The 57133-nt window shown below is 69.9% G+C and carries 53 protein-coding genes and 1 pseudogene (2 of these 54 cut by a window edge); 39 read left to right on the top strand and 15 right to left on the bottom strand.

From position 1 onward, the window contains the following. From thiO to C0010_RS11990, 10 genes are all read left to right on the top strand, one after another. Window positions 1-1064 carry the 3' portion of a glycine oxidase ThiO gene (gene thiO, locus C0010_RS12035; RefSeq protein WP_174150274.1) on the top strand. Its footprint begins 43 nt before the window's first position, so only the last 1064 of its 1107 coding nucleotides appear in the window; its start codon lies beyond the left edge, outside the window; it ends in the stop codon at window positions 1062-1064. Continuing rightward, a complete protein-coding gene (thiS, locus tag C0010_RS12030; protein ID WP_105567322.1) occupies window positions 1061-1300 on the top strand; it encodes a sulfur carrier protein ThiS in 240 nt (79 codons plus the stop codon). Before thiO ends, thiS begins: the two co-directional genes overlap by 4 nt. Before the next feature lie 46 nt (window positions 1301-1346). Further along, on the top strand, window positions 1347-2066 hold the full coding sequence (locus tag C0010_RS12025) for a thiazole synthase (RefSeq protein ID WP_105567338.1): 720 nt from the start codon (window positions 1347-1349) through the stop codon (window positions 2064-2066). After that, window positions 2063-3250 (top strand): ThiF family adenylyltransferase, encoded by a 1188-nt coding sequence (locus tag C0010_RS12020; RefSeq protein WP_105567321.1) that lies wholly within the window; start codon window positions 2063-2065, stop codon window positions 3248-3250. The genes C0010_RS12025 and C0010_RS12020 overlap by 4 nt, the downstream gene beginning before the upstream one ends. A 157-nt stretch (window positions 3251-3407) precedes the next feature. After that, window positions 3408-3725: a chorismate mutase gene (locus tag C0010_RS12015; RefSeq protein ID WP_232531938.1), complete on the top strand. Its 318-nt coding sequence runs from the start codon at window positions 3408-3410 to the stop codon at window positions 3723-3725. A gap of 239 nt (window positions 3726-3964) precedes the next feature. Next, a complete protein-coding gene (phnD, locus tag C0010_RS12010; protein ID WP_105567319.1) occupies window positions 3965-4885 on the top strand; it encodes a phosphate/phosphite/phosphonate ABC transporter substrate-binding protein in 921 nt (306 codons plus the stop codon). 9 nt (window positions 4886-4894) lie between these two features. Continuing rightward, a complete protein-coding gene (locus C0010_RS12005) occupies window positions 4895-5719 on the top strand; it encodes a phosphonate ABC transporter ATP-binding protein (RefSeq protein ID WP_232531937.1) in 825 nt (274 codons plus the stop codon). Then, window positions 5719-6576 (top strand): phosphonate ABC transporter, permease protein PhnE, encoded by an 858-nt coding sequence (gene phnE, locus C0010_RS12000; protein WP_105567317.1) that lies wholly within the window; start codon window positions 5719-5721, stop codon window positions 6574-6576. The genes C0010_RS12005 and phnE overlap by 1 nt, the downstream gene beginning before the upstream one ends. Continuing rightward, complete coding sequence (locus C0010_RS11995; RefSeq protein ID WP_105567316.1) at window positions 6573-7334, top strand: tyrosine-protein phosphatase; 762 nt, start codon at window positions 6573-6575, stop codon at window positions 7332-7334. The genes phnE and C0010_RS11995 overlap by 4 nt, the downstream gene beginning before the upstream one ends. Then, window positions 7331-7960 carry a TetR/AcrR family transcriptional regulator gene (locus tag C0010_RS11990; protein ID WP_105567315.1) on the top strand — a complete coding sequence of 210 codons (630 nt, stop codon included), beginning with the start codon at window positions 7331-7333 and terminating at the stop codon, window positions 7958-7960. Before C0010_RS11995 ends, C0010_RS11990 begins: the two co-directional genes overlap by 4 nt. Window positions 7961-8143: 183 nt before the next feature. Here the strand turns inward: C0010_RS11990 and C0010_RS11985 are convergent, their stop codons facing one another. From C0010_RS11985 to C0010_RS11970, 4 genes are all read right to left on the bottom strand, one after another. Beyond that, window positions 8144-8866 carry a hypothetical protein gene (locus C0010_RS11985; RefSeq protein WP_105567314.1) on the bottom strand — a complete coding sequence of 241 codons (723 nt, stop codon included), beginning with the start codon at window positions 8864-8866 and terminating at the stop codon, window positions 8144-8146. Continuing rightward, window positions 8863-9795, bottom strand: a complete 933-nt coding sequence (locus tag C0010_RS11980; RefSeq protein WP_105567313.1) for an ABC transporter ATP-binding protein — start codon at window positions 9793-9795, stop codon at window positions 8863-8865. The genes C0010_RS11985 and C0010_RS11980 overlap by 4 nt, the downstream gene beginning before the upstream one ends. Window positions 9796-9806: 11 nt before the next feature. Continuing rightward, a complete protein-coding gene (locus tag C0010_RS11975) occupies window positions 9807-10178 on the bottom strand; it encodes a GntR family transcriptional regulator (protein WP_105567312.1) in 372 nt (123 codons plus the stop codon). Between the two features lie 189 nt (window positions 10179-10367). Then, the gene (locus tag C0010_RS11970) at window positions 10368-11558 is read right to left on the bottom strand and encodes an ROK family protein (protein ID WP_158685493.1); all 1191 of its coding nucleotides are present in this window, start codon (window positions 11556-11558) and stop codon (window positions 10368-10370) included. Between the two features lie 147 nt (window positions 11559-11705). Here C0010_RS11970 and C0010_RS11965 point away from each other — a divergent pair, with 147 nt between their 5' ends. Genes C0010_RS11965 through C0010_RS11950 form a run of 4 tightly spaced genes read left to right on the top strand, consistent with a single transcriptional unit; the run spans window position 11706 to window position 16540 of the window. After that, window positions 11706-12977 (top strand): ABC transporter substrate-binding protein, encoded by a 1272-nt coding sequence (locus C0010_RS11965; protein WP_408631082.1) that lies wholly within the window; start codon window positions 11706-11708, stop codon window positions 12975-12977. A gap of 28 nt (window positions 12978-13005) precedes the next feature. After that, window positions 13006-13917, top strand: a complete 912-nt coding sequence (locus C0010_RS11960; protein WP_105567310.1) for a carbohydrate ABC transporter permease — start codon at window positions 13006-13008, stop codon at window positions 13915-13917. Beyond that, a complete protein-coding gene (locus C0010_RS11955) occupies window positions 13917-14816 on the top strand; it encodes a carbohydrate ABC transporter permease (RefSeq protein ID WP_105567309.1) in 900 nt (299 codons plus the stop codon). Before C0010_RS11960 ends, C0010_RS11955 begins: the two co-directional genes overlap by 1 nt. Before the next feature lie 38 nt (window positions 14817-14854). Further along, window positions 14855-16540: a glycoside hydrolase family 13 protein gene (locus C0010_RS11950; RefSeq protein ID WP_105567308.1), complete on the top strand. Its 1686-nt coding sequence runs from the start codon at window positions 14855-14857 to the stop codon at window positions 16538-16540. A 317-nt stretch (window positions 16541-16857) separates the two neighbouring features. Here the strand turns inward: C0010_RS11950 and C0010_RS11945 are convergent, their stop codons facing one another. The 6 genes from C0010_RS11945 to C0010_RS11925 all read right to left on the bottom strand — a co-directional run bounded on the left by C0010_RS11945 (window position 16858) and on the right by C0010_RS11925 (window position 24295). Then, the gene (locus C0010_RS11945) at window positions 16858-17571 is read right to left on the bottom strand and encodes a hypothetical protein (protein ID WP_105567307.1); all 714 of its coding nucleotides are present in this window, start codon (window positions 17569-17571) and stop codon (window positions 16858-16860) included. 153 nt (window positions 17572-17724) lie between these two features. After that, window positions 17725-18279 carry a hypothetical protein gene (locus C0010_RS11940; RefSeq protein WP_158685492.1) on the bottom strand — a complete coding sequence of 185 codons (555 nt, stop codon included), beginning with the start codon at window positions 18277-18279 and terminating at the stop codon, window positions 17725-17727. Between the two features lie 142 nt (window positions 18280-18421). Continuing rightward, window positions 18422-18586 (bottom strand): hypothetical protein, encoded by a 165-nt coding sequence (locus C0010_RS15035; protein ID WP_158685491.1) that lies wholly within the window; start codon window positions 18584-18586, stop codon window positions 18422-18424. 11 nt (window positions 18587-18597) lie between these two features. Next, window positions 18598-20907, bottom strand: coding sequence for a phosphoribosylformylglycinamidine synthase subunit PurL (gene purL, locus C0010_RS11935; RefSeq protein ID WP_105567305.1), 2310 nt, complete (start codon window positions 20905-20907; stop codon window positions 18598-18600). Window positions 20908-21227: 320 nt separating this feature from the next. Beyond that, window positions 21228-22994, bottom strand: a complete 1767-nt coding sequence (locus tag C0010_RS11930) for a glycoside hydrolase family 3 protein (protein WP_232531935.1) — start codon at window positions 22992-22994, stop codon at window positions 21228-21230. Next, entirely contained in the window at window positions 22991-24295 is a 1305-nt protein-coding gene (locus tag C0010_RS11925) for an MFS transporter (RefSeq protein ID WP_105567304.1), read from the bottom strand. The genes C0010_RS11930 and C0010_RS11925 overlap by 4 nt, the downstream gene beginning before the upstream one ends. Before the next feature lie 143 nt (window positions 24296-24438). Here C0010_RS11925 and C0010_RS11920 point away from each other — a divergent pair, with 143 nt between their 5' ends. Then, a complete protein-coding gene (locus C0010_RS11920; protein WP_232531934.1) occupies window positions 24439-25698 on the top strand; it encodes a TetR/AcrR family transcriptional regulator in 1260 nt (419 codons plus the stop codon). An 11-nt stretch (window positions 25699-25709) separates the two neighbouring features. Here the strand turns inward: C0010_RS11920 and C0010_RS11915 are convergent, their stop codons facing one another. Beyond that, window positions 25710-26471 (bottom strand): GntR family transcriptional regulator, encoded by a 762-nt coding sequence (locus C0010_RS11915; protein ID WP_105567302.1) that lies wholly within the window; start codon window positions 26469-26471, stop codon window positions 25710-25712. 136 nt (window positions 26472-26607) lie between these two features. Here C0010_RS11915 and iolC point away from each other — a divergent pair, with 136 nt between their 5' ends. The 10 genes from iolC to C0010_RS11865 all read left to right on the top strand — a co-directional run bounded on the left by iolC (window position 26608) and on the right by C0010_RS11865 (window position 37103). Then, window positions 26608-27558: a 5-dehydro-2-deoxygluconokinase gene (gene iolC, locus C0010_RS11910; RefSeq protein WP_105567301.1), complete on the top strand. Its 951-nt coding sequence runs from the start codon at window positions 26608-26610 to the stop codon at window positions 27556-27558. Beyond that, window positions 27555-28460, top strand: coding sequence for a Cgl0159 family (beta/alpha)8-fold protein (locus tag C0010_RS11905; protein ID WP_198410823.1), 906 nt, complete (start codon window positions 27555-27557; stop codon window positions 28458-28460). The genes iolC and C0010_RS11905 overlap by 4 nt, the downstream gene beginning before the upstream one ends. A gap of 22 nt (window positions 28461-28482) precedes the next feature. Next, window positions 28483-29994: a CoA-acylating methylmalonate-semialdehyde dehydrogenase gene (locus tag C0010_RS11900; RefSeq protein WP_105567300.1), complete on the top strand. Its 1512-nt coding sequence runs from the start codon at window positions 28483-28485 to the stop codon at window positions 29992-29994. Between the two features lie 57 nt (window positions 29995-30051). Beyond that, the gene (iolB, locus tag C0010_RS11895; protein WP_105567299.1) at window positions 30052-30939 is read left to right on the top strand and encodes a 5-deoxy-glucuronate isomerase; all 888 of its coding nucleotides are present in this window, start codon (window positions 30052-30054) and stop codon (window positions 30937-30939) included. Between the two features lie 5 nt (window positions 30940-30944). Beyond that, on the top strand, window positions 30945-32858 hold the full coding sequence (gene iolD, locus C0010_RS11890) for a 3D-(3,5/4)-trihydroxycyclohexane-1,2-dione acylhydrolase (decyclizing) (protein ID WP_105567298.1): 1914 nt from the start codon (window positions 30945-30947) through the stop codon (window positions 32856-32858). A 35-nt stretch (window positions 32859-32893) separates the two neighbouring features. Next, window positions 32894-33826, top strand: a complete 933-nt coding sequence (locus C0010_RS11885; protein WP_105567334.1) for a sugar phosphate isomerase/epimerase family protein — start codon at window positions 32894-32896, stop codon at window positions 33824-33826. A gap of 11 nt (window positions 33827-33837) precedes the next feature. Further along, on the top strand, window positions 33838-34854 hold the full coding sequence (locus tag C0010_RS11880; protein WP_105567297.1) for a Gfo/Idh/MocA family protein: 1017 nt from the start codon (window positions 33838-33840) through the stop codon (window positions 34852-34854). A 74-nt stretch (window positions 34855-34928) separates the two neighbouring features. After that, window positions 34929-35795 (top strand): sugar phosphate isomerase/epimerase family protein, encoded by an 867-nt coding sequence (locus C0010_RS11875; RefSeq protein ID WP_105567296.1) that lies wholly within the window; start codon window positions 34929-34931, stop codon window positions 35793-35795. Window positions 35796-35859: 64 nt separating this feature from the next. Then, on the top strand, window positions 35860-36678 hold the full coding sequence (locus tag C0010_RS11870; protein WP_105567295.1) for an SDR family NAD(P)-dependent oxidoreductase: 819 nt from the start codon (window positions 35860-35862) through the stop codon (window positions 36676-36678). Continuing rightward, window positions 36675-37103: an acyl-CoA thioesterase gene (locus C0010_RS11865; RefSeq protein ID WP_105567294.1), complete on the top strand. Its 429-nt coding sequence runs from the start codon at window positions 36675-36677 to the stop codon at window positions 37101-37103. The genes C0010_RS11870 and C0010_RS11865 overlap by 4 nt, the downstream gene beginning before the upstream one ends. A 66-nt stretch (window positions 37104-37169) precedes the next feature. On the opposite strand, the gene C0010_RS11860 is transcribed toward C0010_RS11865, so the two are convergent. Beyond that, window positions 37170-38636, bottom strand: coding sequence for a sugar porter family MFS transporter (locus tag C0010_RS11860; protein WP_105567293.1), 1467 nt, complete (start codon window positions 38634-38636; stop codon window positions 37170-37172). 77 nt (window positions 38637-38713) lie between these two features. Between C0010_RS11860 and C0010_RS11855 the strand changes: the two genes are divergently transcribed. From C0010_RS11855 to C0010_RS11830, 6 genes are all read left to right on the top strand, one after another. After that, window positions 38714-39808, top strand: coding sequence for a LacI family DNA-binding transcriptional regulator (locus C0010_RS11855; RefSeq protein WP_105567292.1), 1095 nt, complete (start codon window positions 38714-38716; stop codon window positions 39806-39808). A 112-nt stretch (window positions 39809-39920) separates the two neighbouring features. Continuing rightward, the gene (locus tag C0010_RS11850; protein ID WP_105567333.1) at window positions 39921-41138 is read left to right on the top strand and encodes a Gfo/Idh/MocA family protein; all 1218 of its coding nucleotides are present in this window, start codon (window positions 39921-39923) and stop codon (window positions 41136-41138) included. Between the two features lie 110 nt (window positions 41139-41248). Next, a complete protein-coding gene (locus tag C0010_RS11845; protein ID WP_232531933.1) occupies window positions 41249-42046 on the top strand; it encodes a sugar phosphate isomerase/epimerase family protein in 798 nt (265 codons plus the stop codon). A gap of 2 nt (window positions 42047-42048) precedes the next feature. Beyond that, window positions 42049-43119 (top strand): Gfo/Idh/MocA family protein, encoded by a 1071-nt coding sequence (locus tag C0010_RS11840; RefSeq protein WP_105567290.1) that lies wholly within the window; start codon window positions 42049-42051, stop codon window positions 43117-43119. Next, the gene (iolG, locus tag C0010_RS11835; RefSeq protein WP_105567289.1) at window positions 43112-44125 is read left to right on the top strand and encodes an inositol 2-dehydrogenase; all 1014 of its coding nucleotides are present in this window, start codon (window positions 43112-43114) and stop codon (window positions 44123-44125) included. The genes C0010_RS11840 and iolG overlap by 8 nt, the downstream gene beginning before the upstream one ends. Beyond that, on the top strand, window positions 44122-44541 hold the full coding sequence (locus C0010_RS11830; protein WP_232531932.1) for a hypothetical protein: 420 nt from the start codon (window positions 44122-44124) through the stop codon (window positions 44539-44541). Before iolG ends, C0010_RS11830 begins: the two co-directional genes overlap by 4 nt. A 241-nt stretch (window positions 44542-44782) precedes the next feature. On the opposite strand, the gene C0010_RS11825 is transcribed toward C0010_RS11830, so the two are convergent. Genes C0010_RS11825 through C0010_RS11815 form a run of 3 tightly spaced genes read right to left on the bottom strand, consistent with a single transcriptional unit; the run spans window position 44783 to window position 47616 of the window. Next, window positions 44783-45745: a 1-phosphofructokinase family hexose kinase gene (locus tag C0010_RS11825; protein ID WP_158685490.1), complete on the bottom strand. Its 963-nt coding sequence runs from the start codon at window positions 45743-45745 to the stop codon at window positions 44783-44785. A 54-nt stretch (window positions 45746-45799) separates the two neighbouring features. Next, window positions 45800-46732: a transketolase family protein gene (locus C0010_RS11820; RefSeq protein ID WP_105567287.1), complete on the bottom strand. Its 933-nt coding sequence runs from the start codon at window positions 46730-46732 to the stop codon at window positions 45800-45802. Continuing rightward, window positions 46729-47616: a transketolase gene (locus tag C0010_RS11815; RefSeq protein ID WP_105567286.1), complete on the bottom strand. Its 888-nt coding sequence runs from the start codon at window positions 47614-47616 to the stop codon at window positions 46729-46731. Before C0010_RS11815 ends, C0010_RS11820 begins: the two co-directional genes overlap by 4 nt. Window positions 47617-47744: 128 nt before the next feature. Between C0010_RS11815 and C0010_RS11810 the strand changes: the two genes are divergently transcribed. The 8 genes and pseudogenes from C0010_RS11810 to C0010_RS11775 all read left to right on the top strand — a co-directional run. Next, entirely contained in the window at window positions 47745-48518 is a 774-nt protein-coding gene (locus tag C0010_RS11810; RefSeq protein WP_105567285.1) for an IclR family transcriptional regulator, read from the top strand. Beyond that, window positions 48518-49258, top strand: coding sequence for an IclR family transcriptional regulator (locus C0010_RS11805; protein WP_105567284.1), 741 nt, complete (start codon window positions 48518-48520; stop codon window positions 49256-49258). Before C0010_RS11810 ends, C0010_RS11805 begins: the two co-directional genes overlap by 1 nt. Window positions 49259-49347: 89 nt before the next feature. Continuing rightward, entirely contained in the window at window positions 49348-50193 is an 846-nt protein-coding gene (gene iolB / locus C0010_RS11800; protein WP_105567283.1) for a 5-deoxy-glucuronate isomerase, read from the top strand. Between the two features lie 70 nt (window positions 50194-50263). Beyond that, window positions 50264-52141 (top strand): 3D-(3,5/4)-trihydroxycyclohexane-1,2-dione acylhydrolase (decyclizing), encoded by a 1878-nt coding sequence (gene iolD, locus C0010_RS11795; protein ID WP_105567282.1) that lies wholly within the window; start codon window positions 50264-50266, stop codon window positions 52139-52141. 171 nt (window positions 52142-52312) lie between these two features. Next, window positions 52313-53791: pseudogene (locus C0010_RS11790) on the top strand (sugar porter family MFS transporter); the annotation flags it as partial. Window positions 53792-53894: 103 nt separating this feature from the next. Then, window positions 53895-55085: a Gfo/Idh/MocA family protein gene (locus C0010_RS11785; RefSeq protein ID WP_105567280.1), complete on the top strand. Its 1191-nt coding sequence runs from the start codon at window positions 53895-53897 to the stop codon at window positions 55083-55085. 226 nt (window positions 55086-55311) lie between these two features. Next, window positions 55312-56838: a sugar ABC transporter ATP-binding protein gene (locus C0010_RS11780; RefSeq protein WP_198410821.1), complete on the top strand. Its 1527-nt coding sequence runs from the start codon at window positions 55312-55314 to the stop codon at window positions 56836-56838. Continuing rightward, on the top strand, window positions 56835-57133 hold the 5' portion of the coding sequence (locus C0010_RS11775; protein WP_105567278.1) for an ABC transporter permease. It continues 667 nt past the right edge of the window; only the first 299 of its 966 coding nucleotides appear in the window; its start codon is at window positions 56835-56837; its stop codon lies off the right edge, out of view. The genes C0010_RS11780 and C0010_RS11775 overlap by 4 nt, the downstream gene beginning before the upstream one ends.

Raw genomic sequence — 57133 nt, 5'->3', positions numbered from 1 at the left:
AGCTCGCGCGCGCCGGTCGCGGGGTGCTCGTCGTCGACCCGGAGCCGGCGTCCGGCGCGACGCATGCCGCCGCGGGCATGATCGCCCCCGTCAGCGAGCACCGGCACACGGAGCCCGCGCTGCACGCACTCGCGGCGGCGTCGGTGGCGCGGTACCCCGGTTTCCTCGCGTCGTTGCCGGGCGGCGATCGATGCGGCTTCGAGGCGGCCGAGACGCTGCTGCTCGCGGTCGACGAGGCTGATCGCCGGATGCTCGACGACGCGGCCGCGCTGCATCCGGATGCCGCCGTGCCGCTGTCGCTGCGCGAGACCCGGCGGGCGGAGCCGATGATCGGGCCCCGCGCCACGGCCGCGCGCCGCGTCGCCGAGCACCGCGTCGACCCCCGCGCCCTCGCCGCGCGGATGCGCGAGGCGCTCGGCGCACGGGTCGTGCGCCGGAGCGTCGTCGGGGTGTCGCGGGGCGAGGCGGACGACGCTCCCGTCACCGGCGTCCTCCTCGCCGACGGCTCGACGATCGCCGCCGCCGAGACGGTGATCGCGTGCGGCTCGGGCGCCGCCGCGCTGGGCGGCCTGCCGTTCGAGGTGCCGCTGCGGCGGGTGCATGGCGACGTCCTGCGCCTGCGGGTGCCCGAGCGCCTCCGGCCGCTGCTGAGCCGCACGGTGCGTGCTCGCGTGCGGTCGTCATCCGTGTACCTCGTGCCCCGCGCCGACGGCACCGTCGTCGTCGGCGCGACCGAGCGCGAGCACGGCGGCGACGGCGTCTCGGCGGGCGGCGTCTGCGCCCTGCTGCGCGACGCAGCCGAGGTCGTGCCCGCCGTCGCGGAACTCGAGCTGATCGAGGTGACCGCGAGGGCCCGGCCCGTCTCGCCCGACAACGGCCCGCTGCTCGGCCGGGCCGGCCCCGGCCTGGTGTTCGCGACCGGGTTCGGCCGCCACGGCGTCATGCTCGCGCCGATCGCGGCCGACGCCGTGCGCACCGCCCTCGAGGGCGGTTCCGATCCTCTCCTCGCCCCCTTCCGCCCCGACCGCTTCACCGGCCGGCCGACCCTCATGGAGGTCTCATGATCACCGTCCTTCTCAACGGCTCCCCGACGCAGCTCGGCCCCGACCGCACCGTCGCCGGCCTCGTCGCCGACCTGACGGGGCGCGACATCCGGCCCGACGGCAGCGCAGCCGATGGCGCGCCCGTCGGCGTCGCCGTCGCGGTGAACGCGGCCGTCGTGCCGCGCAGCACGTGGGGCGCGGCGGCACTGAGCGGCGGCGACGAGGTCGAGGTGCTCACGGCGGTGCAGGGTGGCTGACGACGCGTTCGAGGTCGCGGGGGCTTCCTTCTCGTCGCGGCTGATCATGGGCACGGGCGGCGCGGGCAGCCTCGAGGACCTCTCGGGGGCGCTCGCCGCATCCGGAACCGAGCTGACGACCGTTGCGGTGCGGCGCTTCTCGCCGGGGGAGGGCACGGACCTCTACTCGCTCATCGCGGGCCACGGCATCCGGCTGCTGCCCAACACCGCCGGGTGCTTCACGGCGCGCGAGGCCGTGCTCACGGCCGAGCTCGCGCGCGAGGCGTTCGAGACCGACTGGGTCAAGCTCGAGGTGATCGCGGACGAGGACACACTGCTTCCGGATGCCGTCGAGCTCGTCGACGCGACCGAGCAGCTGGTGCAGCGGGGGTTCCGGGTGTTCGCGTACACGAACGACGACCCCGCGCTCGCGCGGCGGCTCGAGGAGCTCGGGGCGGCCGCCGTGATGCCGCTCGGTGCGCCGATCGGCACGGGCCTCGGCATCCTGAACCCCCACAACATCGAGCTGATCGTCTCGCGCGCGTCGGTTCCCGTCGTGCTCGACGCGGGCGTGGGCACGGCCTCCGACGCGGCGCTCGCGATGGAGCTCGGCTGCGACGCCGTGCTGCTCGCGACGGCGATCACCCGCGCGGTCGACCCCGTCGGCATGGCGGAGGCGTTCCGGCACGCGGTGGCGGGCGGCCGGCTGGCCGCGCGCTCGGGCCGCATCCCCCGCAGGGAGCACGCGCTGGCGTCGTCGCCGATGGCGGGGAGGCCGGACCTGTGAGCGCGTTCCCGCCCCTCGTCGAACCGGTGCCGTCGCTGGGCCGCGAGCAGCGCATCCGGTACGCCCGCCAGATCGCTCTGCCCGCCTTCGGGGAAGAGGGCCAGCGCCGCGTGGCCGCCGCGCGCGTGCTCGTCATCGGTGCTGGCGGGCTCGGCACCCCCGTGCTGGCGGCGCTCGCCGCGGCGGGCGTCGGCACGATCGGCGTCGTCGACGACGACGACGTGGAGGCGAGCAACCTGCATCGCCAGCTGCTGCACGCGACTGCCGATCTCGGCAGGCCGAAGACAACCTCGGCCGCCGAGTCGATGCGCGCCGCGAACCCCGGCATCGAGGTGCGCGAGCACCGGCTCCGGATCGATGCGGACAGCGCCGCCGAGACCCTGCGCGGCTACGACCTGGTCGTCGACGGCTCCGACAACTTCGCCACCCGCTACGTCGTCGCCGATGCCGCCGAGGCGCTCGGCCTGCCCGTCGTGTGGGCGGCCGTGCTCGGCTTCACCGGCCAGGTCTCGGTGTTCTGGCCGCCGCACGGGCCCGCGTACCGCGACCTGCATCCGGATGTCCCCGCCGAGGCCGCCACCTGCGCGAGCGGGGGCGTGCTCGGCATGGTGTGCCACGCGCTCGGCGCCGTGATGGCGGCCGAGGCCGTGAAGCTCATCGCGGGCATGGGCGAGGCCCTGCTCGGGCGGCTGATGCTGTTCGACGCGCTCTCCGCGACGTGGCGGACGATCGAGGTGCGACCCGATCCGGGGCGCGCTGGCGCGGCGTCGATGCCGTCGACATGCGCGGGGCCCACAGGGGCCGAGCGCGGGGACCTGTCGGGGGCGGACGCCGCCGCGATCGCGCCCGGTGTGCTCGAGCCATCGGCGGGGCGCGCGGGCTCCGCGCCACCCGCCGTCACGCCGGGGGCGCTGGCCCGAGAGATCGCGGTGCGCGACGACCTCGTCGTGATCGACGTGCGCGAACCGGGAGAGACCGATGGGGCGCTGCCCGGCGCATGGCGCATCGGGATGCGGGAGCTGCCGACGCACCCCCGCGTCGCCGCGCTCGCCGCAGACACCCCCATCGTCACGGCCTGCGCGACCGGCGCGCGTGCCGCTCGCGCGGCGGCGGCCCTCGCGGCCCGCGGCTTCACGAACGCCCGATCGCTCGCCGGCTTCGTGGGGGCCGCGCGACCGTCCTGAACCGGGGCGCCGCCGTGCCCGCGATCGGCTCGCCCCGCGTCGCGCGGCGGGCGCCGCTCCCCGCGCGCCCCGACCGGTCCGGTGGCGCACATCGGCCTCCCCGCCACGGGCGGCGACCGATGTGCGCCACCGGAATCTCGCGCGGTATCGTCGGAGCGTGGTGGATGAGACGCGCGAGGACCCGTACGAGACGCTGCTGCGCCTGCGCGCGAGCATCGACAACATCGACGCGGCGCTCGTGCACATGCTCGCCGAGCGGTTCCGGGCGACGAAGCAGGTCGGTGTGCTGAAGGCGACCAACGACCTCCCCGCATCCGACCCCGATCGCGAGCGGCAGCAGGTCGCGCGCCTGCGCACGCTCGCGGAGGACGCCCACCTCGACCCCGAGTTCGCTGAGAAGTGGTTCAAGTTCGTCGTCGCCGAGGTCATCCGGCACCATGTCGACGCGGGAGCCGAGGAGAACGAGCGGCCCTGAGCCGCCCCGCCCGCGCGCGCCCGGCCGCTGAGCCGCCCGTCGACCGCCGCGCGAGGATCCGCGTCGATGCCGATGCCTCGGCGCGTGCGTGTGCGCCCATCCGAGACCGCTGGTCCCGTAACCCCGCGTTCATGAAGCCTTCCGTTCTCGTATCGCCGGTCTCGTAATTCCCGGACACCTCGGGGCGGTTGTCTGAGTGTCGTCGCCAGCACCGGCGGCCCGACCCGAAAGGCTCCCCCATGCGCACCCGCATCCTCCCCGTCGCCGGCGCTCTCGCCGCCGGCTCCGCCCTCCTGCTCGCCGGCTGCTCCGGCGGAGCCGACGCCGCGTCGAGCGACGACGACGTCATCCGGTTCGCGACTCTGCCGCTGGCGGAGGACCCGAACGCCGAGACGCCCATCGACGAGATCACGGCGCTCCTCGAGGAGGAGACCGGCATGACCGTCGAGGTCACCGACGTGCCCAACTACTCCGCCGTGATCGAGGCGGTCCGCGCCGGCCACGAGGACATCGGCATCATGAGCGCCTTCCCGTCAGCGCTCGCGGTCAACACCGGCGAGGTCGACTCGCTCGTCGCCTGGCCCGGCCTCGACGAGCCGGTCTCGAGCTGCCTCGTGCTCGACGAGTCGCCGCTGACCTCGCTCGAGGACATCACGGCCGACACGACCATCGCGTTCGCCGACCCGAACTCGTCGAGCGGCTACTACATGCCCACGTACATGCTGAACGAGGTCGGCCTGCAGGCTGACGAGGGCGACTTCCAGGAGCTCATGTCGGGCGGCCACGACCGCAGCTTCCTCGCGCTGCAGGAGGGCCAGGCCGACGTCGCCTGCACGTCGACGATCTTCACCGCGATGGCGGGCCAGGGGAACCCGATGTTCCCGTTCGAAGAGGGCGAGACCCGCTCGATCGGCGACAGCATCGACATGCCGATCTCGATGTCGGTCCTCGGCAGCCAGCACATGAGCGACGCGAAGCGCGACGCGCTCGTCGAAGCGATCCCGAAGGTGTTCAGCGACGAGAACCGCGATGCGCTCGGCATGTACATGGACGGGATGCCCGAGGGCGTCGAGCCGATCGTCGAGCCGACGCAGCAGGACTTCCAGGGCGTCGTCGACATCGCCGAGGTCGCGGGCGTCGACATCTCGGACCTGGGCTGAGGGGCGGCCATGAGCCTTTCGACCATGACGAATCCGATCCGATCGGTCCAGGCGGAAGCGCCCGCGCGCCCCGCACCGCTCGTGCACATCCGGGATCTCCGGGTCCGATACGCGCCCGACGCGCCCGTCGTGCTCGACGGCGTCGACCTCGACCTCTTCCCCGGCGAGACGGTCGCCCTGCTGGGGTCGTCCGGCTCCGGCAAGTCGACCCTGATGAAGTCGCTGACCGGCTTCGCTCCGATCACAGGGGGCACCGTGCGCGTCGGCGACGTCGACGTCGCGGGCCTGCGGCACGGCCGGCTGCGGAGCCTGCGTGCGCAGACGGGGCAGATCTTCCAGCAGTTCAACCTGATCGGGCGCCTCAGCGTGCTGACGAACGTACTCACGGGAGGCCTGCACGGAGCGGGCCCCGTCAACGCGCTCGGCACCTTCCGGTCCGCCGACCGCAAGCGCGCCCTCGCGCTCCTCGACCGCGTCGGCATCGCCCACAAGGCGGGCGAGCCGGCCCGGTCGCTCTCGGGAGGCCAGCAGCAGCGAGTCGCGATCGCACGCGCGCTCATGCAGAACCCGCGTGTGATCCTCGCCGACGAACCCGTCGCCTCGCTCGACCCCCGGATGAGCCGCACTGTGCTGGAACTGCTGCGATCGATCTCCCGCGAGGAGGGCATCCCCGTGCTGGTCAGCCTGCACGTGCTGCCGCTCGCCCTCGAGCACTCCGACCGCATCGTGGGGCTGCGCCACGGGGAGATCGTCGTCTCCGGTCGCACGACCGAGCTCGACGCTTCACTGCTCGCCCCCGTCTACGACATCGAAGAGGAAGAGGAGGAGGACTGATGGCGACGACCGAGGCGAAGCCCGCCGAGGCGCGGAAGAAGGGCCGGGGCGCCGCTGAGCAGCTCGACCCCAGAGCCCGGGAGCGCATGGAGCACGCCTTCCGCGTGCCGCGCACCCGCTTCATCGTCGGCGCGGTCGCCGCCGTCGCGATCTTCGTGTGGTCGGCGAACGGCGCGCAGTTCGACTTCCTGAAGCTCGGTGAGGGCGCCGTGAACATGGGCGAGTTCCTCGTGCGCATGTTCCCGCCCGACTTCTCGCAGTTCCCCCTCATCCTGTCCCTGCTCGTCGAGACCCTGCAGATGGCGATCGTCGGCACCGTGCTCGGGGCCGTGCTCTCCCTCGTCATCGCGTTCGGCGCCGCGAGCAACATCGCGCCGAAGTGGCTCTACTACGGCTGCCGATGGACGATGAACATCATCCGGGCGCTGCCCGACCTCGTCATCGCTCTCATGTTCGTCTCGGCCGTGGGCCTCGGTCCGTTCGCCGGCATCCTCGCGATGACGGTCGGCTCGATCGGCTCCATCGGCAAGGTGTTCGCCGAGGCGATGGAGGCCGTCGACCGCGGCCCCATCACGGCCATGGAGTCGGTGGGGGCGTCGAAGCGACAGGTCATCCAGTACGCGATCGTGCCGCAGGCGCTGCCGCTGCTGGTCAGCTACACGCTCCTCCTCTTCGAGGGGAACGTACGAGGCGCCACGATCCTCGGCCTCGTCGGCGCGGGCGGCATCGGCCTCGAACTGACCACCGCCATGAACCGATACGACTACAACCACCTGTGCGCTATGGTCATCTGCATCATCGTGCTCGTCACGATCATCGACCAGGTCAGCGCCATCATCCGAAGGAAGATCTCATGACCCTCATCGACGACACGGCCATCCCCCTCTCGGCGCCGGCGAACCTGCGCGACCTCGGCGGGATCCCCGTCGCGGGCGGCGCCGTCCGCCGCGGTTTCGCGCTCCGCGCCGACGACCTCTCGACGATTGACGAGGCGTCCGCCGATGAGCTCGTCGCCGCCGGCCTCGGCGCCGTGATCGATCTGCGGTCGAACGACGAGGTCGGGTTCACGGGGCGCGGCGCGCTCGGCGCCCGCGACGTCAGCTACCACCACGTGCCGTTCATGGCGTCCATCTCCGACGCCGGCACGGGCGAGGACCTCCACGATCAGTCGCGGTACGGCCGGATGTACATCCGGATCTTCGAGGGCTCGGCGCACCGCGTCGTCGAGGCGCTGGCGATCCTCGCGCACGCACCGGGCACCGTCGCGTTCCACTGCAGCGCCGGCCAGGACCGGACGGGCGTTCTCGCGGCCGCTCTGCTGCTCGTGCTCGGCGCCGACGCCGACGACATCGTCGCCGACTACGCGCGGACGGGTGAGAACAAGCCGGCCATGATGGTGCGGCTGCGCCCCACGATCGGTCGGCTGATGGCGCGGATGGGCGTCGACCTCGACGCGGCCGCGAAGGCCGCCGGCGACGCGTCGTTCTCGCCGCGGCCGATGCGCGAGCTGATCGCGCACCTGACGCAGGAGCACGGCGACCCGTTGCGGCCGCTGCGCGAAGCCGGCCTCACCGACGGCCTGATCGCGCGGCTGCGCGAGCGGGCGCTGGCGTGAGGGTCGCCGCCGATACCCGCGTCGCCGGGGTCGTCGAGCGCGGCCCCGGTCGCCCGCGGGCGGAGGGGCACGACGAGAAGATCCTCGACGCCGTCGTCGCGCTGATCGATGCAGGAAGGCCCGTGACGGTCGCGGCCGTCGTCGCCGACAGCGGGGTCTCGCGGGCCGCCCTGTACCGCCGCTGGCCCAGCATGACCGAACTGGTCTCGACGGCGCTCGACCGCGGGCGCGCCGCGATCGAGATCGACCTGTCCGAGTACGCCAGCGTCAGGGAGGCCATGTTCCGGGTGCTGTTCGGGAACCCGAAGCGGCTCGGCGGGGAGGGGTACAGCGACCGACGCTTCCGCGCGCGCATCGCGCTCGCCATGCAGGATCGGGATCTGCAGCACGCGTACTGGTCGTCCCACGTGTCCCGGCGTCGCGGTGCGATGCATGCGGCGCTGGCGGAGGGCATCCGGACGGGGGAGCTGCGGAGCGATCTCGACATCGAGTCGAGCATCGACCTCATCACGGGCGTCTACTACTACCAGCTGGTCGCGCGCGGCGTGCAGGTCGATGATCCCGGCGTCATGGATCGGTGCCGCGCGGCCTTCGAGACCGCGTGGCGGGGCATGGCGGCCCGCTGATCGCAATACCCCGCCGCTTGCGCCGCAGGGTGCTGGTCACGGGCTGACACAACGCAGTCATTCCGTCGGGTGGGCCCGGCCGGACCGACGTGGTTCCGCGGTCGCGGGGCCGGAGGGTGCGCGAACTGACTGCGTACGGAACCGGCCGCCTGGCGCACCAGGCGGCCGGTTCTTGCACTGTTCCTAGACCGTCGCGCGGCGCAGGATCGCGTATCCGACCACGGCGAGGACGGCCGTGACGGCAAGGCCGACCAGCGTGATGCCGAGGGCCGTGATGTCGACGAACCACGCGATCACGTCGGGCCACGACCCGCTGCGGGTGACGAAGAAGATGGCCAGCAGCACCGCGAGGCCGATCGCGACGCCGACGGCGACGACCGCGAAGGTGCCGAAGCGCTTCCAGATGGTCGCCATCACGAACCCCAGCACGTACAGGAACAGCGTGAAGGTGAAGTAGCTCAGCCACGCCGACGCCCATCCGGGTTCGAACAGGTAGTCGAGGTGGGCGACCCAGCCGTTGACGCCGTAGCCGTCGGTGAGCACCTCGATGCCCGCCAGGATGAGGAACAGCGTCGCCATCATGGCGGCGCCGATCGCGCCGATGATGAGGGTGCCGACGTAGAACTCCCGGCGCGTGATGCTCATCGCCTGCGAGAACGGGAACGACAGCGTCATGGCCTGCACGCCGAGGGCCATGAAGTACCACAGCGGTGCATTGGCGGCGCCGGCGGTCTTGACGCCGTCGCCGGGGATCATCGCGAAGATGAGGACCGAGAGGACGGCGGCGGCCGCGAGGATGAGCAGGGGCACCCAGACGAACGACTGGGTGTTGATCAGCTGCAGGCGCACGACGTTGAGGGTGCGGCTGCGCAGCCCGCGGGGCGCGGGCGCGGTGGCGGTGGTCATCGCCGGGCTCCTTCTGTCTCGGACGCTCCGTCGGGAGCGTCCTGATCGTTCTTCGACTCGTTCTCGCGCTGCGTCATCCGCACGATGAGCTGCTGCAGCGGAACGGGGGCGACCTCGAGGCCGGCGGCGGCGACGTCGCGGCGCTCCTCGGTCGTCAGGCGGCCGAGGAACGTGACGCTCGCCACGTGCCCGAGCGTCTCGCGGTGCAGGACGTCGCGCCCGGCCGCGAAGGCGCCGACCGCCTCGGCGTCGCCGACGAGGTTCGTCGCCTGGCCGCGCGCCTCCTCGGCCGATTGGTCCATGATGATCCGGCCCCTGTCGATCACGAGCACGCGCTCGATGAGGTTCGCGATCTCGTCGATCAGGTGGCTCGAGAGCAGGATCGTGCGCGGGTGCTCGGCGTAGTCGGAGAGCAGGCGGTCGTAGAAGATCTGCCTCGCGACCGCGTCGAGGCCCAGGTAGGGCTCGTCGAAGAACGTGATCTCTGCGCGCGACGCGAGCCCGATGATCACGCCGACGGCCGAGAGCTGGCCGCGCGAGAGCTTCTTGATCGACGTCTTCATCGGCAGCTGGAAATCGTCGATGAGGCGATCGCAGAGCTCCTGGTCCCAGTTCGGGAAGAACAGGGCGGCCGAGGCGAACGCGATCTTCGCATTCGCCTCATCCGGGTACTTCTGGCTCTCGCGCACGAAGCACATCCGGTTCAGCACCCTGGCGTTCTCGTACGGGTCTTCGCCGAACACGCGGACGGTGCCGGATGTCGCGAAGTTCTGCGCCGTCAGGATCGACATCGCGGTCGTCTTGCCGGCGCCGTTGCGGCCGAGGAAGCCGTAGATGGCGTTGCGCTCGATGCGGAAGCTGACGCCGTCGAGCGCGACGGCGTCCTTGTAGCGCTTGGTCAGGTCGTGCACTTCGATGACCGGGTCCATGGCGGATCCTCTCAATCGGTGGTGGCGGTGGTCGCGCTCTCGGTCAGGAGCGCGCGGACGTCGGATGCCGAGAGCCCGATGCGGCGGGCCTCGGCGAGCAGGGGAGTCACGTAGTCGGCGACGAACGCCTCGCGGCGCTCACCCCGGAGCCGTTCGCGGGCGCCGTCGGCGACGAACATGCCGACGCCTCGGCGCTTGTAGAGCACACCCTTGTCGACGAGCATGTTGATGCCTTTCGCTGCGGTGGCGGGGTTGATGCGGTGGAACGCGGCGAGCTCGTTCGTCGACGGGGCCTTCGCCTCCTCGGCGAGGGAGCCGTCGACGATGGATTCCTCCACGCTCTCGGCGATTTGGAGGAACAGCGGCCGATCGTCCTCGAGCACGACGCCTCCAACTGGTTCGGTGGTTAGTTACTCGACTAATGAACCACGGAACCTACGGGTTGTCAACTCACCTGAAGCTGACGCGTGCGGCGCGCCGACGCCGCCTGTCGCCGCGGCGGCATCCGCACGGTCGCGGCCCGTGGCCGGGGCCGGGGCCGGGGCTGGGGCGGCCGTGTCGTGCGGCCCGCGTCAGCGGGGGCGGGGGAGGAACTGCAGTGGGTCGTCGTGCACCGTGGCCAGGGCGCGCCGGATCGCGCCCGCGACGACCACGTCACCGCCGAGATGGCTCGCGGCCAGTTCGGGCACGGGGGGCTCGAAGGCGGAGCCAAGGGCCGCCCTGGCCGTCTCGAGGACCGGTTCCATCGCCGGAGCCAGGGTGCCGCAGACGACGACGCGCTCCACGTCGAGGAGGCTCCCCAGCGCGAACGCGATGCGGGCGAGGCGGTCCCCGAGCTGCGCGGCGATCCTCCCGGCGAGCGGGTCGCCCGCGGCCGCCGCCGAGAAAACGTCCTCCGCCGTCAGCTCCGCGGGTGGGAGCACGCGGAGCGTGCTCGGCTCGTCGCCCCCGGCCAGTTCGCGCCGCGCCCAGTCGCGGGCGAGCGCTCCGAACCCGTCTGTCGCCTGCTCCTCGGGGAACATCAGCCGCAGGAAGCGCATCTCGCCGGCTCCGCCGTGCGGCCCGCGGATGAGCCTGCCGTCGACGACGAGACCGGAGCCGAGGCGTTCGCCCGTCAGCAGGGTCGCGATGGTCGTGCCGGCGTCGGAGACCTGCGCGCGCTCTGCGAGGGCGGCGAGGTTCGCGTCGTTCTCGACGATCGTCGCTCCGTCGAGGACCTCGGCAAGGTGGGCGTTCATCACCGACCAGAAATCCCTGTCGCCCGCAGGCGAGCGTCCGGATGCGTCGGTGGGTGCGGGGATCCCCACGACCGTCAGCAGCACGTCGGTCGCCGCACGTCCGGCGTCGGCGAGCGCGTCGTGGATCGTGCGGCGCGCCGCGGCCGCGCGTGCGTCAGGGCCCGATTCGCGCCCCTCGACCGCGACGCGCGCCCCGCCGAGCGCTGTGCCGCGGAGGTCGGCCACGCGGGCGAGGAACTGGTGCTCATCGGCGTCCAGCGCCACGACCACGCCTGCTGCGCGCGACAGGTGGTAGCGGAGCGCTGGGCGGCCCTTCATGCCGGCGTTCGGCGCGGGCGCGGCCTCCTCGAGCCATCCGTCGGAGACGAGGTCGGCGCACACACCGAGCACCGTCGCGCGCGTGAGGTCGGTCGCCGAAATCGCGTCGCTCGCCGTGAACTCGTCGGTCTCGAGCGCGAAGCGTGCGACGAGTCGCGCATTCACCCGTCGCATCAGCTGCGGGGACTTCGCCGAGGGTTTGGCCACCCCTCGACGATAACGGTTCCGACGGGGATGTCCGCCGGAGCCTTGACAACCGATGGGTCGTGTGTGAATCTCTTGTCGCGGATTTGATTCGAGCTCTAAATTAAATGAGCGAGGGTCATCGACAGACGATCTGACGGAGGGACGACGGTGTCCAGAGGAAACAGGCGAACGGCGCGCACGCTCGCGGCCGCGACGGGTGTCGCACTTGCCGTGACCATGCTCGTGGGGTGCTCGGCGGGGGCGGAGGAGGAGACGATCCGCTTCACGTTCAGCAAGCGCGAGGCGATCGGCTTCATGTCGGAACTTGTGAGCGAGTACAACGCATCGCAGGATCGCGTGAACGTCGAGATCGACACGTCGGGCGTCGACGTCGTCTCCGCGAGCTTCGTGCGGGGCAACCCGCCCGACGTCATGCTGGCGAACTACAACATGGAGGTGTCGCGGTTCGTCGACAGGTGCACGCTCACCGACCTGTCCGACACGACGGCGGCCTCGACGATCCGGCCCGAGCTGCAGCCGCTGATGGATCAGTACGGCATCTGCGAAGACCGCACGAGCGCCCTGCCGTTCTCGGTGATGTCCGCCGCAGTGATCTACAACAAGGAGATCTTCGCCGAGCACGGGCTCGAGGTGCCCAGCACCTGGAGCGAGCTGATCGAGGTCGCGGAGACGCTGAAGGCGGCAGGGGTCGACCCGTTCTATGGCACGTTCAAGGACGACTGGTCGGTCGGCCAGGGCTGGTTCGACTACTCCCTGGGAGGCTCGCTCGACACGCTCGCCTTCTTCGAGGAGATCGCGGACGAGGGGGCTGACCTCGGCCCGGACTCGCCGACGTCGTTCCAGAAGGACTTCGCCGAGCCGATGGAGAGGATGGTCGAGCTGGCGGAGGAATACGCCAATGCTGACGCCCCGAGTCGCGGGTACGGCGACGGGAACCTCGCGTTCGCGAACGGCGAGGCAGCGATGTACCTGCAGGGCCCGTGGGCTTTCCCCGAGATCGCGAAGACAGCCCCGGATCTCGATCTCGGCACGTTCCCGCTCCCGATGACCGAGAATCCAGATGACCGGAGGATCCGGGTCAACGTCGACCTCGCCGCGATGATCCCAGAGGGGTCGAAGCATCAGGAGGCCGCGCGCGACTTCCTCGAGTACCTGTTCCGGCCCGAGGTGATCGAGGAGTACAACGAGTCCCTCCTCGGGTTCGCCCCGACGATCGACGCCGCACCGGTGTCGGATCCGAGGATCGCCGGCATGCAGGAGTTCTACGACGACGGCCGGGTGTACCAGGGCGCGTCGGTGCTCATCCCCAAGACGATCCCGGTGTTCAGCTACGCACAGGCCATCGTGCTCGGCGCGGACCCCGCGTCGACCCTCGCCACCCTCGACGCCGACTGGGCGCGTCTGGCGTTCCGTCAATAGAGCAGAACGAAGGAGTCCCGCTCTCATCATGTCTACGACAACAACGATCGTGACGCAGGGGGATCGCCGGATCCGGCGATCGTCCCGCCGCGTCGAGCCGATCTATTACCTCTTCCTGCTGCCGGTGCTCGCGCTGTTCACAGTCGCGATCACGGTGCCCGCCATCGTCGGCATCTTCTTCAGCTTCACGAACTCGATCGGCATCGGCGATTGGGAGTTCATCGGGGTGACGAACTACCTCGCGGCGTTCGACGACCCGGCGATCCTGCAGAGCTACCTGTTCACGTTCGGCTTCTCGCTCGTAACCGTCGTGCTCGTCAACGTGGTCGCGCTGCTGCTCGCCGTCGGACTGACGTCGAGGATCCGGTTCACAACGGGCCTGCGGGCCGTCTTCGTGATCCCGATGGTCGTGTCGGGCATCATCATCTCCTACGTCTTCAACTTCCTGTTCTCGAACTCGCTGCCGGAGGTGGGGGCGGCCCTCGGCATCGACGCGCTCAGCACGAGCATCCTCGCGAACCCCGACCTCGCGTGGGTCGCGATCGTGATCGTGACGGCGTGGCAGGCGATCCCGAGCGCCCTGCTGATCTACATCGCGGGTCTCCTGTCGATCCCCGGCGAGGTCTATGAGGCGGCGGACATCGACGGCGCGTCGAAGCGTCAGCAGCTGATGCGGATCACGCTCCCACTGGTCGCGGGCTACGTCGTGATCAACATCATCCTGGGCTTCAAGAACTTCCTGAACGCGTACGACATCATCGTCGGCCTCACGGGAGGTGGGCCGGGCACCGCGACACGCAGCGTCGCGATGACGATCATCACAGGTTTCAACGGCGGCGACTACGCCTACCAGATGGCGAACGCGACGATCTTCTTCGTCGTGGCGATCCTGGTCGCGGCGCTCCAGCTCTCGGTCACGCGCGGAAGGAACTCGCTCTGATGTCCACCAGAATCGCACCCACCGGAAGCACCAGGGCGATCGTCACGGCGAACGCGTCGAAGCGCAGCAGGGCCCGGATGGAACGGGTCAACTGGTCGGGAACGATCATCCTGTTCCTCTGCGCCGTCACGGTGCTGCTGCCTCTGTACGTCACGATCTCGATGGCGTTCAAGACGCCGGCCCAGGCGGTCGACGGCAGGGCGTTCTCGCTGCCGATGCCCTTCAGCATCGAGGGCTTCGTCGAGGCGTGGCAGCTGACGGACTTCCCGGTCGGCATCCTGATGTCGCTCGTCGTGACGGGCGGGACCGTCGTCGCGACCATCATCCTCGCCGCACTCGCGTCGTACGCAATCGTACGGAACTGGGACAGGCGGCTGTTCCGCTGGTCGTTCTTCTACCTGCTCGCGGCGATGTTCATCCCGTTCCCCGTGGTGGCGCTGCCCCAGATCCAGATGACGGGGCGGCTGAACCTCGACAACCCCGGCGGCGTGATCCTGCTGGCCACGATGTTCCAGCTCAGCTTCAGCATCCTGCTGTTCACGGCCTTCCTGCGATCGATCCCGCTCGAACTCGAAGAGAGCGCGCGCATCGACGGCGCCTCGACGTGGCAGACCTTCTGGCGGCTGATCTTCCCGCTGCTCGCGCCGATGAGTGCCACGGTCGGCATCTTCGCGTTCATCTACGCGTGGAACGACTTCATGATGCCGTCGCTGATCATCTCCGACCCGTCTCTGCAGACCCTGCCCGTGCGGCAGAAGCTGTTCCAGGAGCAGTTCAGCAACAACTACCACGTGTCCTTCGCCTCGTACCTCATGGCGATGGCCCCCGCGATCGTGGCCTACCTCTTCACGCAGCGATGGGTGATGGAAGGCGTCACCCAGGGCGCTGTGAAGGGCTGATCCGGCCGCACCACGGCACCGACCACAGAACAGAATCGATGAAAGGACCGAGAGTGACCTCTCCCTCCGTGCTCAGCGCGCCGCCGTCCACGCGTGACCCCGAATGGTGGCGCCAGGCCGCCGTCTACCAGATCTATCCGCGTTCCTTCGCCGACGGGAACGGCGACGGCGTCGGCGACCTCGCCGGAATCGTCTCGCGCATCCCCTACTTGAGGGAACTGCAGGTGGATGCGGTCTGGCTGAGCCCGTTCTATCCATCGGCGCTGGCGGATGGCGGGTACGATGTGGACGATTACCGCAACGTGGACCCCAGGATCGGGACGCTCGCGGAGTTCGACGACATGGTCGCGCACCTGCATGCCGCGGGGATCAGGATCGTCGTGGACATCGTGCCGAACCATTCGTCGGACCGGCATGAATGGTTCCGCGCCGCACTGGCCTCGCCAGCCGGGTCATCGGAGCGCGCGCGCTACATCTTCCGCGACGGGAAGGGCGAGAACGGGGCGCTTCCGCCCACCGATTGGACGTCGATCTTCGGCGGGCCCGCCTGGACCCGCGTGCCCGACGGGCAGTGGTACCTGCACAACTTCGCACCCGAGCAGCCCGACTTCGACTGGAGCAACGAGGAAGTGCGCGCCGACTTTCGGGAGACGCTGCGCTTCTGGTCGGACCGCGGGGTTGATGGATTCCGAATCGACGTGGCGCACGGCCTGGCGAAGGATCTCGGCAGAGAGCTTCCCTCGCAGGCCGAGCTGGACGCGCTGCCCAAGGACGGCTCCCATCCGATGTGGGACCGCGACGATGTGCACGAGATCTATGCCGAGTGGCGCGAAGTCTTCGACGGGTACGATCCGCCGCGCACCGCCGTGGCGGAGGCATGGGTCGAGGCTGATCGCCGGGCACGCTACGCGAGTTCAGAAGGCCTGGGGCAGGCGTTCAATTTCGACCTGCTCGAGGCCGATTTCGATGCCGATCAGTTCCGTGAGATCGTCAGCTTCAACCTAGCTCTGGCGGCAGAGTCGGGGTCGTCGACGACGTGGGTGTTCTCGAACCACGACGTCGTGCGCCACGCGACCCGCTACGGTCTCCCACCGCGCGCCGGGCGCACCGAAGCGAAGCAGGGAAAGCAGTGGCTGCTCTCGGGCGGCACCGAGCCGCAGCTCGACGCCGGGCTGGGCCTGCGTCGAGCGCGCGCGGCTACCCTGTTCGAGCTCGCTCTGCCGGGGAGCGCTTATATCTACCAGGGTGAGGAACTCGGTCTGCACGAGGTCGCGGACGTTCCGGATCAGGCGCGTCAGGATCCGACCTTCTTCCGCAGCCCGGGCGTCGACGTCGGCCGCGATGGATGCCGAGTACCGCTGCCCTGGGCCTCCGGTGGGCCGTCGTTCGGCTTCGGAGCGAATGGGGCGCACCTGCCGCAGCCCGCGTGGTTCGGCGAGTACTCGGCGGAAGCGCAGGAGGGCGACCCCGGTTCGACGCTCACGCTGTATCGGAACGCGCTGGCGCTGCGACGAGAACTGCAGTCGGGCGAGGAACTGGAATGGCTCGATGACGCCTGCAACGGCGAGGTGTTGGCCTTCACCCGCACGAACGGGTGGGTGAACGTGACCAACTTCGGCTCGACTCCGGTGGACCTGCCGGCGGGGGAGGTGCTCCTCACGAGCGCCCCGCTCGACGGCGGGCGCCTGCCCGGCGCCGCGACCGCCTGGCTGCGCGCTGCCTGAGCGCCCCGCCCCGCCCGCCGCCGGTGCCGAGCGCACCGGCGGCGGGCGGGGAACACAGCGCAGCCAACCCGAATGCCGAGTTCGGCGGAGCCGCGTGGTTGCGGGTCGGCGTACCGGAAGCCGGGCTGAATGACTGCGTTGTGTCGGGGCCCCGTGTCGCGTCGGGAGGGGAAGAACCGACGTGGGCGGTGCGCCGTATGCCGTCAATCGCCGCGGCGGGCGGGCCGAGCCCCGCGTGGTTGCGGGGCAGGCGAGCCGACGGCGCGGTGAATCGACCGCGTTGTGTTCGGGCCCGGGGGAGCCGGCGGGCGGCGCGTTCAGCGCTCGATCTCGGGGGCGACCTTCTTCTCGAGGTTCACGACCGCCGCCTCGGAGAGCACGATGAGACCGTCGAGCTCGTCGCGCACGCGGCGGTAGGCGAGCTGTCGCTCGTCGGCGGTCGCCGACTGGTCGACGGCGACCTTCAGCAGCTGCTGTGCACGGGAGAGGCGCTGGCGCTCGGACTCGGTGAAGCCCGTGTCGCGGACCCGGCGTGCCTCCTGCTCCGCGACGTCGAACGCGGCCTCGCAGTCGTGCACGGCATCGCGGTACTCGGCGTAGGCCTCGGCATCGATGCGCGCCTTCGCCGAGGAGGGCCGCGCCGAGTCCGCGGCTTTCTTCGCGCGCAGGAACGCGGCCGTGAGCGGCTCGCGGCCGTCGCTCATGGTCGGGAAGGCGATCAGCTTCGCGGGGTCGAGCTCGTAGTCGAGCCAGCGGCGGGCGACGTCGTCGTGCGTGTCCATCAGCCGCTGCACGCGCGCACTGCGGTCCGCCGCGTCGGCGTGCGCGATCCGCTCGGGGTCGAGGTCCTCGCTCCCGCTGATCGCCTTCGCCCTCGCCTTGGCCTCGATGATCTCGAGCTTGCGCCGGTGCGAGAGCTCCTCCTGCTTCTCCCACCAGCCGCGGGCGCTGCCGACGATGCCGACGATCGGCCCGGCCACGATGAAGCCGAGCCACCAGTAGCTGCCGATGAAGCCGAGGATCGCTTCCATGCCGCCCAGGTTACGCGCACGGCGCCTCGCGGGCCCGGCGCCGTCGCGCGACGGCGTCGCGGCGCGCAGGTCAAGAGGAGACGGGGCGGGGGATCGGACGGATCATCCGAGCCCCCGCCCCGTCTCAGAGGTCCTGAGTCTGCGCGTCGCGGCCTACTCGCCGCAGTTGCTGCAGACGCCCGTGGCGGGCAGCTCGAGGAAGCAGGTCATGCAGACCGGCTTGGGCTTCTCGGGCGCGGCAGTACGGCCCGTGCCCGGGGCCGCCGGCGCCGACGACCCGGGAACGCGCTTGGGGGCCTTCGGCGCCCGGGGCGCCTTCGGGCCGGATGCGCGCGACGCGCGGGCGGGGGCGCCGTCGACGGGGTGGTCGATGCCCCACGCGCCGTGGAAGCGGCGGCTCGGCCACCGGGGCACGTCTTCGCCGACGCGGCGCAGCACGTCCTGCTCGGTGCGGAAGCCGTTCGTGTAGCCGGGGTGCACCTCGAGCGCGGGGTAGCCGCCGCGCCGCTTCAGCTGGAAGTAGTCGCCGAAGCCGACGATCTGCTCGATGTCGCTCTGGTCGTAGATGTTCTGGATGAGAGCCCGGTTCGGCGGGGGCGTCGAGTACTTGTCGAACGCGTCCGTCAGGCTCGCGAGCCGCACCGCCCGCACCCCCGCGTTCTTGCGCTTGCTCCTGCTGCTGTCGGCCGTTTCCCGCGTTTCACTCACTGGATCAATTCTCCTCGCCCCGCTGGGCGGTTGGGAACAGAACGACCCGGAACGGGCGGGGAATCCGCCGGGAATGTTCGGTCGCGCCGCGGTGAACGGCGCGCATTATGCGCCCGGACGGGCGCCGTCGGCGGGGCCGGGCTCAGCCGAAGAGAAGCGCGAGGATCGATGCCCCGCCGCCGACGATGACGAGCGCGATGATCGCGGTCCAGGCGACGATCCGGATGCGCTTGCGGTGCTTCTCGGCGTAGAGCTCGCGCTCGGCACCGTCCTCTGGTTCGAGTTCGGAGTGATTGATCTGCGACATGTCGCTCCTCGTTACGCGGTGGGCTCGGTGATGGTCGCGCCGAAGTGCTTCGGCAGGGTCTCGGTCGACATCGCGCGCAGTTCGTCAGCGCCGTACGAGAAGACGTCCTGCACCTCGAGCGTCGGCTCGGTGTCGGTCACGCCGATGCGCATGACCGGGTAGCCGCGGCCCTCGCACAGGCCGCGGAACTTGACGTCCTCCTCGCGCGGCACCGTGACGATGACGCGGCCGGTCGACTCGGAGAAGAGGGCGGCCGTGAGGTCGATGCCCTCGCGCTCCATGATCTCGGTGAGCCAGACGCGGGCGCCGACGCCGAAGCGCATCACGCCCTCCGCGAGGGCGAGGGCGAGGCCGCCCTCCGAGAGGTCGTGCGCGCTCGAGATGAGCCACTCGTCGCGGGCGCCCCGGAGCAGGCCGGCGAGGCGCTTCTCGCCCGCGAGGTCGACCTTCGGCGGGCGACCGCCGAGGTGGTCGTGGACGACGCCGGCCCAGGCGGAGCCGTCGAGCTCGTCGGCCGTCGTGCCGAGCAGGTAGATGTTCTCGCCGGCGTCCTGCCAGCCGCTCGGGATGCGGCGCGAGACGTCGTCGATGATTCCCATCACGCCGACGACGGGCGTCGGGTGGATCGGGGTGTCGCCCGTCTGGTTGTAGAACGAGACGTTGCCGCCCGTGACCGGAACGCCGAGCTCCATGCAGGCGTCCGAGAGGCCGTCGACGGCCTGCTCGAACTGCCACATCACCTCGGGGTTCTCCGGGCTGCCGAAGTTGAGGCAGTCGGTGACCGCGGTGGGCTCCGCGCCCGTGACGGCGACGTTGCGGTACGCCTCCGCGAGGGCGAGCTTCGCCCCCTGCTTCGGATCGAGCTGGCAGTAGCGGCCGTTCGCGTCGGTCGCGATCGAGAAGCCGAGGCCCGACTCCTCGTCGACGCGGATCATGCCCGCGTCATCCGGGAAAGACAGGGCCGTGTTGCCGAGCACGTAGTAGTCGTACTGGTTCGTGATCCAGCTGGTGTCTGCGAGGTTCGGGCTCTTCACGAGCGCCTCGAACTGCTCGGCGGCCTCGGCGGGCTTCGTCACGCGGGGGAGCCGCGCTGCGCCATCGGCCTGCAGGGCGTCGATCCAGCTCGGGTACGCGACCGGGCGGTCGTAGACGGGGCCGTCGACGGCAACCGTCGAGGGGTCGACGTCGACGATCGTCTCGCCGTCCCACGTGATGACGAGGCGGCCGTCGCCGGTGACCTCGCCGAGCACGCTCGTCTCGACGTCCCACTTGTTCACGATCGCCATGAACGCGTCGAGCTTCTCGGGCGCGACGATCGCCATCATCCGCTCCTGCGACTCGCTCATGAGGATCTCCTCGGCGGTCAGCGACGGGTCGCGCAGCAGAACCTTGGTGAGCTCGACGTTCATGCCGCTGCCGCCGTTGGCGGCGAGCTCGCTCGTCGCGCACGAGATGCCGGCCGCGCCGAGGTCCTGGATCGCCTCGACCAGGTCGTCGCGGTAGAGCTCGAGGCAGCACTCGATGAGCACCTTCTCGGCGAAGGGGTCGCCGACCTGCACGGCGGGGCGCTTGGTCGGGCCGCCGTCGTCGAACGAGTCGGACGCGAGGATCGAGGCGCCTCCGATGCCGTCGCCGCCCGTGCGGGCGCCGAAGAGCACGACCTTGTTGCCCGCGCCCGTGGCGTTCGCGAGCCGGATGTCCTCGTGGCGCATCACGCCGACCGCGAGCGCGTTCACGAGGGGGTTGGCCTGGTAGCAGGAATCGAAGACGGTCTCGCCGCCGATGTTCGGCAGTCCGAGGCAGTTGCCGTAGGAGGAGATGCCGGAGACGACGCCGTGCACGACGCGCGCCGTGTCCGGGTGGTCGATGGCGCCGAAGCGCAGCTGGTCCATGACGGCGACGGGGCGCGCGCCCATCGAGATGATGTCGCGGACGATGCCGCCGACGCCCGTGGCCGCGCCCTGGAACGGCTCGATGTACGACGGGTGGTTGTGGCTCTCGACCTTGAACGTGACGGCCCAGCCCTCGCCCACGTCGACGACGCCGGCGTTCTGCCCCATGCCGACCATGAGCCGCTCGCGCATCTCGTCCGTGACCTTGTCGCCGAAGCGGCGCAGGTACTTCTTGGAGCTCTTGTACGAGCAGTGCTCGCTCCACATCACCGAGTACATCGCGAGCTCGCCGGATGTCGGGCGCCGGCCGAGGATCTCGCGGATCTGGTCGTACTCCTCCGGCTTCAGGCCGAGCGCGCCGTACGGCTGCTCCTTCTCGGGCGTAGCGGCGGCGTTCTCGACGGTGTCGGCGACGTGTTCAGTGGTCACGCGGAGGCTCCAGAGGGCAGGGTGGGGCGGACCCGCCAAGTCTAGCCGGATGGAGCAGTTCGTCCCTGTCGACTGGGTCCGCCACGATCCGGATCGCGTGGGCGGGCCTCGGCCGCCGTCTCCGCAGGATTCGTGGAGGCGACCGTTTCCGGGGCTGCAACCCCGGGAACGAATTGCTCAGACCCCGGCGTCGGCTTCGACGGCGGTCCGGCGAATGGACGCGGTGTGCATCGTGTGATCTCCTTCGATCGGAATGTGGCAGGACGAAGAACCGGTCCGTCGGGGCCACTGCCCGACGGACCGGTTCTGCGGATGCGGCCTCAGTAGGTGAGGCCGTGCCCGAAGCGGAAGAGGGGATCCTCGGTGTCGAACGGCACGTCGGGGCGGGAGGCCTCGACGGCGGCCATCGACCGCGGCAGGTCGAACGGCAGGCGCCCCAGCGGCGACGCCGTTCCCGTGAGCACGTCGAGCAGCGCAGCCGTGCTCGCACCCCAATTGACCGTGACGGCCGCGGCGACCTCGACGATCGGGGTGAGGATCGCGGGCCGGTCGGCGAACACGTCGACGACCGTCGGCACCTGCGACGCGACCTCCCGGACGTGCGCGAGCACGTCATCCGGGAAATCGAGCGAGCCCGAGTGGAACATGTTCTCGAACGTCGTCGGCCGCTCCTCGTAGGGCGCCTGGAGGCGGAGGATCGCGATGTCGGCCTCGGCCGGCGAGTCGACGACCTCGCCGTACGCGGCAACGTCATCGGCCGTGGTGCCCTCGGCGTAGATGCGCAGGCCGCGGGCGAGCGGGAGCTGCGCGTCGCGGTTCGCCAGCACGGTGATCGATGCGCGCTGCGCCGCCTGACCGGCCGCGACGAAGTCGGCCCTGCCGACGGTCGCGTCGGCCGCGTCCTCGTCGACGAACGGGTTCTCGAACAGGCCGAGCTCGAACTTCTCCGCCAGGAGGCGGCGCACCGAGGCGTCGATCCGTTCCTCGGCGACATCGCCCGATTCGACGAGGTCGACGAGCAGCTCGGGGCACGCGTCGCCGCCGAACTGGTCGACGCCCGCGTCGATCGCCTTCTTCATCCGCTCGCGCGGCGTGAGGTGCTCGACGCCCCACGCGCGGGCCGGGAACGGCTCCCCGAAGATCTCGGCGTCGGTGAGCAGCCCCCAGTCGGTGCAGACGATGCCCTCGAAGCCGCAGCGCTCGCGGAGGAGGCCGGTGATGACCGAACGGTTGAAGCCGAAGGCGACCTCCTCGTGCTCGGTGCCGATGGGCATGCCGTAGTACGGCATCACCTGGCGCGTGCCGGCGGCGAAGAGCGACAGGAACGGCTTGATGTGCAGGTCGAAGGCGTCGCCGGGGTAGACCTGCTCGCGGCCGTGCGCGAAGTGCGGGTCCTCGCCGTCCTTCTGCGGGCCGCCGCCCGGGAAGTGCTTGGTCATGGTCGACACCGACGCGGGGCCGAACGACGCGCCCTGGAAGCCGCGCACGTAGGCGGCGCCGAGGCGGGCGGCGAGGTCGGCGTCCTCCCCGAACGTTCCGAGCTGGCGGGACCAGCGGGGCTCGGTCGCGAGGTCGACCTGCGGGTGCAGCGCGGCGCGCAGGCCGACCGCGAGGTACTCCTGGCGCGCGATGTCGCCGAAGCGCTCGACGGTGGCCTCGTCCCGGATGGCGGCGAGGCCGAGGGGCTCGGGCCACTGGGAGAACGGGCCGGCCATCATCGCCGTTCCGGGGTTGTCGGTGAACGAATGGCGAGGGTCCGTCGAGACCGTCACGGGGATGCCGAGGCGCGTCGAGGCCGCCAGCTCCTGGATCGCGTTGTGCCATTCGGCGAACGCCCTGGCGGACTCCGCGCCGCCCACGAGGTTGAAGTGGTTCATCCGGCGCCGCTCGACGAAGTCGATCGCCGACGGGGTGCCGAACACGTCGTTCGGCTGGTCGAGCGGGCCGGCGCCGATCATCGTGTGGAAGAACAGGCCGGCCTTCTCCTCGAGCGTCATCTCGGCGAGGAGCTCCTCGACGCGCTCGGCCACGGGCAGGCTCGCGTCGAGCCAGGGGCGGGCGGTCCCGGTCGTCGTGATACTGGTCACTTCACTCCCTTGATGCGGTAGACGAGGACGGCGCCGAGCAGAGCGACGAAGGCGCCGAAGAGGTACCAGACCGAGTAGCCGCCGATGGCGGAGCCCGCGCCGAGAGCGATGATGCTCGGTGCGATCGCGGGTGCGATCGACTGCGGCAGGGCGTTGGCCATGTTGAGCACGCCGAGGTCCTTCGCGACGTCGTCGGGGTTGGGCAGCACCTCGGTCGCGAGGGCGAGGTCGACGGAGAGGAACGAGCCGGCGCCGAGGCCGATGATGCCCTGCGCGACGATCACGACGGCGATCGACGGCGCGAAGGCGAGCGTGACCAGGCCGATGACCATGACGACGCCTGCCGCCGCGACGAACGGGCGGCGCTTGCCGAGGCGGTCCGAGAAGTAGCCGCCTAGGGGGCTCGAGATGACCATGCCCGCGGTCGAAGCGAGGTTCGCGAACAGGATGATCTGGATCGCGTCCTGCTCACCGAGGCCGAACTTCGCGGCGAGGAAGAACGGCAGGTAAGTCGCGATGCCGGCGTAGCCGAACATGATCAGGAACTTCGTGATCCACGTCCACCCGAAGTCGGGATTCTTGACGGGGTTGAACACGAACGAGCCGAGGAACTGCCCGATAGTGAACCGCTCGGCGGGTTTGTCCTCGAGGCGCCGGTCCTTGAGGAGGATCACGAACATCACGCTCAGCGCGAGGGCGATCGCACCCGGGACGATGAAGCGGAGCATGTCGCTGGCCATGGCGTTCATGAGGAAGCTGCCGGCGAGGATCGCCAGCGGCGTCGTGATGCCGATGAGGCCCGAGACGCGGCCGCGGTGGTGCGACGGCACCTGGTCGGGGAGCGTCGCGTTCGCGGCGGCGAGAACGGCGTTGAGCGAGGCCTGTGCGAGGCACCAGCCGACGAGCACGACCCACACCGACGATGCGACGCCGATGAGCGCGAGCGAACCGAGGCCGATGACGCTGCCGCCGAGGATCCACGGGCGCCGCATGCCGAAGCGCGACGTCGTGCGGTCGGAGAGACGCCCCGCGAGCGGGTTGGCGACGAGGGCGAACAGCGCGCCGACGCTGAGGACGAGGCCGAGCTGCGCCGTCGCCTCTTCGAGGGATGCGGTGATGTGCTGCACCTTGAACGCCATCGACACCATGACCGGCGTCAGGAGGGTCAGGTAGATGCCGAAGTTCACGCCGGCCAGGGCGGGGCCGAACCCGCGGGGCGTGGTGTCGGGCGTCGTGCCGGGGGCCTTGAAGCCGGTGGTCCCTGCGTAGGCCGTGGCGTCGGCCCGTGACATCTCTGTCATCTCTCGTGTCCTCTTCTCGCGTCTTCTGTGACGATCGGCGCCAGCCTACACCTAATCCGACCGCTTGGTAACTGAAATAAGACCAAGTGATAACTGAAATCGGACCGAGTGGTAGTCCGACTACGATGGGGGAGGAGGAATCGATGACGACAACGACCGGTGCGAGCCGGGCGGAACGCACCGCCCGGACCCGTGAGGCGCTGGTGCAGGCCGCTTTCCACCTCTTCGCTGAGCGCGGCTTCCGCGCCGTCTCGCTGCGCGATGTCGCGAAGCGCGCCGGAGTCTCGCACCCCGCGCTGCTCAAGCACTTCCCCGACAAGGACGCCCTGCTGGCCGCCACGCTCGAGCGGCTCGAGCTCGACGCGCAGACCGACGGGCTCGATGCGGTGTCGCCGGCGGAGCTGGGCTTCTCGCAGGTCGCGCGCCACAACGCAGGCGTTCCCGGGTACCTGCCGCTGTTCGCATCGCTCGTCGGCGAGGCGTCGGCGGCGACGCACCCCGCCCACGACGCACTGCGCTCCCACGCGCTGCGGTTCCGCGCGGCCGCCGCGGACGTCCTCGCCGGGGCTCGCGACGACGGCGTCTTCGCGAGCGATCGCGACCCCGGCAGGGAGGCTCTGCGCATGGCCGCCGCGTGGGACGCCGTGCAGGTCATGGAGCAGTACCTCCCGGATCGCGTCGACACCGCGAGGGCGCTCGAGCGCCACGAGGAGCTGCTCTGCCATCCGGTCGGGTGGCGCGCGGCCGGCGACGTCCCGCACGGAGTCGAGGGGCAGGGGGAGCTGCCCCACCTCGTGCCGGAGGCGGAGGACGAACTGCGCACGGGCTACCGGGCGGGGCGCGCCAGGCGCCGGCGGATCATCGAGGACGCGACGTGCCTGTTCGCGCGCGAGGGGTACACCGATACGAGCCTGCGCGACATCGCCGCGCAGGTCGGCGTCTCGAAGTCGGCGCTGTACCATCACTTCCCGTCGAAGGAGGCGCTCCTCCTCGCCGTCGCCGAGGAGCGCGACCGGCGCATCGATGAGCTGGCGCAGGACTTCACGGGCCGGAGCGGATCCTCCATCCTGAGGTCGATGCCCGAGTCGGCGGCGACCAATGAGCGCGATCAGCCGGGCCTCGTCGAGCTCTACGCCGTGCTCTCCTGCGAGGCGGTCCCGCCGACGCACGCGGCGCACGACTACTTTGCGCGCCGGTTCGCGCGCACCCTGGACAGCTTCGAGTCGCTGTTCCGCGCGGCGGCCGAGGCGGGCACGCTGCCCGCCCACCGCGACCCCGCCCACGAGGCGATCTGGTTCGTGGCGCTGTGGGACGGCCTGCAGTACCACTGGTTGTACGACCGCGACGGCGTCGACGTCGCCGCGAACCTGCGCGCCCACTTCGACGACGTGCTGCCGGGCTGAGGCGGGCCGCGCTACTTCGCGACGAGCGTCGTCTCGAAGCTGTACATGTCCGGGCGGTACACGTGGCGGCCGAACTCCACGGCGCTGCCCGACGCGTCGAAGGCCGTGCGCTCCATTGCGAGCAGCGGGCCGCCGCGGTCGACGTCGAGCAGCTCCGGCTCATCGTCGTGCGCACTGCGCGCGCCGATGCGCTGCTTCGCGACCCGGATGGTCACGCCGCGGGCGCGCAGGACGGCGTAGAGGCCCTCGCCCTCCAACTGCTCGACAGTGATGTCGGCGTACTCCGTCGGCAGGAAGTTCTCGAGCACCGCCATGGGGGTGCCGTCGGTCGTGCGCAGGCGCCGGACGCGCACCACGTCGGCCCCCGCGCGGATTCCGAGCGTCTCGGCCACGTCATCCGGGGCAGCGATCGTCTCGAGCGAGAGCACGCGCGTCCCCGGCGCCAGTTGCGAGGCCTTGAGGTCCTCATAGAGGCTCGTCAGCTCGACCTCGCGCGTGACCTGGCCCTGCACGACCTGCGTGCCGATGCCGCGGCGGCGCACGAGCAGGCCCTTGTCGACGACCTCCTGGATGGCGCGGCGCACCGTCGGGCGCGAAAGGCCGAGCGCCTTGCCGATCGCGATCTCGTTCTCGAGCCGGGCGCCAGGGGGGATCCTGCCCGACCGGATGGCCGCCTCGAGGCGGCTGGAGATCTGGAAGTACAGGGGCACGGGCCCCGTGCGGTCGAGATCGGCGAACAGCTCGGCCGGCCAGATCGGCTCGTCGGTGGCCATGGCACCCCTCCTCGGATATGTCAGCACAATATTACCCACGGGGAACTTTGTCTGTTGCATGGCGCGGTCGTTGTGCTATTGTCAGGACAAAGATGCCGACGCGCATCCGACCTGTCACCAACAACGGAGTCTGACGATGAGCACTGCCAATGACGTCCTGGCCATCGGGCGATTCGGCGTCGACATCTACCCGCTGCAGGACGGCGTCGGCCTCGAAGAGGTCTCGACGTTCGGCAAGTACCTCGGCGGCACCGCCGCCAACGTCACGGTCGCGGCCGCCCGCCACGGTCACCGCCCCGCGCTGATCTCGCGCGTCGGCGATGACCCGTTCGGGCGCTACCTGCTCGCGGAGCTGGCCCGCCTCGGCGTCGACAACAGCCACGTGCGCGTCGACCCCGCGCTCAAGACGCCCGTGACGTTCTGCGAGATCTTCCCGCCCGACGACTTCCCGCTCTACTTCTACCGCGAGCCGAAGGCTCCCGACCTCAACGTCGAGGCCGCCGACATCGACCTCGACGCCGTGCGCGCGGCCCGCATCCTCTGGCTCACGACGACGGGCCTCAGCGAGGAGCCGAGCCGGGCGGCCCATCACGCGGCTCTCGCGGCCCGCGGTCGCGCGGAGCACACCGTGCTCGACCTCGACTACCGACCGATGTTCTGGGAGACGCCCGCCGATGCGACGGCGCAGCTCGAGCCCGTGCTCGGCAGCGTGACCGCTGCCGTCGGCAACCGCGAGGAGTGCGAGGTCGCGGTCGGCGAGACCGAGCCGCGGCGCGCGGCCGACGCGCTCCTCGAACGCGGCATCGAGCTCGCGATCGTGAAGCAGGGGCCGAGGGGCGTGCTCGCGAAGACCCGGGAAGAAGAGGTCGAGGTGCCGACGCACTTCGTCGACGTCGTCAACGGCCTCGGAGCCGGTGACGCGTTCGGCGGCGCACTCTGCCACGGCCTGCTCGAGGGCTGGGGGCTCGAGCGCATCCTGCGCTTCGCGAACGTCGCGGGCGCCATCGTCGCGTCGAGGCGCGAGTGCTCGACCGCGATGCCGACCCCGGATGAGGTCGAGGCAGCTCTCGAGGGGAGCAGGGTATGAGCACGCTCACCGAGGCCGACTTCCGCGCTCTGCGCGAGGCCCGCACGCGAACGCCCGACGCGCTCGGCGGGGCCTTCGCGCGCCGCGAGCGGCGGGAGCTGCTGGGGGACGACGGCCGGCTCCTGATCGTTGCGGCCGATCACCCCGCGCGCGGCTCGCTCGCCGTCGGCGGCGACGAATCGGCCATGGCCGACCGCTACGACCTGCTCGACCGGATGGCGACGGCTCTGGCGAACCCCGCGGTCGACGGCGTTCTCGGCACCCCCGACATCATCGACGACCTGGCGGCGCTCGGGCTGCTCGACGGCAAGCTCATCGTCGGCTCGATGAACCGCGGCGGCCTGCGCGGGGCGTCATTCGAGATGGACGACCGCTACACGGCCTACGACGTGCCGACGATGGCGGCGCGCGGCATCGACTTCGCCAAGGCGCTCGTGCGCGTCAACCTCTCCGACCCCGGCACCGCCCTGACGCTCGAGGCGACGGCGCGGGCCGTCACCGAGGCGGCGGCCGCACGGCTGCCGATCATGCTCGAGCCGTTCCTCAGCGAATGGCGCGACGGGCGCATCGTGAACGACCTGACACCGGATGCGGTCATCCGGTCGGTCGCGATCGCCTCCGGCCTCGGGGCCGACAGCTCGTACACCTGGATGAAGCTGCCGGTCGTCGACGAGATGGAGCGCGTGATGGCGTCGACCACGATGCCCACCCTGCTCCTCGGGGGCGACGGCGGCGGCGACCCCGACGCCATGTTCGCCTCGTGGCGCGACGCGCTGGCCCTGCCGGGCGTCGTCGGCCTCACGGTCGGCCGCAACCTCCTCTACCCGCCCGACGGCGACGTCGCGGCCGCCGTCGCGGTCGCCGCCGAGCTCACCCACACTCCCGCGCGCCTCGGCGCGTGACCCACGAAAGCAAAGGGACACCATGACGACGGAACTCCCCACCATCGGCCACTGGATCGACGGCGCCGCGCGCGCATCGCGCAGCGGCCGCACCTCGCCGGTGTACAACCCCGCGACCGGCCAGCAGATCGCGGAGCTCGCGCTCGCCGACCAGGCCGAGATCGACGAGGCGATCGCCTCCGCCGAGCGGGGCTTCCAGGCGTGGTCGCGCATGTCGATCGCGAAGCGCCAGGCCGTGCTGTTCTCCTTCCGCGAGCTGCTCAACGCCCGCAAGGGCGAGCTCGCCGAGATCATCACGCGCGAGCACGGCAAGGTCCTCTCCGACGCGGCCGGTGAGATCGCCCGCGGCCAGGAGGTCGTCGAGCTCGCCACCGGATTCGCCCACCTCACCAAGGGCGGCTTCAACGAGAACGCCTCGACCGGCATCGACGTCTACTCGTTCAAACAGCCGCTCGGCGTCGTCGGCATCATCAGCCCGTTCAACTTCCCCGCCATGGTGCCGATGTGGTTCTTCCCCGTCGCGCTCGCCGCGGGCAACGCCGTCGTGCTGAAGCCGAGCGAGAAGGACCCGTCCGCCGCGCTCTGGCTCGCCCAGCTCTGGAAGGAGGCGGGCCTCCCCGACGGCGCGTTCACGGTGCTGCAGGGCGACAAGCTCGCGGTCGACGGCCTGCTCACCGACCCCGTCGTGCAGTCGATCTCGTTCGTCGGCTCGACCCCGATCGCGAAGTACATCTACGAGACGGCGTCGGCGCACGGCAAGAGGGTCCAGGCGCTCGGCGGTGCGAAGAACCACATGCTGGTGCTGCCGGATGCCGACCTCGACATCGTCGCGGACCAGGCGATCAACGCCGGCTACGGCGCCGCGGGCGAGCGCTGCATGGCGATCTCGGTCGTGCTGGCGGTCGAGCCGGTCGCGGACGAACTGATCGAGAAGATCAAGGACCGGATCGCGGACCTGCGCATCGGCGACGGCGCATCGTCTCCGGAGCCCCAGATGGGGCCGCTGATCACCGCCGAGCACCGCGCGAAGGTGTCCGGCTATGTCGACATCGCCGAGGCCGACGGCGCGAGGATCGTCGTCGACGGGCGCGGCTTCGCCCCGGAGGGCGGCGGCGACGGGTTCTTCTTCGGCCCGACGCTGATCGATGAGGTGCCGACGACCTCCCGCGCCTACACCGAGGAGATCTTCGGCCCCGTGCTCGAGATCGTGCGGGTGAAGACGTACGAGGAGGGCGTCGAGCTGATCAACTCGGGTGCCTTCGGGAACGGCACGGCGATCTTCACGAACGACGGCGGCGCCGCTCGGCGCTTCCAGAACGAGATCCAGGTCGGCATGATCGGCATCAACGTGCCGATCCCCGTGCCGGTCGCGTACCACTCGTTCGGCGGCTGGAAGGCGTCGCTGTTCGGCGACAGCAAGGCCTACGGCGTGCAGGGATTCGACTTCTTCACACGCGAGAAGGCCGTCACGAGCCGCTGGCTCGACCCGGCCACCCACGGTGGCATCAACCTGGGATTCCCGCAGAACGACTGAATGACTCGGGCCGCCCGATCCGGGGGGACGGGCGGCCCGACAGGACGAGGAGCAGACATGGGCGAACAGCGCTGGTTCCACCCGCGCGGCACGCTGGCGCGCGACGGCTGGCAGACGGCCGTCGACGCACGGCTCGACGGCTGGCAGCACACGGGCCTGAAGGTCGCGGAGCTCGACGGCGGTTCGATCGATGCGGCGGCGGGCGACGAGAAGCTGATCGTGCCGTTGGCGGGGTCATTCTCGGTGACTCTCGACGACGGCGCGCGCTTCGAGCTCGCCGGCCGCGCGTCGGTGTTCGACGGGCCCACTGACGTGCTCTACGTCGCGAGCGACCGCGTCGTCACGATCGCGGGCACCGGCCGGGTCGCCGTCGCGGCGTCGCCGACCGACGAGGTGCTGCCCACCAGGCACATCTCGGCGGCCGAGACGCCCGTCGAACTGCGCGGATCCGGCGCCTCGAGCCGCCAGGTGCACAACTTCGGCACGCCGCAGGCGCTCGACGCCGCCCGGTTCATCGTCTGCGAGGTCATCACGCCGTCCGAGAACTGGTCGTCGTACCCGCCGCACAAGCACGACGAACACGACCCCGGCCACGAATCGCGCCTCGAGGAGATCTACTACTTCGAGTCGGCGCCGACCAAGACGGCCTCCGGCGTCGACGCCGCCGCCGCGTTCGGCATGTTCAGCACGTACTCGTCGCCGGCCGGGAGCATCGACATCAACGCGCAGGTGCGCACGGGCGACGTCGCGCTGGTCCCGTACGGCTACCACGGGCCGGCCGTCGCGGCCCCCGGGTACGACCTGTACTACCTGAACGTGATGGCGGGCCCGGATGCGGAGCGCGTCTGGAACATCAGCGACGATCCCGCCCACGCGTGGGTGCGCGAGTCATGGGAGGGGCAGCCGTTCGACGACCGGCTGCCGTACGAGAGCACGAAGGGCTGACGCGCATGGCGCAGACGAAGTGGATGACGGTGGCGCAGGCCCTCGTCGAGTTCCTGGCGAACCAGTGGACGGTCGACGGCGATCACGCCGAGCGCACGATCCCGGCGACGATCGGCATCTTCGGCCACGGCAACGTGGCGGGGCTCGGCCAGGCGCTCAAGGAGCACCACCACGCGAGCCCCGGCCTGATGCCGTACCACCAGGCGCGCAACGAGCAGGCCATGGTGCACCAGGCGGTCGGCTACGCCCGGATGCACCGTAGGCGCGGCACCCTCGCCGCGGCCGCGTCGGTCGGCCCCGGCGCGGCCAACATGCTCACGGGCGCCGCTCTCGCGACCGCGAACCGGCTGCCGGCGCTGCTCCTGCCGAGCGACACCTTCGCGACGCGCGTCGCCGACCCGGTGCTGCAGCAGCTCGAACATCCGCACGACCTCGGGATCCAGGTCACCGATGCGTTCCGCCCCGTGTCGCGCTTCTTCGACCGCGTGCAGCGGCCCGAGCAGCTGTTCTCGATCGCGCTCGCCGCCATGCGCGTGCTGACGGACCCCGCCGAGACGGGCGCCGTCACGATCGCGCTGCCCGAGGACGTCCAGGCGGAGGAGTTCGACGTGCCCGTCGAGTTCCTGCAGCGGCGCGAGTGGCACATCCGGCGCCCCCGCCCCGAGCGCGGCGCTCTCGCCAGGGCGGCGGAGGCGATCCGCGGCGCCGAGCGCCCCATGATCGTGGCGGGCGGCGGCGTGCTGTACTCCGACGCCGAGGGCGAGCTGCGCGCGTTCGCGGAGGCGACGGGCATCCCCGTCGGCACCTCGCAGGCGGGCGGCGGCGTGCTCGACTGGGACCACCCGCAGAACCTCGGCGGCGTCGGGGCGACGGGAACCCTTGCGGCGAACCGCATCGCGGCGCTGGCCGACGTGATCATCGGCATCGGCACCCGGTACAGCGACTTCACGACGGCGTCGCGCACGGCGTTCCAGAACCCCGACGTGACGTTCGTGAACGTCAACGTCGCCGCGTTCGACGCGTACAAGCACGGCACGCAGCTGCCCGTGATCGCCGACGCGCGCGAGGCGCTCGGCGAGCTCGCCGAGGCGATCCGGGGCCACGCCGTCGGCGCCGACTACGCGGCGGAGATTGCGCGCGAGAAGGCAGCGTGGGATGCCGACGTCGACGCGGCCTTCGCGGCATCCGGGCTCGACCTGCCCGGCCAGCCGGAGATCATCGGCGCCGTGCAGCGCTCCTCGGCGCCCGAGGACGTCGTCGTGCAGGCGGCGGGCTCCCTGCCGGGCGACCTGCACAAGCTGTGGCGTGTGCGCGACCCGCTCGGCTACCACGTCGAATACGCCTTCAGCTGCATGGGCTACGAGATCGCCGGCGGCCTCGGTGCGAAGCGCGGCGCGCTGGCCGAGGGCTCCGACCGCGACGTCATCGTGATGGTCGGTGACGGCTCGTACCTGATGCTGAACACCGAGCTCGTCACGGCCGTCGCCGAGGGCATCAAGCTCATCGTCGTCCTGATCCAGAACCACGGCTACGCATCGATCGGGCACCTCTCCGAGACGGTCGGCTCCGAGCGCTTCGGCACGAAGTACCGGGCGTACGACCGGCAGGCGCAGGACTTCCAGGGCGACGAGGTGCTGCCCGTCGACCTCGCGGCGAACGCCCGCAGCTACGGCATCGACACGATCGAGGTCGCCCCCGGCCCCGGCGCGATCGCCGACCTCGAGGCGGCGATCGCGCGCGCCAAGGCGTCCGACGCGTCGACCGTCATCCACATCAACAGCGACCCCCTCATCTACGCGCCGGATGGGGCAGGCTGGTGGGACGTGCCGGTCGCGCAGACCTCGCAGCTCGACTCGACCAGGCGCGCCCGCGAGGAGTACCTCTCCCAGCAGGCGGCACAGCGGCCCCTGCTCGGCTGATCATCCGGATGACCGTCTTCACGAAAGCGACGCATATGACCACAGCGAACCCCGCAGGCGCCGCCACCGGCCTGCGCATCGGCACCGCCCCCGACTCGTGGGGGGTCTGGTTCCCCGACGACCCCGGCCAGGTGCCGTGGCGCCGCTTCCTCGACGAGGTCGTCGAGGCCGGCTACACCTGGATCGAGCTGGGACCGTACGGCTACCTGCCGACCGATCCGCACCAGCTCGAGGACGAGCTCGGCTCGCGCGGCCTGAAGCTCTCGGGCGGCACCGTGTTCACCGGCTTCCACAAGTCGGACGACGAGCGGCAGAGGGCCTGGGATCAGGCCGTGAAGGTCGCGGGCCTCGCCTCGCAGCTCGGCGCCGAGCACATCGTCGTGATCCCCGATCTCTGGCGCAGCGACGCGACGGGCGAGAACCTCGAGGCGCGCACGCTGACGGACGAGCAGTGGGCGAAGCTCGCCGAGGGGCACGACTGGCTCGGCAAGGCGCTGCTCGAGGAGTACGGCGTCAGGCAGCAGTTCCACTCGCACGCCGACAGCCACATCGGCACGGCGCGCGAGGTCGACCGCTTCCTCGACGAGACCGACGAGCGCTACACGAACCTCTGCCTCGACACAGGCCACTTCGCCTACTACGGCGGCGACAACCTGTCGCTCATCGAGCGCCGGCCGGAGCGCATCGGCTACCTGCACCTGAAGCAGGTCGACCCGACGCAGCTCTTCGACGTGCTGAAGAACGACGTCAGCTTCAAGGACGCTGTCGCCGACGGCATCATGATCGAACCGCCGGGCGGCATCCCCGAGCTCGGCCCGATCATCGAGGCCGCCGCGAAGATCTCGCCCGACATCTTCGCGATCGTCGAGCAGGACATGTACGGCTGCGACGTCGATCGCCCGTTCCCCATCGCGCGCCGCACGCGCGAGCACATCTTCGGCTGCACCCACCTGGCGCGCCAGTTCTAGAAGGAGACCCCATGACGAACGACCTCCGCATCGGCGTCGTCGGCGCAGGCGCGATGGGCGCCGACCACATCGCGCGCATCGAGCACCGCGTGGCCGGTGCGCACGTCTCGGCCGTGATCGAACCGGATGCCGGCCGCGCGGCCGCGGCGGCCGAGAGCGCGCCGATGGCCCAGACCTTCGCACGGATCGAGGACGCGCTCGCGGCGGGCGCGATCGACGCCGCACTGATCGCCGTGCCTGGCCAGTTCCACCTGCCGGTGCTGATCCCCGCGCTCGAGGCGGGCCTGCCCATCCTGTGCGAGAAGCCGCTCACGCCCGACAGCGAGACGAGCCTGCGGGTGCTCGAGGCCGAGCAGAAGCTCGACAAGCCGCACATCCAGGTCGGCTTCATGCGTCGTTTCGACCCCGAGTACGCGCAGCTGCGCGAGCTCGTCGAGTCGGGCGATGCGGGCGAGCTCGTGATGCTGCGCTGCGCGCACCGCAACCCGTCGGTGCCCGACAGCTACGTGCAGCCGATGCTCATCAACGACTCCGTCGTCCACGAGTTCGACGTGGTGCCGTGGCTCGCCGGCTCGCCCCTGAAGAGCGTCGAGGTGAAGTTCGCGCGCCAGAACCCGAGGACGCCCGAGCGGCTGCGCGAGCCGATCCTGGTGATCATGGAGCTCGCGAACGGCGTGCTCGTTGACGTCGAGATGAACGTGAGCGTGCAGTTCGGCTACCAGGTCACGACCGAGGCCGTGTTCTCCGAGGGCATCGCCCGCATCGGCGACCCGCAGGGGCTCACGCTGTGGCAGGGGGCCAGGGTGGGCCGGCGCGAGCACACGAGCTTCACGACGCGCTTCGCCGAGGCGTATGACAACGAGATCCAGCGCTGGGTCGACGCCGTGCGCCGCGGCGACCTCGTCGACGGGCCGAACGCCTGGGACGGCTACCTCGTCGCCGTCGCCTGTGAGGCGGGCGTCCGCGCGCTCGAGGGCGGCGGCGTGCAGCCGATCGAGACCGCCGACCGGCCCGCGTTCTACAGCTGACGAGCCGGCGCGGGCACGGCGGTTCCGCCGCTGCGCCCGCGCTCCGCACCATCCGGAATCGAAGGAGACCTCCCGTGGCCCGCATCGCCATCGACCTGACGCCGTACAACGACTCGGTGCACCTGCTCGACTTCCCCGACCTCGCCGCGCGGCTCGGGTACGAGTACCTGCAGCTGACCCCGAACCCCGACTTCGGGCGGCACTTCCACCGGCCGAAGGTCGACTCCGCCATGATCGCTCAGCTGCGCAAGCGCGCGGCGGACGCCGGCGTGACGATCACGTCGGTGCAACCCGTGCAGCGCTTCGGCGGGCCCGACCCGCGCGACGTCGAGATAGCGGTGTTCAACGCGGCGCGCTACATCGAGGTCGCAGCTATGCTCGGCGCGCCCGTCATCAACACGGAGTTCTCGGGGCGCCCCGAGCGCGAGGAGGAGTCGGAGTACTCGTTCTACCGCGCGATGGAGCAACTGCTGCCCGTCGCGGAGCGCGAGGGCGTCACGCTCAACTTCGACCCGCATCCGGATGACTTCGTCGAGGACGGCCTCGAGGCCTGGCGCATCCTGCGCGGGCTGAACAGCGACCGCGTCGGCTTCGTGTACGTCGCGGCGCACACCTTCCACCTGGGCGACAGAGCCGCGACGCTCCTGCCGGAGGTGGGCGACCGCCTCGGTGCCGTGTTCGCCGCCGACACGTTCGACCACCGCCGCTCGCACGGGCTGCGCTACATCACGAACCCGCCGGGCAGCGCGGCGCGCGTGCACCAGCACCTGCGGATCGGCGACGGCGACGTCGACTGGCAGGAGCTGTTCGGCACCCTGCGCTCGACGGGCTACCTCGACCGCGACGACGCGCTCATCGTCTCGAACGTGTTCGCGGAGGACGAGCACGCCGACGAGGTCTCGCGCTTCCAGCTGGCGAAGATCCGCGAGCTGATCGGCTGAGGCGGCGGGGCGAAGGCGTACGAGCGGTCGACTTCCCGCGGCCGCTCGCGCGCACCGTTCCGGCTTGGCTTCCGCACCGCAGACGAGGGGGAATGACGTGGTCTGGGCGACCTACCCGTACGACGGGACCCGCGTGATCGTGACCGGTGCCGGCTCCGGCATCGGCAGGGCGATCGCGCTCGCGTTCCTGGAATCCGGCGCGCGCGTCGCGCTGGCGGGGCGCACGCACGAGACGCTCGAGCAGACGGCGGCGCTCGCCGCGGGCGGCGAGGCCGCCGTGCACGTCGTCGACGCGGCGACGCTCGCGGGGGTCGACGCCCTCGTCACCGATGTCTCGGCCGCCTGGGGCGGACTCGACGCGGTGATCGCGTGCGCCGGCCTCAGCGAGCACGGCCGGATCGATCGGATGACCGACGAGTCCTGGGAGCGGATGCGCGCGTTGAACCTCGACGGGACAGTGTTCCTGGCGCGGGCAGCGATGCCGCACCTGCGCCGGGCGCGCGGATCCTTCACCGCAGTCTCGTCGATCGCCGGGCTCGGCGGCGACTGGGCGCAACCCGGGTACAGCGCGACGAAGGCGGCCGTGAACGGCCTCGTGCAGGCGCTGGCCATGGACGAGGGTCGCGACGGCGTGCGCGTCAACGCGATCGCGCCCGGCTTCACCCGCACGGCGCAGACCGCGGAGCGCCTCGTCGACCCGGCGTTCTCCGCCGCGCTGCTCGACCGTCTCGCCCTCGACCGCGCCGCGGAGCCCGACGACGTCGCGGCGGCTGCACTGTTCCTGGCGAGCCCCGACGCGGCCTACATCACGGGCATCGTGCTCCCGGTCGACGGCGGTACGACGGCCGGAGTCGGCACGCCGCGACCGCGGGAGACGCTATGACGAACACGGGGAGCGACGACGCCGTCGCCTTCCGCTCCCGCCGCTGGGTCAAGCCGGAGGACCTGAACGCGCACGGCACGCTCTTCGGGGGGAGCCTGCTGCGCTGGATCGACGAGGAGGCCGCGATCTACGCGATCCTTCAGCTCGGCAACCCGCGCGCCGTGACGAAGTACATGTCGGAGATCGACTTCGTGAGCTCCGCGGTGCAGGGCGACCTCGTCGAACTGGGCATCCGCGCGACGGGGTTCGGGCGCACGTCCGTGACGATGCGCGCCGAGGTGCGCAACATGATCACACACCACCGGATCCTCGCGATCGAGCGAATCGTGTTCGTCGGCGTCGACGACCAGGGGCGCCCCGTGCCGCACGGCTACACCGACATCACCTACGACCGGGACCGCTTGCCGGGAGCCGGGCGTGGGTGATAGTCGTACCGGGCGAACTCGTCGCCCGGTACGCGAGTCCGAATCCGGGTTCCGGGCGAGCGGCGATCAGCGCCGATTCCGACGCGCTGTGCCCTTCGCGACGGTATAGACGGCACCCGTCGAGACGTCCTCTTCGAGCGCCTCGAGCGAGCGGCCCCGGGTCTCCGGTACCTGGGTGATGACGAACACCAGGGCGATCGCTCCCACGGCGGCGAACATGAAGAACGTGCCGGTGATGCCGATGTTCTCGATCAGCGTCGGCACGTACAGCGCCAGGAAGCCGTTCGTCGTCCACCCGAAGAAGACAGAGATCCCGATGCCGACTCCGCGCATGTGCAGCGGGAAGATCTCGGCCAGCCAGACCCAGACAGCGATGTTGAGGAAGGTCTGCATCGACATCACGAACGCCACGATGAGGACGAGCAAGACGTAGGGTCGGATGGGGTTGCCCTCGGGAATCGTGACCGAGGCGATTCCGATCAGCACGTGGCACGTCGTGGTCAGGGTGAGACCGATGGCGAATGTCTTGCGTCGATCGAGGCGGTCCATGTTGCGCAGCGCGATGATGCCGCCGAGAACCGCGACGACGCCCGACGCGATGTTCGCGATCAGGGCGGCGCCCGCGTCGAATCCCGCTTCGATGAGAATGCGCTGGCCGTAATACATGATCGAGTTGATCCCGGTCAGTTGTTGCGCCATCGCGACGCCGATACCGACCAGGACGATGCGCAGGAGCCACTTGTTCGTCAGGATCGCGCGCAGCCCGACGTCGCCTTCGGCCTTCTCCTCCGCCGCAACGCGCTCGACCTCGGCCAACTCAGCGAGGGCGCGCTCTTCCGGGCGCACCGTTTTCAGCACTTCGAGGGCCTTGTCGTTCCGCCCCTTTTCGACGTACCAGCGAGGAGATTCGGGCATCCGGAGCATCCCGACGAACAAGCAGATCGCGGGAATCGCGCACAGGGAAAACATGAGCCGCCAGACACCGTCGATGTGGCCCCAAACGTTGCCGATGTTGGCGTTCATCACGAAGGCCGCCAATTGGCCGCTCACGATCGCCAGCTCGTTCCGACCCGTGATCGACCCTCGGATCTCAAGGGGGGCCATCTCGGCGAGGTAGACGGGTACCACAGTGGAACTGCCGCCGACCGCGAGCCCGAGCATGATGCGCCCGGCGACGAGGACCTCGAACCCCGGAGAGACGACGACGAGTACGGTCCCGACGAAGAACAGCACAGCGAGTGCGATGATCGTCCTCCGGCGACCGATCGCGTCGGAGATCTTCCCGCCGACGAGCGCACCGACGGCGGCCGCGAACACGAGCGAACTGATCACAACACCGAGCGACAGATCGGAGAGACCGAGCTCAGCCTGCATAGGTCGCTCGGCGCCGTTGCTGACCCCGGTGTCATAGCCGAACAGCAATCCGCCGAAACACGCGACGATGGAGATCAGGCCGAGACGCCTCCGGTGCGGCCCAGGCGTGAGAGGCGGCAGAACCGTCTCTCGTTCGTTCTCGGAATGGTGAACACTCATGGGACTCCTTTGTCACGACGGGGGTCATCCCTTAAAATGGACAACACGTTCGGTGCACGGTAATTTACAAGGCTCCCATGTGCAAACCGGCACGGATCGCCCGCTCTCGATGCCGCATGAGCAGAATGGAGTCCATGGCTTCTCAAGGCGCGGCGAGCGCACCGGCATCACGCGCGAAAAGGCCGACGATTCGCGATGTTGCGACGGAGGCGGGGGTGTCGAAATCCCTGGTCTCGCTCGTGTACTCCGGCGGTGGTGTCAGCGAGGAGCGTCGGGAGCGGGTCTTGGCCGCTGCTGAGCGACTCGGGTTCCGCCCCAACTTGACCGCCCGTTCGCTCGCTGCGGCCGAGGGAGACTTCACGGGGATCCTGGTTGCGGATCTCCACAACCCCGTCTTCGCCGAGGTCGTCGATGCCGCACGGGCCGAACTGGCCAGAACGGGGCGCAGCGCGCTGCTCACTGCGGCGACGACGCCGGATGCGCACGGCGAGCCCGTGGTCGATCGCCGTGCGCTCGCCGTCTTCGGCGACCTGCGTCCCCGAAGCATCCTCGTCGTCGGTTCCGTTCCCGACATGGGGGAGCTCGCGTCCATCGCCCCGCGTACGCCCGTCGTGGTCGCCAGTGCTGCATCCGGTGGGCTCCAGGTCGCTGCCACCGTGCGTTCGGACGACGGCAGCGGGATGCGGCTCGTCGTGGATCATCTCCTCGCGGGCGGGCATGCACGGATCGCTCACATCGGCGGCAGGGGAGGGGTCGTTGCCGAGCAGCGCGCCGCCGCGTACGCGGCGGCGATGAGGGAGAGGGGGCTGGCGGCCGAGACGCGGGTGGCGCCATCGGGCTTCTCGGAGCATGCCGGCTATGCGGCAGCGATGGAACTCCTCGCCGATCCTGCGCCGCCGACCGCGATCACCTGCCTGAACGATCAGTCCGCTGTCGGTGCGCTCGCTGCGGCCGCCGACAGCGATGTGCGTGTCGCCGTCACCGGGTACGACAACTCGCTCCTCGCGCAATTGCGCCAGGTCTCTCTCACCAGCGTCGATCCGGACAACGCTGAGATCGGCATCCGGGCCGCTCGGCAGATCGTCGAGGCGGAAGCGGGACGCGAGATCGTCGAGCCCGAGATCCTCATTCCGCCGTCACTCATCGAGCGGGCGTCGACTCGCCCCGGTTGACAGGCCGGTGTTCGATGGGTTGACACGGGGGAGTCGCGGCTATAGTTTGGACCGGTCCAGAATGGATGGAAAGCGTCGGCGCAATGATGTGCCCCGAGACATGGAGGTCGCCATGACCGGCTCCCCCGCAGACTCCCGCTCGATCGGCGTCGGCCTGATCAGCGTCGGATGGATGGGTCGGCTGCACAGCCGCGCCTACCGGAATCTGCCCGTCGTCTACCCGGAACTCGGTCTCGCGCCGCGGCCGGTCCATGCCGCAGACACGGCTGAGGCGGGCCGGGACTATGCGCGTGCCGTGCTCGGCTACGAGAAGGTCACGAGCGAGTACCAGGACGTGATCGACGACCCCGAGGTCGAGGTCGTGTCGATCTGCGCCCCGAACTTCCTGCATGCGGAGATCGGCGTCGCCGCTGCGAAGGCCGGCAAGCCGTTCTGGATCGAGAAGCCGGTCGGCCGCTCCGCCGCCGACACCGCCCGCGTGCGGGATGCCGTGATCGAGGCGGGCGTCGCGACGGGCATCGGTTTCAATTATCGGCAGCCCCCCGCGATCGCATACGCGCGCGATCTCATCCTCGCCGGCAGGCTCGGCACCATCACCAACGTGCGCGGGCGGTTCTTCGGCGGCTTCAACGCCGACCCGAACGCACCCCGGGCATGGCGGTTCGTGCGCGAGCTCGGCGGCACGGGTGTGCTGGGGGATCTCATGGGCCACCTCGTGGACCTCGTGCACTACCTGCTCGGCCCGATCGGCTCCGTCACGGCGACGACGGGCACCTACATCAACGAACGTCCGGGTCTGCCGGGCACACCGGATGAGGGCCGTCGCCTGCCTGTCGAGAACGAAGACTTCGCGAACATGCTTGTTCGATTCGACGACACGGCATTCGCGGCCGGGGCGCTCGGCAGCCTCGATGCCTCCTGGATCGCCGTGGGGCCGAAGGCCGAGTACGCCATCGAGATCTTCGGCACGGAAGGCTCCCTGCGCTGGGACTTCGAGCACCTCAACGAGCTCGAACTCGCGATCCGTGAAGCCGACGGCACCGTCGGCTACCGGCGGATGCTCGCCGACCGCACGTTCCCGGAGTTCGAGCGATTCCAACCGAGCGGGGGAACCCCGATGGGCTACGACGATCTGAAGACGATCGAGGCGAAGAAGTTCCTCGTCGCCGCGACCGGGGGGCCGGCGACGGGGTCGAACATCCATGACGCGCTCGCCTCGGCCCAGGTCCTCACGGCCGCGGAAGAATCCGCGCAGAGCGGCCGGTGGGTCGACCTGCCCGTCGTCGCGGGGAACACTGCGAACGTCCGCACGGAAGGAACAGGCCGATGAGCGCGCCCCCGACCGGCGGCCCCAAGATCGCCGCCGCCCCCATCAGCTGGGGAATCAGCGAGGTACCGGACTGGGGTTTCCAGCTCAGCACGGAGCGCGTGCTCGGAGAGATGCGCGCGCTCGGCTACACGGCATCCGAACTGGGAGCCGAAGGCTTCCTGCCTCCGCTCCCCGAGCAGAAGGCGGCCACGCTGGCCGAGTACGGCATGACCGCAGTCGGCAGCTTCGTGCCGGAGGTGCTGCACGATGCGGGCCACGATCCGCTTCCGCGCATCGAACGGGAGCTGGACGACTACGCCGCCTCCGGCGCCGAAGTCCTCATCGTCGCCGCGGTGACCGGGCAGCGCGGGTATGACGCGAAGCGGCCGGAGCTCGATCAGCGGCAGTGGGATACGCTGTTTCGCAACCTCGACGTGATCCGCGAGCGCGCGGCAGCCCGTGGAGTGACGGCGACGCTGCATCCGCACGTCGGCACTGTGGTCGAGACCGCCTCCGATGTCCAGAAGGTGATCGACGGCTCCAGCGCCCTCTTCTGCTTCGATACCGGGCATCTCATGATCGGCGGAACCGACCCCGTGGCGTTCGCCGCGGAGCATGCATCACGCATCGCGTGCACGCATCTCAAGGATGTCTCGCTCGAAGGCATGAATCGCGTGAAGAACGGCGAGATCAGCTACTTCGACGCGATCGTCGCCGATATCCTGTATCGGCCGCTCGGGCAGGGCGACGTTGACGTGCGGGCGATCGTGAACAGCCTGGTCGACTCCGGTTACACGGGGTGGCTCATCCTCGAGCAGGACAAGGTCGTGCTCGAGGAACCCACCGCCGACAGCGGTCCGATCGAAGACGCACGCGCCAGCCTCGCCTACTTGCGGGCCGTGCTGGCCGAGCGCACGGGGAAGGGCTGAGCGTGCGCATCGGTGTTCTCGGGCTGGGCCTGATCGGCAAGATGCATGCGCGGAACTTCGCCCAGACCCCCGGGGTGAGCGAAGTCGTGCTGCTGGGGCGCGATCCAGGCCGACTCGAGTCGGCGCGGGGCGAGGTCGCGGCGGCGCTCGCGCCGGGTGCCGCGCCCGAGCTCAGCGGCGCACTCGCGCCGTCCGGACCGACTGCGCCGGTGACGGTCGGCGCGTCGCTGGACGACGAGCTGCCCCGCCTCGACGGACTGGTCGTCGCCACGTCCACGAGGACGCACCCGGAGTTCGCGCTGAAGGCGGCCCGCGCCGGTGTGCCCTCTCTGGTGGAGAAGCCGCTGGACCTCGACCCCGATCGGCTGGAGGCGCTCTCGGCCGAGCTTGAAGCGACCGGCACCGAAGTCATGGTGGCCTTCCACCGCCGATACGATCCGGCTCACCAGGAGCTGCGATGCCGGCTCGCGGAGGGCGAGGCGGGGACGATCCGAGCGGTGACCGGCGTCGGTCACGATCACTACGCCCTGCGGCCCGAGTACGTCCCGGACTCCGGCGGACTGTGGCTCGACATGCTGATCCACGACTTCGACGCCATCCCCTGGGTCACCGGCCAGCAGGTGTGCAGCGTCTGGGCATCCGGAGCGGTGCTCGATGCGCCCGTCCACGCGGAGCACGGCGATGTCGACTCCGGGGTCGCCGTCCTCGTCCTCGAATCGGGCGCGGTCGCGACGGTCAGCGGCCTGCGCAGGAACGGCGCGGGGCAGGACGTGCGGATGGAGGTCTTCGGTTCGCTGAACACCCTCGCCGCGGGTATCGACGCCCGCACGCCGATCACCTCGACCGAACCCGATGCCCCGCCGCCGGCTCCGCCGTATGACGTCTTCATCGATCGGTTCGAGCGTGCCTTCCGCGCAGAAGCGGATGCGTTCGTCAAGGTCGTCGACGGGACGGGCACGAACCTCACACCGCCGCGCGCCGGCATCCCGGCCGTGCGCATCGCGCTGGCGGCCGCACGATCACTGAGCACCGGAGATCGCATCGAACTCGACGGAGAGAACAACAATGACTGAACCGCTGAAGATCGGCCTCATCGGCACAGGGCGCATCGGCCAGGTGCATGCGGCGAGCATCGCGGCGCTTCCGGGCCTCGCCCTGCACTGGGTCTGCGACCCCTTCCTCGAAAGCGCGAAGAGTACGGCTGAGCGCTTCGGCGGCGCCCAGGTGACGGCCGACCCCGCCGATGTGCTGAGCTCGGGGGATGTGGACGCCGTGATCGTCGCGTCCCCGACGCCGACCCACGTCGACCTCATCGACGCGGCCATCGACGCGGGCCTGCCCGTGCTCTGCGAGAAGCCCATCGATCTCGACATCGAGCGCGTGGACGGCCTTCGGGAGAAGGCCCGGCGCGCGGCCACCCCGATCTCGCTCGGGTTCAACCGACGCTTCGACCCGCACGTCGCCGAACTGCGGCGTCGCGTGGGCGCCGGGGACATCGGTGGTCTCGAGCAGCTCACGATCACGAGCCGTGACCCTGCGCCGCCGCCTGGGGAGTACGTCGCCGTCTCGGGCGGGATCTTCCGGGACATGACCATCCACGACTTCGATATGGCGCGCTTCTTCGTGCCGGACATCGTCGAGGTCACGGCGCGCGGAGCCCGACAGTTCAGCGCCGAGATCGCGGCGGAGGGCGATTACGACGCCGCCGTCGTGACGCTCCGCGGGGCGAGCGGCGAGCTCGTGACGATCACGAACTCGCGGCACAGCGCGTATGGCTACGACCAGAGGATCGAGGCCTTCGGCGACGCGGGGATGCTGCAGGTGGGCAACGTCGGGCCGACGGTCGTGCGCTCCTACGGTGCCTCCTCGGTGGAGGCGCAGGGGCCGTACCACAACTTCTTCCTGGAGCGTTACTCCGACGCCTATCGGCTCGAGCTGGTGGCCTTCGCTGCTGCGATCCGCGGCGACGAGCAGACGAACCCCGGCTTCGAGGACGGGCGCGCGGCGCTGATCCTCGCGGATGCCGCCGCGCGCTCGGCCGCCGAGGGCGTGTCCGTCGAGATCGATCCGAACGCATGAGTGCTCCGCAGTTGGTCGCCACGTGCTGGACGAGCGCCGGCGACGTCGGGCCGCTGGACGTGCCCGAGCTCAGCCCTTTCTCCGCAGTCGAGCGCGTTCGCGCGGCCGCGGAGGCGGGCTGGTTGGGGGTCGGGTTCGGACAGGATGACCTGCGGCGCGTGCGCGACACGACCGGGTTCTCTGCGCTCGACCGCGAGATCCGCGACGCCGGACTCGCCCACGTCGAGGTCGAGCTCGCCTCGGGCTGGTGGCGATCCGATGACGGCTGGCGCGAGCGGTGGACGCTGCTTCTGGAGGCCGCGCTCGACGCGTCGATGGTCTTCGGCGTCGAACTGAGCGATGCCGAAGAGGCGGTCGTCGGAACGCTGTTCGAAGACACGCGCGACAACCGGACGCTCATCGGCCGCGGGGCGTAGGACGTCACCGGCTTCATCCGCACGATGCGGGGGATCGGCTGGAGGGCCGTGGGGCGTGGAGATGCTGTCGGCGGAGCACCGCCGCCGGTCGCTCGATGACGCGCTCGCCATCGCTCGGGCCACGACGCTCGAGGTCTTCAGCGCCGTCGACGGTTGAGCTCCGCCGACGTCAAAGCGGCCGCACCCGGTGGGGGTGCGGCCGCTTTGACGTCGGCGCAGTTCCCAGCCGCGCCGAGGTGGGTCAGGCGAGGCGCATACCGCGAGGCGGGGTGTCGACGACGATCCCGGCAACCGGCGGGTGTGCCACGGGAACCGTCTCGAACTCGCGCACCGCCAGAGCGCCCCAGGCCACGGCGCGACGCAGCGAGGAGATCAGCGCGGCCTCATCCGGATCTCCGACGTGATCGGCGAGGAAGCCGGCGAGCGCGGCATCGCCAGCGCCGGTCGTGTTGACCACGTCGACACGAGGAGGCTTCGCCCAGATCTCCTGGTCGTTCGTGACCAGCAGCGCCCCGTCGGCGCCCAGGCTCGCTAGCACGGTGGAAGTACCGCGATCGATCAGGCGGTGTGCCGCATCGAGCGCGTCCCCCACGGTGGCGACCGGGCGCCCCGTGGCCGCCGCGAGCTCGGCGGCATTGGGCTTGATCAGATCGGGGGCGAGCCCGGCCGTGATCCACGCCCGCAGCCCGGGGCCGCTCGAGTCCACGCAGAGCCTGGTGCCCGAGGCCTGAACCGTCTTCAGCGGGTGCGGGTCGAGGGGGCCGGATGGCTCACCGGTGCGGGCGGGGATGCTGCCAGCGACGACGAGCCAGTCGGCATCCTTCTCCCGAACCGCCGCGTCGGCCGTCGCGCAGAGGGCGCGCCAGGCCTCGGCGGACATCGGGGGCGGGTGTTCGTTGACATTGGTCGTGGCGCCATCGCCCGAGATGACGACCGTGTTCACCCGTGTCGCCTGATCGGTGGACACGATGCGGTAGAGGCCATCGCCGCCGATGAGCTCGCGCTCCTGGTCGTTCAGCGTTGTTACGGCGAGCGCGCGCCCGCCCGCGTTCCGAAGGTTGCGGGCGACGTTGATGCCCTTTCCGGAGAGGAACGTCTGCACGCGACGGGCACGGTTCACCTCCCCGGAGACCATCGAGTCTACGAGGTACACGCGGTCGACCGCCGGCGATGGCGTCATCGTGACGACGCTCGCTCGGAACACGGGGCTCTCCTCTGCAGGTGCCGCGTCGGCGCTCAATGTCATGATGCTCATCAGTCAGACCGACCGTGCCAGTTCGTCGACGACGGCGGCGGCAACGCGCTCGGGGGAGAGCCCGTACTTGTCCAACAGGAAGTCGTTGGGCGCGGATTCCGACCAGCGGTCCTCCAAGCCGATCCGGATTACTCGCGTTCCGCCCCGTTCGGAGAGGACTTCGCTGACCAGGCCGCCGAGCCCGCCGATGCGACTGTGCTCCTCGACCGTGACGACGGTCTGCGCGTCGCCGATGAGTTCGACGAGGCGGTCCGCGTCGAGCGGCTTCAGGGTCGGGAGGTGGATGAGCTTCGCGCTGATGCCGCGCTGCGCCAGCAGCGAGACCGCCTCGAGCGTGCGCGACGTCTGCACCCCGGTGGAGATGAGCGTGACGTCGGTGCCTTCGGCGACGAGATGCGGCACGCCGGGTGCGAAGCTGTACGACTCGTCGAACACCGGGGAGACGGCGTCGCGCGCCACCCGCACGTAGACGGGGCCGTCGTGCTCGGCCGCCCACCGGAACACGGCTTCCGCTTCGTGCTCGTCGGCCGGTGCGATGACCGTCATGTTGGGCATCGCGCGCATGATCGCGAGGTCTTCGATGTCTTGGTGCGTCTTGCCGCTTGAGCCGTTGAGCAGGCCGCTGTAGGCCGCCGCGACCCGGACGGGCGCCTTCGTCTGGGACACCAGCATGCGGAGTTGATCGACGGCGCGGTGGGTCAGGAAGACGCCGAATGTCGACAGCCAAGGGCGGTATCCGAGGGTCGACAGGCCGAAGGCCATGCCGACCATGTTCTGCTCGGCGATGCCGACCTCGATGAATGCACCCGGAACGGCCTCGGCGACGATATCCGCTCGCGTCGAGGTGGCCAGATCGCCGTCGAGGACGACGACGCGCTGATCGTTCGCGGCGAGGTCGGCGAGCGTCTCGCCCCACACCAGTCGCTGAGCTTTCATCGATTCTCTCCCGTCTCTCCGAGCAGCTCCGCATGAGCCGTTTCGAGCTGGTCTTCCGTGGCGACGCCGTTGTGCCACTTGTAGGTTCCTTCGGTGAAGGAGATCCCGCGCCCCTTCGTGGTGCGGGAAATGATCACCGTCGGCAGTCCGGACACTCCCCGGTCCGCCGACACGCGCCCGAACGCTTCGAAGATCTCGTCGAAGTCGTGGCCGTCGATCGTGAGTGTGTTCCAGCCGAACCCGGTGAAGACGCGCTCGAGGTCGACGTGGCCGACCGGCTCGCTGCGGTCGAAGCGGTCGTTCGCTTCGCTGGGCCAGCCGTACTGCTGCAGGCCGTTGAGGTCGATGATCAGGGTGAGGTTGTCCAGACCGAAGCGCGGCGCCGAGAGAACCGTCTCCCAGATCATGCCCTCCTCGATCTCGCCGTCGCCGACCATCACCCATGTGTGGAAATCCTTGCCGAGCCGCTTCGCACCCAGCGCCATGCCTGCACCTGCCGACAGCCCTTGACCGAGGGAGCCGGTCGAGGCGTCCACGCCGGGGGTGAGCAACATGTCCGGGTGGCCCTGCAGGCGGGAGTTGCCGTGGTCGAACGTCGCGAGCTCGTCGACCGGGAAGTAGCCGCGCAGCGCGAGGACTGAGTAGAGCCCGATCGCCGAGTGCCCCTTGGAGAGGATGAACCGGTCGCGATCCGGGTCTTGGGGCGCAGCAGGGTCGATGTCGAGCTGGGCGAAGTAGAGGGCGATCAACACATCGGTCGCGGACAGGGGCCCGCCGATGTGGCCGGCTTTGCTGGCGGCGACGGTTTCGACGATCTTCCAGCGGGCCTGGCGGGCGAGATCTGCCAGCTCCTCGTTGGTCGGTCGGGACGAGAGAACAGTCATGGTTTTCCTTCGTTCGTCGGCTCTGACTCCTAGACTATACCGGCTAGCGGACAAATCGTCCATCGCATGAGATTAAATGATCCGGAGGGTTATTGGAGCGGGTGTCCACTGTGTGGGAGGGTTGACGAGTGAGTAATGACAACAGCGGGGGCAGTCTCGAGATCCTCGACAAGGCGGATGCCGTGCTCCGCCATCTCGCCGCGGAGGGCGAGTCCAGTGCGATCGCCATCGCGGAGGGCGTGGGTGAACCGACCTCGTCGACGTACCGCATCCTGTCGAATCTGCAGCTTCTCGGCTGGGTCGAGAGCGGAGTGCGCCGGGGGGCGTACCGGCTCGGCCTCGACTTCCTCAGGGTTGGCAGCATCGTGGAGGATCGCCTGAACGTGCGGGAAGCCGCCGTGCCTGAGCTCCGCGAGCTGCTCGCCACGACGGGGGCGACGAGCTATCTCTGCATCCGGGCCGACGACCGCGCCGTCTGCGTCGAGCGTTTTGAGGGGGCGGATGTCCGGTCTCTCGCGCTTCGCCTCGGGCAGTCGCTTGAGCTGCATCACGGCGCAGCGCCACGCGCGATCCTCGCCCATCTCCCCGACGCGGAGCGTGCGGCGCTCGTGGAGCGGTTCGTCGGCGATACAGGTGGTGGGGCGCCGTCGCGCGCCGAGCTGGAGGCGGTCATCGACGCGACGCGCGCGCAGGGCTTCGCCCTCTCCGACGGTGACGTCACCCACGGCATCGCCGCCGTGGGCGCGCCGATCTTCAATCACCGCGGGGAGGTCGAGGGCGCGCTCTCGGTGAGCGGGTTGCGGGGCAAGCTCCTCGCCCCGGAGCTCCGCGCCGCCGAGCTCGTTTCGGAGGCGGCCGCGCGCGCGAGCGCAGCGCTCGGATATCAGGCGGGGGGGGAGTGATGGCCGCCGCGCGACCGATCCGCGTGCTTGCGAACGCGAAGAGTCTTCTCGACGCCCTCGCCGAACGCGGGGCCCTGACGCCGGCCGAGATCTCGGACGTCATCCGCGTGCCCCGACCGACGGTGTATCGGCTGGCAGGGGGGCTCGAGGCCATCGATCTGATCGTCTCGCTGCCGGACGGGCGCATGGATCTGAGCAGGCGATGGCTGCGTCTGGCGGACGCGAGCCGAGCTGGGATGCGCGAATGGAGCGGCGCCGGCGCCGCTCTCGCGCGTCTCGCCGAGGAGACCGGGCAGACGGCTTTTCTCAGCGTGCCGCGGGGTGAGCGTGCGGTATGTGTCGACTGGGCGCAGGGGCAGGGGATCGACGTGCTGATCCTTCGCCCCGGTCGTGCACTGCCGCTCCATGCCGGCGCCGCCGGGCGTGCGCTTCTGGCCGCCTCGGATGACGAGACTCTCGAGCGCGTCCTGGGTCAGGAGCCCTTCGAGAGGTTCACGGACGCCACGCTCACGACGGCGGCCGAGCTCCGGGAGGACGTAGCCCGGACCCGCGCGTGGGGCTTCTCGGTTTCGGATCAGGACGTCACTCAGGGGATCGGTGCGCTCGGAGTCCCGATCGAGGATGCGGCAGGCCGAACGATCGGATGCCTGTCGATCGGTGGTCTCGCCGAAGAGATCACCAAGGGTGCGGACGAGCACGTCGTTGCGCTGCGGCGGGAGGCGGCCCTCCTCGGTGACTGACATTAATTATCGCGGTGTGGACATTAGGTCCATCACGCGATAGTCTCGTGGGGTCAACGCCGACGGACGGCGGCAGAGAGGATCCCACCATGACGCAGCCGCAGATTCTCGCCAAGGGCGACTGGAGCAAGATCACCCCAGAGGTCGCCGGCTGGGAGTACGTCTCCTTCGAGGTGATCACCTTCGACGGGCAGGCGGTCGAGTTCGACGCAGGCGGAGACGAGCGTGCGTTCATCCCGCTCTCCGGCACCGCACGCGCCGAGGTGGAAGGGCGGACGATCGAGTTCGGCGGCCGCCCCGACGTCTTCGCCGGGCTCGGCCACCTTCTGTATGTTCCCCGGGACACCGCGGTGTCGATCACAGCCAGCGCCGGCGCGGAGATCGCCGTAGCGTCCGCCCCTGCGACGACCCGGCACGACGTGGTGCTGGTCACCCCCGACGATCTTCCGGTGGAGGCCCGCGGCGGCGGGAACGCCTCGCGTCAGGTGTCCACGCTGATGGCGCCGTCCTTCCCCGCCGACCGTCTCCTCGTCGTCGAGGTCTGGACGCCCGGCGGGAACTGGTCCAGCTATCCCCCGCACAAGCACGAGCACGACGAGGACGGCGAGGCGCAGCTCGAGGAGACGTACTACTACCGCCTTCGCGACCCTCAGAAGGGGTGGGCGCTGCAGCGGGCATACAGCCCCGAACGCGACTTCGACCTCGCGCAGACGGTGCGTGACGGCGACATCTGCCTGCTGCCCTGGGCCTATCACACGACGGTCGCCGCGCACGGCCAGGACCTGTACTACCTGAACGTGCTCGCGGGCCCGGCGCAGGAGCGCACCCTCCAGGCGCGCCAGGATGTCGATCTGGCGGACACCGCGAACGCCTGGGCGGAGCAGGGCATCGACCCGCGCGTTCCCTTCGTTCCGGCGGCCCCGACCCGCGGCTAGCCCTGCGCCCGGGGCCCTCGCGCGCCGTGGGCACCCGAAAGAACCACACACCGACAGGAGTGAACACACCATGACACACACCGATTCGCCTACCGTCCGCCTGACCGTCGGGCAGGCGGTCATCCGATTCCTCGGGGCGCAGTACGTCGAACGAGATGGCGTGACCGAGAAGTTCTTCGGGGGCGCGTTCGGGATCTTCGGCCACGGCAATGTGGCCGGCATCGGGCAGGCGATGCTCCAGTACCAGGATGAGTTTCCGTACTACCAGGGTCGCAACGAGCAGGGGATGGTGCACATCGGCATCGGTTACGCGAAGATGCGCAACCGGCTCGGTGCGCTCGCCGTCAGCACGTCGATCGGCCCCGGTGCGACCAACATGGTGACCGGTGCCGGCACCGCGTCCGTCAACCACCTCCCCGTGCTGCTGCTGCCGAGCGACGTCTTCGCGACCCGGAGCACGGGGGCAGTGCTCCAGCAGCAGGAGATGCCGTACGCGCAGGACGTCACGGCGAACGACTCCTTCCGCGCCGTGAGCCGCTACTTCGATCGGGTCTGGCGCCCCGAACAGCTCGCGCCCGCCCTGCTCGAGGCGATGCGCGTGCTCACGAGCCCCGCCGACACCGGAGCGGTCACGATCGCCCTGCCGCAGGACGTCCAGGCGGAGGCCTACGACTTCCCCGAGGCGCTGTTCCGCGAGCGGGTCTGGCACATTGCCCGCAACCGCGCGGACCGCGCCGCGATCCGCCGGGCGGCCGAGGTCATCAGGGGCGCGAAGAAGGCGGTCATCATCTCCGGCGGCGGCGTCATCTACTCCGAGGCCACCGAGGCGCTGGTGCGCTTCGCGGAGTCGACCGGCCTCGGCGTGGGCGTCACCCAGGCCGGTAAAGCCTCCTTCCCGTACGACCACCAGCTCGCGCTCGGTGCGCTCGGCGCGAGCGGCTCGGTCTACGCGAACGGGCCGGCCGGGGAGGCGGATGTCGTCATCGGCGTCGGCACCCGGTACACGGACTTCACCACGGCGTCGAACACGCTGTTCCAGAACCCGGATGTCCGCTTCGTGAACATCAACGTCGCGGAGATCGACGTCCACAAGGAAGCAGCGATCCCCCTTCTGGGCGATGCACGCGAGACCATCGACGAGCTGCTCGAAGAACTCGGCGGATGGTCGGTCGGCGCGGATGCGCGCGAGGCTGCGGTCGCTTCGGCCTCCGCATGGCGCGCTGAGATCGACCGGATCGTCGAGCTCGACGACAGCCCGACGCTCTCGCAGGCGCAGATGCTCGGGCTCCTCAACGAGGCGGCGGGCGAGCGCGACGTCGTCGTGAACGCCGCGGGCTCCATGCCGGGCGACCTGCACCGGCTGTGGCGCCCGGGATCGACCAAGGGCTACGACATCGAGTACGGCAACTCCTGCATGGGCTACGAGATCCCGGGGGCGGTCGGCAACGCGCTCGGCGACCGCTCGCGCCACGTCTTCGGCCTCATCGGCGACGGCACCTTCCTGATGTTGTCGCAGGAGATCCTCACCGCTGTGCAGGAGCACCTGAAGATGACCTTCGTCATTGTCGACAACTACGGCTACGGGTCGATCGCGGCATTGTCGGAGACGCGCGGCGCCCAGGCGTTCGGGACCCGCTTCCACGAGCGCGGCGAAGGCGGCCGGCATGATGGCGAGCGGCTCGAGGTCGACTTCGCCGCGAACGCGGCCAGTTACGGCGCGAAGGTGTGGAGTGCCGATACGGCCGACACCTTCCGCGACGCGCTCGCCGAGGCGAAGGCGTTCGACGGCACGAGCGTCGTGTACGTGCAGGTCGACGCGCAGGGCCGCTTCGGCGGTTCGGGCGCCTGGTGGGACGTACCGGTCGCAGAGGTCTCGGAGCTCGAGTCGACTCGCGCCGCACGGGCCAAGTATGACGAGAGCAAAGCATCGCAGGGCCTCTACCTGTGACACCGTGCGGCGCGGGCAGGGGAGGCGCACAAGCTCCCCTGGCCTGCGCCGCGGCCGCGTGTGGACCCAGATTGGTGGCACGGTGCTGCAGGACCCCATATCATAATGTCTAATTGACAGGACAAAGAAGGCGATCTACGCTGGCTCCATCAGGTAACCGACGAAGGAGTCACGATGGCGACCAGCACCTCGGGGAGCAGGCCTGCGCTTCCGCCCCTGACCAAGGGCCCGCACAGCAGTCGGCTGGGTCTCATATCCATCGTCGCGTGCCTCGGCGGCCTGCTGTTCGGCTATGACACCGGCGTCATCAACGGCGCGCTGCCATCGCTCACGGAGGAGATGGGGCTCACGCCGATCTCCGAGGGGTGGGTGACCGCATCGCTGGTCTTCGCCGCCGCGATCGGTGCCGTCACGTGCGGCAGGATCTCCGACGCGATCGGCCGGCGCACGATCATCATCATCCTCGCGCTGCTGTTCTTCGTCGGCTCCGTGGTCGTCGTGGTGACGCCCAACGTCGAGATCCTGATCCTCGGCCGCATCCTGCTCGGCCTCGGCGTCGGCGGCGCCTCGGCCGTGGTCCCCGTGTACCTCGCGGAGCTCGCGCCGTACGAGATCCGCGGCTCGATCACTGGTCGCAACGAACTCGCCATCGTGTCGGGCCAACTCGCGGCGTTCGTGATCAACGCGATCATCGGCAACGTCTTCGGCCACATCGACGGCGTTTGGCGCATCATGTTCGCGATCTGCGCGCTGCCGGCCATCGGCCTGTTCTTCGGCATGCTCCGGATGCCGGAGTCGCCGCGGTGGCTGCTCGAGAAGGGGCGCCGCGACGACGCGCTGCGCGTGCTCAAGACCGTGCGCCCCGCGGATCGCGCCGAGGCGGAGGTCGCCGAGATCGAGGCGATCGCCGCGGCGGAGAAGGGCAGGGCCATCGGCCTGAAGGCGATTTTCGGCAACAAGTGGCTCGTGCGCATCCTGCTGATCGGCGTGGGCCTCGGCATCGCGCAACAGCTCACGGGCATCAACTCGGTGATGTACTACGGCAATCAGATCCTCACCGAGTCGGGCTTCACCCAGAACGCGGCCCTGATCGCGAACATCGCCCCCGGCGTCATCGCCGTCGTCGGCGGCATCGTCGCGCTCTACATGATGGATCGCGTCGACCGCCGCAAGACGATCATCATCGGCTTCACCCTGACGACGATCTCGCACCTGTTGATCGGCCTCTCGTCGATGGCGATCCCCGAGGGCAGCCCCATTCGGCCCTGGGTCATCCTGATCCTCGTCGTGTTCTTCGTCGGTTCGATGCAGACGTTCCTGAACATCGCGGTGTGGGTCTACATCGCCGAGGTCTTCCCGCTGCATATGCGCGGGGTCGGAACGGGCGTGTCGATCTTCGCGCTGTGGATGATGAACGGCTTCCTGTCGCTCTACTTCCCGTCGATGGTCGCCGGCATGGGCATCACCGGCACGTTCTTCCTGTTCGCCGGCGTCGGGGTGCTCGCGCTGATCTTCGTGGTCACGCAACTGCCCGAGACGCGTGGCCACACGCTCGAGGCCCTCGAGGAGGGCATCACGACGGGCGAGATCTTCACCCTCAGCAAGCGCGACCAAGCCCTGCACCAGGCGCGCCGCCAGAACAAGCAATAGAACACCACAGGGCGGGTGCCGCCGCGTGGCCGAGAGGGAGCCGCACAGAATGCCCTCTCGCTCCCCGCGGCGGCATCCGCGTCTCTACGAAAGGACTCAACTTATGACGACCCAGTCCCTCGGCGTTGCCGTCATCGGCGCGGGCATGGCGGGCAAGGCGCACGCCAACGCGTATCGGCAGGCCGGCGCCGTGTACGCGCCGACGCTTCCGGACATCCGGCTCGTGTCGGTTTGCGACCTGAACGGAGCCGTCGCCGAAGAGGCCGCGGCGCGGTTCGGCTTCGAGCGCCACGACACGGATTGGCGGGCGATCGTCGACGATCCGTCGATCGACGTCGTCAGCGTCGTGGTCGCCAACTTCTTGCATCGTGAGGTCGTCGAGGCGCTGCTCGCTGCCGGCAAGCACGTGCTCTGCGAGAAGCCGCTCAGTGACACGATCGAAGACGCCGAGGCCATGGCCCAGGCCGCGCGGAACGCGTCGTCGATCGCCCGCATCGGCCTGACGTACAAGCGCGCCCCCGGAATCGCGTTCGTGCGCGAACTCGTCCAGTCCGGCCGCCTCGGCAACGTGCTCCATTTCAGCGGACGGTACTGGACAGATTATGGCGCGCACCCGGATGCTCCCATGAGTTGGCGGTATCAGGGCCCGAACGGCTCTGGTGCGCTCGCCGATGTCGGCAGCCACCTCAGTTACGTGGCCGAGTTCGTTTGCGGCGACATGAAGAACGTCTCAGGTGCGCGCCTGTCGACGACGATCAACGAGCGGCCGCGGCCCCTCGGAGCGGTTGTCGGGCACACCCGAGGCGGCGTAAGCGACGAGATGGTGCCGGTCGAGAACGACGACTATGCGGGCTTCACGTGCGAGTTCGAGCACGGCGTGGGCACGCTGGAGGTCTCGCGCGTGGCCCTGGCCCACCCGACGTCTCTGTTCTTCGAGGTTTTCGGCACGAAGGGCGCCGCGCGCTGGGACCAGCGGAGCTTCGCCGAGGTCGACGTCGCGTTCCACGACGACCCGGATGACGTGGTCGGCTATCGTACGGTGCAGCTCGGGTCGGCGCATCCGTACGTCGGGGGTGGCTTCCCGATCGATATCGCCGGCGTTGGTCACGGTCAGAACGATCAGTTCGTGTTCCAGGCGCGCGCCTTCCTCGAGGAGGTCGCCGGAATCCCCGAGGCCGAGTCGCTGCCCCGCAACGCGTCGTTTGACGACGGCCTGCGCAACATGAGACTGCTGGGCGCCGTTGTGAAGTCGCACGAGGCCGGGGGAGCGACCGTCGACGTTCCGGTGGCCTGAGCGCGCAGGAATCGCCCCGAGCTCAGGCTCGGGGCGATTCCTGCGCCCACAGGCGGTCCGGCAGGTGCCGGTGCGTCGGCGAGCCTTCGCATCGTCGGTGATCGCCATCACGCACGATGGCAAAACTTCTCGTTAGGTGGGCGATAAGTCCAACGCATGGTATACATGATCTACTGATGGACAATGTGTCCATCAAGTGGGAATGTACAATCGAGTAGGGGATCCCATGGACCGCGAGGGCCGCGACATCGAGACGGCGCCGGTGCTGACGCTGTCTTCGATCTCGAAGAGCTTCCCGGGTGTGCGCGTGCTCGACCAGGTGACCCTGTCAGTCCACGCTGGCGAGGTGCACGCGCTCATGGGCGAGAACGGTGCTGGCAAGTCGACGCTGATGAAGATCCTGATGGGCATCTATGCGCCGGACAGCGGGGCTGTGCTCGTCGATGGCGAGCCCGTTGAGATCGCGAGCCCGAAGGACGCGCTCCTCCGGGGTGTCGCGATGATCCACCAGGAATTGAACCCGGTTCTCGACATGACCATTGCGGAGAACATCTTCCTCGGTCGGGAGCGCCGCACGGCGGCGGGTCTCTTCGACGAGCGGGGCACGCGGCGGGAAGCCCAGGCGATCCTGGATCGCCTGGATATCGATCTCGAAGCGGACCGACCCATGCGCGAGCTCTCCGTCGCTCAGATGCAGCTCGTCGAGATCGCCAAGGCGATCTCGGTCGAGAGCCGGATCATCGTCATGGACGAGCCTACGTCAGCGATCACGGAGGCCGATGTGGAGACCCTGTTCGGTCACGTCCAGCGTCTCGCGGCATCCGGTGTCGGCATCATCTACATCTCCCACAAGATGGACGAGATCTTCCGCATCGCCGACACGATCTCGGTGCTGCGGGACGGCGGGCTCGTCCGAACCGATGCCGCCGGGGCATTCGATGAGCCGACGCTGATCTCTCTGATGGTCGGGCGCTCGCTCGACGACACCTTTCCGAAGCGGAGCGTCGAGATCGGCGAACCCGTGCTGACGGTGAGGGGATGGTCGAGCCCTCCGGTTGTGAGGAATGTCAGCATCGAGTTGCGCCGCGGTGAGGTCCTGGGGATCGGCGGGCTGATCGGCGCCGGGCGCAGCGAGTTCGTCGAGTCCCTGTTCGGCATCCGACGCGGTCGCGGGGCGGGGCCGGTGCGCTTGCGAGGCCGTGATGTCCGGATCCGGCGACCGCGCGACGCGATCCGGCTTGGCATCGCGCTCGTCACCGAGGATCGCAAGGGGAGCGGCTTGAACCTCGCCGCTTCCGTCGGCGAGAACATCACGCTCGTCGCGCTGCACCGGCTGTTCTCGACGGGCATCCTCAATCGCCGCGAAGAGAGGCGCGTCGCGCGCTCGTACATCGATCGGCTCCGGATCCGCACGCCGAGCGATGGTCAGCTCGTCTCCCGACTCTCGGGCGGGAACCAGCAGAAGGTCGTGCTGTCGAAGTGGCTGCTCTCGGAGCCGGACATCGTCATCCTCGACGATCCGACGCGGGGCATCGACGTCGGCGCGAAACGCGACCTCTACGAACTCATCGGCGAGTTGGTCGAGACCGGCCGGTCCGTGATCCTCATCTCGTCCGAGATGAGCGAGCTCATGGGGATGAGTGACCGCATCCACGTCATGGCAGAGGGCCGTGTCACCGGAACCCTGGAACGCAGCGAATTCTCGCAGGAGCGCATCCTCGAGCTCGCCTCTCGATTCGGAGCAGAGAAATGACCACGATTGCGGTGCGAGTGCCGAGCCGTGTGCGGGTGATCGCCAAGAACCTCGGCCTGGTCGTCGTGTTCTTGGCGATCGTGGCGGTGCTGACGATTGCGTCGCCGAACAACTCGTTCTTGAGCGTCAACAACATCTTCCTCATCCTCATCCAGACGTCGATCAACGGCATCCTCGCGATGGGCATGATGTACGTCATCATTTCCGGGCAGATCGACCTGTCGGTCGGATCGACCGTTGGGCTCGCCGGCGTCGCGGCTGCGATGTTCGCGCACCCCGGTGAGTTCCCGCTGAT

This window comes from Microbacterium halophytorum, assembly GCF_002970975.1.
Classification (GTDB): domain Bacteria; phylum Actinomycetota; class Actinomycetes; order Actinomycetales; family Microbacteriaceae; genus Microbacterium; species Microbacterium halophytorum.
Note: the sequence above shows the minus strand (reverse complement) of the source record. Positions and strands in the feature narration are given on the sequence as shown.

Excerpts from the sequence above, each read along its gene's own strand:
- C0010_RS12025 (WP_105567338.1), top strand. The coding sequence starts at position 1,347 with ATGGGCACGGGCGGCGCGGGCAGCCTCGAGGACCTCTCGGGGGCGCTC.
- phnD (WP_105567319.1), top strand. The coding sequence starts at position 3,965 with ATGCGCACCCGCATCCTCCCCGTCGCCGGCGCTCTCGCCGCCGGCTCC.
- iolC (WP_105567301.1), top strand. The coding sequence starts at position 26,608 with ATGAGCACTGCCAATGACGTCCTGGCCATCGGGCGATTCGGCGTCGAC.
- C0010_RS11780 (WP_198410821.1), top strand. The coding sequence starts at position 55,312 with ATGGACCGCGAGGGCCGCGACATCGAGACGGCGCCGGTGCTGACGCTG.
- C0010_RS11905 (WP_198410823.1), top strand. The coding sequence starts at position 27,555 with ATGAGCACGCTCACCGAGGCCGACTTCCGCGCTCTGCGCGAGGCCCGC.
- C0010_RS11880 (WP_105567297.1), top strand. The coding sequence starts at position 33,838 with ATGACGAACGACCTCCGCATCGGCGTCGTCGGCGCAGGCGCGATGGGC.
- C0010_RS11980 (WP_105567313.1), bottom strand. The coding sequence starts at position 9,795 with ATGGACCCGGTCATCGAAGTGCACGACCTGACCAAGCGCTACAAGGAC.
- thiS (WP_105567322.1), top strand. The coding sequence starts at position 1,061 with ATGATCACCGTCCTTCTCAACGGCTCCCCGACGCAGCTCGGCCCCGAC.
- C0010_RS11950 (WP_105567308.1), top strand. The coding sequence starts at position 14,855 with ATGAAAGGACCGAGAGTGACCTCTCCCTCCGTGCTCAGCGCGCCGCCG.
- phnE (WP_105567317.1), top strand. The coding sequence starts at position 5,719 with ATGGCGACGACCGAGGCGAAGCCCGCCGAGGCGCGGAAGAAGGGCCGG.
- iolB (WP_105567299.1), top strand. The coding sequence starts at position 30,052 with ATGGGCGAACAGCGCTGGTTCCACCCGCGCGGCACGCTGGCGCGCGAC.
- iolD (WP_105567298.1), top strand. The coding sequence starts at position 30,945 with ATGGCGCAGACGAAGTGGATGACGGTGGCGCAGGCCCTCGTCGAGTTC.
- C0010_RS11785 (WP_105567280.1), top strand. The coding sequence starts at position 53,895 with ATGACGACCCAGTCCCTCGGCGTTGCCGTCATCGGCGCGGGCATGGCG.
- C0010_RS11920 (WP_232531934.1), top strand. The coding sequence starts at position 24,439 with ATGACGACAACGACCGGTGCGAGCCGGGCGGAACGCACCGCCCGGACC.
- iolB (WP_105567283.1), top strand. The coding sequence starts at position 49,348 with ATGACGCAGCCGCAGATTCTCGCCAAGGGCGACTGGAGCAAGATCACC.
- C0010_RS11865 (WP_105567294.1), top strand. The coding sequence starts at position 36,675 with ATGACGAACACGGGGAGCGACGACGCCGTCGCCTTCCGCTCCCGCCGC.
- iolD (WP_105567282.1), top strand. The coding sequence starts at position 50,264 with ATGACACACACCGATTCGCCTACCGTCCGCCTGACCGTCGGGCAGGCG.
- iolG (WP_105567289.1), top strand. The coding sequence starts at position 43,112 with ATGACTGAACCGCTGAAGATCGGCCTCATCGGCACAGGGCGCATCGGC.
- C0010_RS12005 (WP_232531937.1), top strand. The coding sequence starts at position 4,895 with ATGAGCCTTTCGACCATGACGAATCCGATCCGATCGGTCCAGGCGGAA.
- C0010_RS11915 (WP_105567302.1), bottom strand. The coding sequence starts at position 26,471 with ATGGCCACCGACGAGCCGATCTGGCCGGCCGAGCTGTTCGCCGATCTC.
- C0010_RS11805 (WP_105567284.1), top strand. The coding sequence starts at position 48,518 with ATGGCCGCCGCGCGACCGATCCGCGTGCTTGCGAACGCGAAGAGTCTT.
- C0010_RS11960 (WP_105567310.1), top strand. The coding sequence starts at position 13,006 with ATGTCTACGACAACAACGATCGTGACGCAGGGGGATCGCCGGATCCGG.
- C0010_RS11995 (WP_105567316.1), top strand. The coding sequence starts at position 6,573 with ATGACCCTCATCGACGACACGGCCATCCCCCTCTCGGCGCCGGCGAAC.
- C0010_RS11955 (WP_105567309.1), top strand. The coding sequence starts at position 13,917 with ATGTCCACCAGAATCGCACCCACCGGAAGCACCAGGGCGATCGTCACG.
- C0010_RS11900 (WP_105567300.1), top strand. The coding sequence starts at position 28,483 with ATGACGACGGAACTCCCCACCATCGGCCACTGGATCGACGGCGCCGCG.
- C0010_RS11845 (WP_232531933.1), top strand. The coding sequence starts at position 41,249 with ATGCGCGCGCTCGGCTACACGGCATCCGAACTGGGAGCCGAAGGCTTC.
- C0010_RS11820 (WP_105567287.1), bottom strand. The coding sequence starts at position 46,732 with ATGAAAGCTCAGCGACTGGTGTGGGGCGAGACGCTCGCCGACCTCGCC.
- C0010_RS11860 (WP_105567293.1), bottom strand. The coding sequence starts at position 38,636 with ATGAGTGTTCACCATTCCGAGAACGAACGAGAGACGGTTCTGCCGCCT.
- C0010_RS15035 (WP_158685491.1), bottom strand. The coding sequence starts at position 18,586 with ATGTCGCAGATCAATCACTCCGAACTCGAACCAGAGGACGGTGCCGAG.
- C0010_RS11850 (WP_105567333.1), top strand. The coding sequence starts at position 39,921 with ATGACCGGCTCCCCCGCAGACTCCCGCTCGATCGGCGTCGGCCTGATC.
- C0010_RS11985 (WP_105567314.1), bottom strand. The coding sequence starts at position 8,866 with ATGACCACCGCCACCGCGCCCGCGCCCCGCGGGCTGCGCAGCCGCACC.
- C0010_RS11945 (WP_105567307.1), bottom strand. The coding sequence starts at position 17,571 with ATGGAAGCGATCCTCGGCTTCATCGGCAGCTACTGGTGGCTCGGCTTC.
- C0010_RS11815 (WP_105567286.1), bottom strand. The coding sequence starts at position 47,616 with ATGACTGTTCTCTCGTCCCGACCGACCAACGAGGAGCTGGCAGATCTC.
- C0010_RS11830 (WP_232531932.1), top strand. The coding sequence starts at position 44,122 with ATGAGTGCTCCGCAGTTGGTCGCCACGTGCTGGACGAGCGCCGGCGAC.
- C0010_RS11925 (WP_105567304.1), bottom strand. The coding sequence starts at position 24,295 with ATGACAGAGATGTCACGGGCCGACGCCACGGCCTACGCAGGGACCACC.
- C0010_RS11855 (WP_105567292.1), top strand. The coding sequence starts at position 38,714 with ATGTGCAAACCGGCACGGATCGCCCGCTCTCGATGCCGCATGAGCAGA.
- C0010_RS11885 (WP_105567334.1), top strand. The coding sequence starts at position 32,894 with ATGACCACAGCGAACCCCGCAGGCGCCGCCACCGGCCTGCGCATCGGC.